This is a genomic window from Brevibacterium sp. AGC70, assembly GCF_057334195.1.
In genome coordinates this window covers 8,998-66,039 of record NZ_JBHFIH010000018.1, presented here as the reverse complement: position 1 = coordinate 66,039, position 57,042 = coordinate 8,998, and the positions used below count along the sequence as shown (strand labels likewise).

Here is a 57,042-nt window from a genome sequence, read left to right as displayed (position 1 = left end):
ACAGCAACCCGCGTCGTTCCCTTCGTCCTGGGGCGCAAGACGCTGACCTCGTCGAGTTCGCTGCTGGTGATGAGCGCGTTCTTCGCCTGTACCTCCCTGTTCCTCACCGTCGCTGCCGGAGCCTGGATGTTCTTCCAGACCCCACCCAGCCCGGACCCGGGTATGGCTGGCATGGACTTCATGTACAAGTTCCTCGCGAGCTTGGCGACCATCCTGCTCGTGATTCCCGCGAGCACACTGGCGTCGGCCTCGGCGACTCTGTCCGCCCGGCGACAGGATGAGCGTCTGTCCACGATGTCGCTGCTCGGGGCGAGGCGTTCCTCCATCGTCACTCTCGCGGTGGCCGAACCGCTGGTGCCCGCGATCTGCGGTATCGTCCTCGGCGTCCTCGGCTACCTGGGCCTGGCCTGGCCGGTGAGCCTGATCCACTTCATGGGACATCCCATCGGTTACGCGAACATGGTCATGCCCGCGTGGCTGGTGGCCTCGGTGGTCGTGTTCCTCATCCTCGTGTGCATCGCGGCCTCGCTGATGGGCCTGCGCAGGGTCGCGATCTCACCACTGGGTGTGCGCACCAAGGCCTTGGAACGGAAGTTCCCCGTCGTTCAGGTGGTACTGGCGGCTCTCGTGATCCTGGCCCTGCCGGTTGTCGTGATGCTGACGAAGAGCGGAGGGCTCGGGCTGGGAATCGTCCTCTCTGCGGTCATCGCAACCTTCGTCCTCGGTCTGATCGTCGTCGACCTCCTCGGCGGGCTTCTGATCAGGTGGTTTGCCTATCTGAGCGGGAATAGGGCGCAGACTCCGGAACGACTCATCGCCGCGCGGTTGGTCTCCGACGAACCCAAGCGGTTCTGGCGCAGAGTCTCCGGGCTGGCCATGACTGCGTTCGTCGCTGCAGTGGGCGGAACCGGCATCTCGCTCATGCAGCTCGGCCTCGACGCGGGGGATGAGCCGGGCGCCCGGATGAACGACGCCGACCGGTTCCTGCTGCAGGACATCTTCACCGGAGTCATGCTGGTGATGGGAATCTCGATCCTGTTGATCGCCGTATCCGCGCTGATCAACCAGGTTGCCGACATCTACGATCGAGCCGACACATTCCAAGATCTCTACGCCGCGGGAATGGATCCGGAGACCATGCACAAAGCCATGGTGAGAGCAGTTCTGGGACCGGTCATCTGGGTGTCGCTGCTGGCAGGCGGGCTCGGTCTGCTTCTCGTTCTGCCTTTGGCCGGGGCAGCGCTCGTGCTCAAACCGATCACATTCCTCACGATTGTTGCGTCAGTGGTCCTCGGTATCCTCATCATCAGATCGGGATTGCAGCTGGCGAAGCCGATCCTCGTGACCGTGGCGACCGCAGGCCGTTCACGGGATTGAGGAGGGTGCCGTGAGCATGCCGGAGTGAGCGTGTACTCACACTCGGATATCCCCGCCGAGGTGGGTCTGCGGCTTCTCGATCCAGGTACAGTTGGAGGGCGTTGAAAGCGGGTGTCCGCCGGCAAGGTTCGAGGAAGAGGAAGACGATTGAGCAACAATCAGGGGTTTGACGGGATGAGGACCCCGCCGCAGGACGTCGAGGCCGAGCAGAGCGTCCTCGGTGCGATGCTTCTGTCCAAGGATGCGATCGCCGACTGCGTCGAATCCATGACCGGCGATGACTTCTACAAGCCTGCTCACGAGACTATCTACGAGGCCGTCCTCGACCTGTATTCACGCGGTGAGCCGGCGGATTCGGTGACGGTGGCCAACTACCTCACGAAGACCGGTGACCTGTCCCGAGTCGGTGGCGCAGCGTACCTGCACACGCTCATCTCCTCCGTTCCGACCGCCGCCAACGCCGGCTACTATGCTGCGATCGTGCGCGAGCAGGCCGTCCTGCGGCGCCTTGTCGAGGCCGGCACTCGCATCGTACAGATGGGCTATGACGCGGAAGGCGACACCGATGAGGTCGTGAACTCGGCCCAGGCGGAGATCTACCAGGTCACCGAGCGTCACACCACAGAGGACTACGTGATCCTCTCCGACATCCTCAGCGATGTCGCTCAGGAGATCGAACGCAATGGCGACACCGATGGCCAGACCGCGGGCGTGCCGACCGGATTCACCGAATTCGATGCGCTGACCAACGGTTTCCACCCTGGCACGATGATCGTCATCGCGGCTCGTCCCGGTGTCGGCAAGTCCACCCTGGCATTGGACTTCATGCGCTCGGCGGCGATCCACCACGGCCAGGCCGCCGTCTTCTTCTCCTTGGAGATGGGCAAGAACGAACTCGTCATGCGTCTGCTGTCCGCGGAATCGGAGATTCCGCTCCAGAACCTTCGCCGAGGTGAACTGTCCCCTCACGACTGGACGACCCTGGCCGCGACGGAGTCGCGCATCAACGACGCCCCGCTGTTCGTCGACGATTCCCCGAACATGGCGCTCACCGAGATCCGTGCCAAGTGCCGTCGTCTGAAACAGCAGCACGATCTCAAGATGGTCTGCGTCGACTACCTGCAGCTGATGAGCTCCGGCAAGAAGGTCGAATCCCGTCAGCAGGAGGTCTCCGAGTTCTCACGTTCGCTCAAGCTCTTGGCCAAAGAGCTTGAGATCCCGGTCATTGCCCTATCGCAGCTCAACCGTGGCAGCGAGCAGAGGACTGACAAGCGACCGATGATCTCGGACCTGCGTGAGTCCGGTTCGATCGAGCAGGACGCAGATATGGTGCTGCTCATCCACCGTGACGACATGTACGACAAGGAACATGAACGTGCCGGCGAGGCCGACATCATCGTCGCCAAACACCGTGCGGGTCCGACAGCCGACATCTCCGTGGCATTCCAGGGCGCGAAGTCCCGCTTCGTCAACATGCCGCAGTAGACTCTTCTGCACCAGCGGCTGCCGACGTGAGAGGGGCAGATGTCATGCGGAAACTGACCTTTGCGATGAATGTGAGCCTGGACGGCTACGTCGCCGCTCCCGGAGATGATCTTGGCTGGACCACGCCGAATGACGAGGTGTTCCAGTGGTGGTCCGATCGGGTGGGTGCGACTGAGCTGGCGCTGTACGGTCGGCGACTGTGGGAGGCAATGAGTTCCCACTGGCCGACGGCAGCCCAGGAGCCGGGGGTCACACCAGCAGAATATGAGTATGCGCGCAGGTGGCTGGACATGCCGAAGGTGGTGTTCTCCTCGACGATCACCGCGGTCGACTGGAACGCACGGCTGTTCTCCGGTGATGCCGCTGCTGAGATCACTCGACTCAAGTCAGACGATGGTGGTCCCATGGACATCGTCGGCGCCACACTCGCTTCCGCGGCCATGCGGGCCGGACTGATCGATGAATACATTCTTCTCACCTACCCCGTGCTGGTGGGCGGCGGTACGCCGTTCTTCACACACCTGGAAAGCTGGGTGAATGTGAATCTGGTGGGGACACAGTCGTTTCCCAACGGTGTTCTCCTGACGCGATACGAGACAAGGCGTTGAGTGCCCGAGTGCGTATCGGTGCACGGTAGTCTGACTTACATGCTGATCAGACGAGAACGTTCAGGCGATATCGAAGCGATCCGCGTCCTCACTGCGGCCGCATTTCGCGGTGCAGAGCACAGTGCTCCGCCGGTGGAGCCGGGAGGAGATCCTGGGGAAGCGACGCTGATCTCATGGCTTCGAGACGACGCCGCGTGGATCCCTGAGTTCTCTCTCGTCGCCGTCGAAGAAGACGCGATCATCGGGCACGTTGTGGCCACGCGTGCTCACATCGACTCCTCCCCAGCTCTTGGCATCGGACCGGTCAGTGTCCAACCGGGGCAGCAGGGAAGGGGTGTCGGTTCCGCGCTGATGCATGCGGTGCTCGGTGCTGCAGATGCACGAGGTGAGACAGTCGTCGGTCTGCTCGGAGAACCTGCCTATTACGCGCGATTCGGTTTCGTCCCAGCCTCGGCGACTGCAGTCTCCTCACCGGAGTCCGAGTGGGGCGACTACTTCCAAATCCGCACACTCTCGGACTATGACGGTCAGGGCGGAACATTCCAGTACGCGGGTCCCTTTGACCGATTCTGAACAGTACCGATTCTGAACAGTTGAGTCCGATCGTTCTGCGCGGATGGTGAGCATTCATGCACAGACGTTGCGGCTCTTCGACCCATTTCGGAGTCCTCTCTGCCTAATATTGCAGATATGGACATGAAGCCGAACGATCTGCTTGTGCTGCTCACGGTTTCCCGATCAGCGAAGTTCACGACTGCGGCGGCGACGTTGGGGCTGAACCACACGACCATCTCGCGTCGCATCGCGGCTCTGGAGAAGGCCTTGGGCGGACGTGTTCTGTCTCGAGCATCCGGCGGTTGGGAACTCACCGAATTGGGTGAAGAGGCAGTGCGGGTCGCGGAACAGGTGGAGGATGCGGTGCGCAGCCTCGGCGAACCTGGCCGTGCCCCCGACCCGATCACCGGAGTGGTCCGAATGACTGCCACGGACGGCTTCAGCGCCTATGTGGCGGCCCCGGCCGTGGCAAAACTGCGGAGTCGACATCCCGGACTCAGCGTGGAGATCGTGACCGTGACCCGCCAAGCTCTGCAGCAGCGATCTGGCTTGGATATCGAAGTCGTCGTGGGGGAGCCGCAGGTGCATCGTGCTCAAGCGTTCAAACTCGGTGACTACGAATTGGGCATGTATGCCTCAAAGAACTATCTGGCTGAACAGGGCACACCGGCAACGGTCGAGGAACTGGTTGACCATCGACTGGTCTACTTCGTGGACTCCATGCTCCAAGTCGACGACCTCGATGCCCCGCGTCGACTGGTCCCCACGATGAAGGACGGAGTGTCCTCGACCAATGTGTTCGTCCATGTGGAAGCCACGCGCGCCAGTGCGGGCATCGGTTTCCTGCCCTGTTTCATGGGTGACCTGCATGCCGACCTGGTCCGACTCCTACCGGAGACCCTGTCGGAACGGCTTCCCTATTGGATGGTCCTACGGCCCGACTCGATGCGCCGCCCCGCCGTTGCCGCCGTGGTCCAGGCCCTGCGGGACCAGACAGTTGCTCATGAAAAGGCTCTTCTGGGAGAACGTGACACTCAACTGGCGTCCTCGCGGTCATAGACAGGACGAATGTATCGCTCGCTCCAGTCGCCGAGTTCCTCGGCTATCTCGGCTAGTGCGGCGCCGGACTCGGTGAGTTCGTAGGTGACATGCGGCGGCACCTCTGGATACACAGTCCGTATGAGGATGCCATCGTCTTCGAGGGCGCGCAGCTGTCGAGTCAGTGTCTTTGCAGAGACAGGACCCGCCTCCCTCTGCAGACGTCCGAACCGCAGGGGGCCGGCGACGAGTTTAGAGACAATCGTCAGCTTCCAGTCACCTCCGGCGACTGCAACTCCGACTTCGATGGGACACACCTCGAAGGCACTTCGAACCTTGTTCCTCATCGCTGGCTCCTGACGTCGATGACCCTTAGTGACAAAAATGACCGTACTACCGCAGAGTGCACGATGAGCCTAGCATCGAACTCATGCATGTACTTCAGATCTCAGCAGCTCCGTCAGCAACCGCCCTCACTGCGGATCTCGCAGCAGTTGCCCAAGCGACTTTGCACGACCACGGTCACCAGGTCACAACTGTGGACCTGATGGCCATCGATTGGAACCCTGTAGTGACGGCCGCCGACTACGGTCTGGCTGAATTCACGGCTCCCGTCGGGACTCATGCGGCCGACGCCGCTGCGCGAGACACTCTGTCGCCAGTGGTGAGAGAACATCAGCGGCTCCTGGCGGATGCCGACCTGGTCGTCTTCACTTTTCCACTGTGGTGGGGAGGGATGCCTGCGATCCTGAAAGGCTGGGTCGACCGCGTCTTCACCGATGGCTTCGCCTATGGTCTCAGAGATGACTCCGACAATCCGCGAAAGTTCGGCGACGGCGCGTTCAGCGGCAAACGCGGTCTGATCATCACCACCGCTGGGGAACGCTCATCGAGCTTTGAAGGCAGGGGCATCAATGGGTGCATCGACGATCTTCTGTTCCCAGTCACCCACGGCGTCTTCTGGTACACGGGAATCGCTCCGCTCAAGTCCGTCACACTGTTGGGCATCGACAGCCCCTTGTGGAAAGGAATCGACGACGCCCGCAGCCAGGTCAGACAGCGCCTCAGTGAAATCGAGGATGCCTCAGCAATCCCTTACCGGCGGATGCTCGAGGACTATGACGAGAAACGACTCCTCCGTTCAGATATTGCCGGGGGACGCTCCGACCTCGGGGTGCACGTCCGATCAGCGTGATATCTCGGGTTAATTCCACCCGGATGCTGTGGAACCCGAATCCTCACAGATCTATGGCGAAGACGAGGTGGACCGGCGATGCATGGCGCAGTGATCGATCGAGTCTCATGCCGACCTTCTCAGCCACCCGCTGGGAGGATCTGTTGTCCTGGTGGATGATCGAGACCAAACGCGACGCCAGCGCACGCGAACCGGCGTAGTCGCGACAGGCAACGGCCGCCTCGGTGGCATAGCCGAACTTCTGGGCTGAACCTTTCACGTGGTATCCGAGTTCCAGGGCGGGTGTCCCATCGACCTTCTGCCAGGTCAGGCCGCAGTCTCCGATGAATTCGCCGGCATGGGTCTCTATGACCCAGAGCCCGTGACGGTATTCGGCATAGTTGCGCACGTTCCAATCGATCCACCCAGCGGCTTCAGTGCGATTCTTGGGGTGCGGGTAGTACTCCATGACTCGGGGATCGCCGAGGAGGTCCGCCATGTCGTCGAGATCGTCCGTTGACATCTCACGGAATCTCAAGCGCCGTGTCTCGTTCGGAGTCATGCTCTTCACACTACGCTTCGTCCGAAGAACCCACGGGTCGTGATGGCCGCCTGGGTAACAGCGTGGTGCAGGCCAGGCGATCGACGGCCTAGGCTGAGCATGACGGATGAAGGGAACTCGATGAAACGCACCATGCAGGTCAGCGACAGCATCGTGATCAACTGCGGCGCCGACGCCATTTGGGAGCAGGTCGCAGATCCGACGCAGATGCCTCGGTGGAGTCCAGAGAACACGGGAGCCAGCACATCGGAAGGACCACGACCGCTGCGCGTGGGTGAAGTCTTCGACGGCACCAACCGTCGTGGTCGAGCCACCTGGGTGACCGAATGCGTCGTCATCGATTCGGATCCAGGTTCCCGATTTGCGTTCACCGTACGCAAGATCGGACCGCGCTCGCCGACTCTCACAGGCAACAACGCCACCTGGTCCTACGCCTTTGAAGAGGTTGGGGGAAAGACACGTGTCACCGAAACCTGGAACGATGACCGCATCACATGGCCGAACTGGGTGGCAGTGGCATTCGATCGCGTTGTCACCGGAGGCACCACCTTTGCCGAATTTCAGCGGTTGAACATCCGCAGAACGCTGACTGCGATGAAGGATGAGTTCGAACAGAGGACCTGAGGACTCGGGACCTTGGCAGATCCTGTCGACCGCTTACTGATTCTGCGGCGGCAACGAGGCAATGATCGGATGGTCCTTGGGAATCACCCCGTGGACGGCGGCCCCGCCCGGCGAACCGATGTCATCGAAGAACTCGACATTCGCCTGGTAGTAGGTGGACCATTCCTCAGGAGTGTCGTCCTCGTAGAAGATCGCCTCCACCGGACAGACTGGTTCGCAGGCTCCGCAGTCAATGCATTCGTCGGGGTGGATATAGAGCATCCGATCCCCTTCATAGATGCAGTCCACAGGGCATTCGTCCACACAGGATCGATCCTTGACGTCAACACAGGGCTGAGCAATCACGTATGTCATGCCCACCACGGTAGCCCGAGATCTTGACCCCGAGGTCAATTGGGCGCTTTGTCAGGGATACTCCTGTCTGAGGCGTGCTGCTCAAGGGCGTCAGATTGCCTGAGCGCTGCATCGAACACTAGCTCGGCATGGGTCCAGAGGAGCGCGCCGCCAGCTTCATCAATCACTCTTCGTCGTGCGTGCGGGAACCGGGATGTGAGGAGCGCGCCGTGATCGGGCGAGTGCACCTGATCGCGGACTCCGAACAGTACGGTGACAGGAATTGTGATCGCGGCCAGATCGATGGGCCAGCGCGCAGCCGCCATCATCGTGTCTGCGACGTACCCGCTTCCACCTCCAACGAAGCCCTCTGCAAGAGCAGTCCGGTAAAGGGCATCGAAGGCGGGTGTCATGTAGACGGCGCGATCCTGCGCATCGGACCCGTCGAGGACCATGGTGAGCATGGCATCGGGCGTGAAGGAGCTCAGGAGATCCTGAGCGACGTCCGGTGCGCTCTGCACGAGATCGGGTAGAGCGCGTGCGGTCTCGGGGAGCAACTGGCGCACTGACGGGTTGGCTGCTTCGTCTGCTGGTGAGACTAAGACAAGAGTCTGTGCCCAACCCCGGGCGGCCGCAGCGAGACCGAACAGCGCACCTTGCGAGTTTGCAATGATGGGAACGCTGGGGTTAGTCACGCCGAGCGCGGCGGCAACGAAGAAGCAGTAGTCGGCTGCTGTCGAAGCCGGCGTGCGTGTGCGATCGGGGTCCGAACCGCCCATGCCGGGACGGTCCATCGTGATCAGTCGAATACCGCGGGCATCGAGCAGATCTTCACCGAACACCATGGACTTACCGGTTCCCGCCCCGGCGATGAACAGGATCGGCGTCCCGTCTTCCGGACCATAGATGAGGCCGGTCAATGATCGTCCGGACGAACGACTCACGGAGAGAACTTGCGGCATCATGCAATTCTAAGGCCCCCTCCACCTCCCTGCCAGGGCGGCGTGAGTATCTGCGAGCATGGCCACGCGATATGGCGTGCGGTGTCAACCCACCCCCACGATCGATCGCATGATCAGGCGGCTGCGCTACGAACTTGTCGAGTTCGAACTCACTCCAGTGTTCAGGCTCATTCACCGGGAAGCAATCCCGAAGCGATGAGCCAGATGATCGTCCTTCACATTGCGTACTTCCCGTTCATTGGACATGAACTGGCGTGCGAATGCCGGAACTTCACAAAGACCCTGTTCGCGGGTGATTGCATCACCCTCGACGTCGTAGATGAAATGGCTTTCAACATCCGTCAGTCCGCAGTAGGCGAATGTACCCACATCGAGTTGCGTGTACATTGCTTCGTCGTACCCATACTTGGAGTAAGTCGGCTGTGCGGTGGCGCCAGTTGCCAGCAGCATGGTCGGTATGCTCGGCAGGAGTGGGTCTGGCTGGTCCTGGGTGGCATAGTCCATGGCCTCTTCACCAAATGCCCATCCACCAGTGAACACGCGTTCGATCCAGCCACGCATCATCGCTGGCAGGCCCCACCAGTAAATGGGGAAGACGAATGCCAGCCGGTCGGCCTTCTCGACGCGTCGGTGCATTTCGCCAATACCGGGAGGCACGGGTCCGCCGTAGTAGTGTTCGTGGTCTTCGACGGTGAAGCGGGGGTCGAATCTTTCGGCGTGCAGATCAATCCGGTCCACGGTGTGACCGGCTTCTTTAAATGCCTGCTCGAATGATTCGAGGATGCTGGCAGTGAACGCACCTGGTACTGGATGCGCGTATACGGTGACGAGATGCATAGTGATGCTCCGTTCTCTTCGCAGGGTTGTGTATTGCCTAATCGGTACAAGTGCCAGTCAGTGGGCGGCGCCCAATTCGACGAACAGGACCCCGCCGACCACCAGGGCCATACCGGCCGCCATCACTACGGTGAGCGGTTCCTGGAATAGCCACCGGCTCAGAATTGCTGTGACCACCACCCCTGCGGCCGTCCAAATTCCGTAGGCCACCCCGAGTGCCATGCCCTGAGCAAGGCAGACGGTCAGCAAGGTGAACGCGATCAGATAGCCGGCAACGGCCGCGATATACCACGCCCTGTTTCCCTGCACGGCGGCACGCAGGGAAAGAGTGCCGGCGACCTCTGTGATGACCGCACCCGTCAGGGCTGCAGCGGCAATCATGATCCGTTCTCCGCCGAGGCTCGGTTGCGGGCTGCGGTCTGGGAGCCGAATTCGATGACCAGGACCCCGGAGATGATCAGTGCCAGTCCTAGCGTCATCATGCCGGTCAGCGGCTCGTCGAAGAACACGGTAGAGAACACTGCGGTCAATGCGACCCCTGATGCTCCCCAGATGCCATACGCTGCGCCGATGGGCATCCCGGCGCGCAGGGCACGGGAGAGCAGGTAGAAAGCGGCGAGGTAGCTGATGACTACGATTGCATATAGCCACAAAGTCTCGAGCGCGCCCCGCAGGGAAAGTGTGGCGGTGACCTCTGCGACGATGGATCCGATCAACGCCGTCCACCTAGTCACGTATCCGCCAGGAGTGCCATTGCCGTGGCGCGTACGCGCTCGGTTGCCGCGGTGTCCAAGGGGAATGTGCAGAAGGCAGTGGAGTACCAGACGCCGTCGGCAACCAGGCGTGCGGTGAGGAGATTTCCCTGGGCGGCTGCATCCAGGTTCTCCGAAATGCCGAGCCAGGGCTGCATTCGCTCCACCCATCGAGCAGTCATCAACTCGCTGTAGCGAACATCGGTGCACATCACCACATCCGTCCGGTCCAGTTCGTCTGACAGCACGCAGTTCAGATATGCACGGATCCGCTCGGCCGTAGTCACGGCTTCGGGTGGCTGCCCGATCTCCTGCTGGAGTCGGCGTTGCCAGTGGTCGATCACGTGATCGACGAGCCCGAGCATCAATGCTTGCTTTGTGGGGAAGTGATACATGAGCCCGGGCTTGGTCAGTCCTGCCTCGCGCGCTGCCGATTCCAGTGTCACCGGCGCACCAGAGGCCGCTAGAGCCAGGCCGGCCTCCACGATACGGTCTTTCGATCCCTTAGCCATACCCGGCACTATACCAACCAGAAGGTAAAGAAGCATCCGCAGCTTTCTGCGCACCACCCCAACACTCGGACGGATTCGGCACCGAGAGCCCCATCGAAGCTGTCGGCTCACAGGAATCGATGATGCAGGCGATCCGCTCCACACGTCCCGGAGGCCACGTGGGCAAGGTCTTCGACCAGACGACGTCGCTGGATTGAGCCGCCGAGGCATATGCCGCAATGGGCACGCGTGAGGCCCACAAGGTCCTGCTCAAATCCTGAGCATCCTTCCCGCCGAAAATGCAGGAAAGCGAGAAACGCGAAAGGATGGTCAGCATGGAACTCAAAGATCTGGTCAAAGCACTCAACAACGGTGAAACCATTGCCGGCGATTCGCCCCTTCATGAGGTCATGCACCGCACCAGCCAAGAGGCGCTGCGCATCACCGCCGAACTCAACGGTTCATATCACGAGCCCGACGAGGTCCGGCAGCTGTTGGCGTCGCTGATCGGGAAACCAGTGGACAAGACCGTCACGATGTTCCCGCCGTTCCACACCGACTTCGGAAAGAATACGACGATAGGTCGACGGGTCTTCATCAATTCAGGGTGCAGCTTTCAGGACCAGGGCGGCATCAGAATCGGAGACGATAGCCTCATCGGCCACAACACAGTTCTGGCGACCCTCAACCACGACATCAACCCGGAGCGTCGCGCCGACATGCAGCCCGGCCACATCATCATCGGCCGCAACGTGTGGATCGGTTCGAATGTGACCGTTCTGCCCGGCGTGACCATCGGCGACAACGCCGTGGTCGCGGCGGCCTCGGTCGTGACCAAGGATGTGCGTGGAGGGACCGTCGTAGTGGGCTCACCGGCCCGTATGGTGCGATCCGTGACTGACTGAGCCGGCATCGCCGCGGAACGAGTCTGCCGATCTGGCACCGATGAATCACCCATGACCTCGGTGTATTCTTGACGCGAATACGCGGCATGAGAGCATCCGAATGGAACTCATGGCCGTTTGCCATGACACTGGAGCTGGTGCGTTTCGCAAGAACCGAAACTGGGCGCCGATACTCAATTCTTCGGAGGTAGAAATGCGCATTGAACTCGACCAACCACGCTGTGAAGGCCATGGGCTCTGTGAAGAAGTAGCCCCTGATCTGGTCCACCTCGATGACGAAGGCGAACTGATCATCGACATCGCAGAGATCGAGGTCGGATCCGATGAGGAACACCATGCTCAAGAGGCAGTTCGCATCTGCCCAGTGACTGCACTGTCGCTCAAATGAGATTCGCGCACTGATACCCGAGGGACCGAGCAGAAGGGAATGCACGTGGACCGCAATTATGAGAATATCGTGATCGTCGGCTACGGCATCGCAGGGATGACAGCGGCGGATACACTCCGCTCTCACGGGTATCAGGGCCGGCTGGCCATCGTTGGCGGGGAGCCGCATGAACCCTATTCGCGGCCTGGACAGGTCCAAGGCCGTGCTGGCCGACGTCGGCACAATCGAGCCGCAGTATCTGCCGGCGTCCGACCATGGTGCGAGAGTGTTCCTGGGCAACCGTGCTGTGGCACTGGATCTGAAGCGGAGCTCGATCACGCTCGACAACGGTGAGCACATCGACTTCGACGGACTTGTCATTGCCAGCGGCTCCAGTGCCAAGCGGTTCACCGATCATCCCCGCGAATTCTCGGTTCGCAGCCATGACGATGCGCTCCGACTGCGAACGCGCCTGCACGACCAGCCGAGTGTGGTGATTTTGGGCGGGGGCCCGCTCGGAATGGAGATCGCCTCCGCGGCCCGGAAGATCGGCTGTGCCGTAACGCTGGTGCACCGAGGACCTCCTATGGCCAGCCATCTTGGCCCCTATCTGGGCAGCCGGTGCAGCGAGGCCGCCCGTGCTCAGGGTGTTGAGCTCATCGATGGAAGAGTCGCCGAGGTGTACGCCCCCGATTCTGCTGACGGACCAATCACGGTTTGCCTCGAAAGCGGACAGGAGGTCGGTGGGGATGTCATCGTCTCTACGATCGGTGACGCTCCCGAAGGGGATTGGCTTGCCGACTCCGGCCTGTTGACCGATGGGCGACTCAAAGTGGACACTCGTGGGCGAGTGAATGAGCACATAGTGGCAGCCGGTGATATCGCGTGGCTGCCGACCGCAGACGGTCACGAACGACAGCCCCTGTGGACGGCCGCGATTGAACAGGCGAAAACCGCTAGCCTTGCTCTGCTCGTCGGTGATGAAGCCCCACCGCTGGACTTTCAATCGTACTTTTGGACCGAACAGTTCGGACTCACCATCCGCGTCTCCGGCGACTTCCCCGTTCATGGCGAACCCGAAGTCGTCGCTCGCGGACAGAAGGCCAATCCAGACGCGCTCCTGCTGCGCTGGAGTGGTGACGCGCAGTCGGCGGCCGCCGCCGTCGGTTATCGAATAGCTATCCCGAAGTTGCGTAAAGTCGCAACCGGAGACTTCCTGCCGTCCTGAGAGGTTCCGACCACGACAAGGTCGAGCCCGTCGAAGCGGACCAGATCCGTCCGAGGCCGCCATCTGATGAGGGTGGCAATTCCTTAGCTGCCCAATTGTGACAGCGCCGCGACGACCTGTGCCTTCGTGGCGATTTCAAGAGTCGGATCGATGACGGGGGCGAACTGCGGTGAGTGATTGGCCGGGATGTCCGTGTTCACGGTTCCCGCCTCGGCTGCCTTCTTGTACTTGTCAGCATCGCTGGATCCGATCATCCAGTATGCGTAGGGAATCTCGAAGGCATCGGGGATCTCGCTGAAGTCCTCCGAGGCTGTGGCGGGATTGGCCGGTTGGACGACCCCGTCATCGAAGTAGTCTTCGAATGCCTTGGTGACCGCCTCGTTCGCGTCTTCATCGTTGTCGGTCAGCGGGAACTGGTCGTAGTACTCGAAGCTCGGTTCCTTCTGGGATCCTGCGGCTTGGCACTCTGCCTTGACGATGCGTTCGATCGAGGCGATGATGCGGTCGCGGACTCCCATGTCATAGGTGCGCAGGTTGAGCAGAAGCTCCGCTCGATCAGGGATGATGTTGGATTTGGATCCCGAGTTCGAAGCGCCGACCGTGACGACGGCGAACTCACCGGGTTCGACCTCACGGGAGACGATGGTCTGCAGACGCAGAACGATCGTGGCGGCGAGGACCACGGGGTCCACCGACAGGTGCGGCATCGATCCGTGTGCTCCACGACCGTGCACGGTGATCTTCACGGAATCTCCAGCTGAGAGCACTGGGCCGGCCTTTGTGTTGACCGTTCCCGTGGGCAGCGGCATGACGTGCTGAGCGTAGGCGACGTCGGGTTTGGGGATCTTCGAGGTGAGGCCGTCGTTGAGCATGGCTTTGGCCCCGGCAGCATCCTCTTCGGAGGGCTGGAACAGCGCGATGTAGGTGCCTGACCAGGCGTCGAGGTTCTCATTCAGCAGACGGACTGCGCCCAGAAGTGCGGTGATGTGCATATCGTGTCCGCAGGCGTGCATGACTCCATCGATTGTGGAGGAGTAGTCCAAGCCGGTGTCCTCGCTCACCGGGAGGGCATCGATGTCGGCACGGGCGAGGACTGTCGGGCCCTGACCGTTCTCGATGACAGTGACGAGGCCCGTCTTCGAGACGTGTTTTGACTCAAGACCCAGGTCCTTGAGCTCGGATTCGATTCGCTCAGAAGTCTTGTGCTCCTGGAGGCCGAGTTCGGGCTGGCGGTGGAAATCTTTGTAGAGGCCACGCTGCCAATCCAGCTGAGAATCGATGTTGTCCAGGAAATCGGTGCTCGACATCACTTCTCCTTGAGTTCGAGGGTGAACGGGAACGACCCGTCCTCAGTTTTCAACGGCAGCAGGGGAGGAGAGGAGCCCAAGGCCTATAAGGTCGTCTCGCAGCTGCCGGGCATCGGTGAAGAGCAGGCCGATGAAGCCGAGTTGTTCGGCGGCACCGATGTTCGCCGGCAGGTCATCGACGAAGACCGTCTGTTCGGGGACTAGGTCGAAGCGTCGGCTCAGGAGGTGGAAGATCTCAGGGGCGGGTTTGATCAGCTTCTCCCGTCCCGAGACCACGATATCTTCGAGCTCATCGATCGCCGGCGCGACCTTCGGCGCATGGTGGAAGGTCTCTGCCGACCAGTTCGAGAGACCCAGCAGTCTGACTTCTGAGGCCTTGAGCTCGGCGACGAGCTCGGCCATTCCCTGAATCGGTCCCGTCAGGGACAGGTCGAAGCGGTCATAGTAGGCGGCGACGATCTCACCGTGACGCGAATCGGATTCAGCCGCCCGTGCGATCACCTCTGTGATCGGCACCCCGCGATCAGCCAGCGTATTCAGCATGCCGAAGTCCGCCTCGGCGGCAAAATCATTCCACTCGTCCCTGGTCATCCGATCGGCAAGAGGCCCGGTCTGATCCCAACCTATGAGGACGTTGCCCAGGTCGAAGACGACGGTGGTGGGGTGCGGGTCGGTCGGATGAGTCATCGTGGCATCACCTGTTCTGTGTGGGGACCTCAAGGCTTCCAACGCTACTCTCGGAGAGCCGCGCCCGCATCTGATGAAGATGTTCGACAATAGCTCGGCGAACCTCAGTTCATTGCCCGCACGGCGATCATCATTCTCATTACCCCCAGAGCAGGTTTTGGAACGGCATGTGCATGACATATCATTGAGTACTCAATGAGTTAACAATGAAAGGTGGTGCTTCGTGCTGGAATTGTGCATGCGTCTTGTCCGGGCCGATACCGAGATCCGGCGAAAGCTTGAGGTCCAAGGCCTCTCCCTCAACGATCTGACAGTCCTGCAGAGCCTGTGCTCTGCGCCGGGTCGACGACTGCGCCGAGTCGAATTGGCGGAGAGCCTGGGAATCACTCCATCTGGAATCGCCCGCTTGGTCGCACCGCTGGAGAAGCTCGGATATCTGTCCCGGGACTCCGACCCGCACGATGCGAGGATCTCGCTCGTCTGCCTGACCGATGTCGGCGCCGCGCTCTACCAAGATGCCGTCAAGGTCGCCGAGGAGAAGGCCACCACCCTTCTGGGTGACGTCTTCGATTCCGCAGAGCAGGAGCAGCTGACCGAAATGCTGGGGCGTCTGGCACCGTCATTCGCTCGGCGGCCAGTCTTGGAAGCTGACTGATGGCGAACCCACCTACGCACAATCGTCGCTGGGTCCTTGAGGCGAGGCCGCAGGGCCGGACGGTGTCCTCATGTTTCGACCTGCAGGCCGAAGAGCTGAGTCCTCTGCAGCCGGGTGAGGCGCGAGTACGAGTCGAGTGGCTGAGTATTGATCCGACTCAGCGCGGGTGGCTCAACCCTGGAGCGAACTACCGAGCACCTGTTGAGATCGGCGAGGTGATGAGGGGAGCAGGTGTCGGCACCATCGTGGAATCGGATGACGAGGGGCTTCCTGTAGGCGCGAAGGTGTACGGCGAGCTGGGGTGGCAGTCGTATGCGACGGCTTCCGGGCAGGGACTCTTCGGAGTCAATGTCGTTCCCGACGGAATGGAGCCCCGCCACATGCTCAGTGTCTTCGGCACCAACGGTCTGACGGCCTACTTCGGAATGATGGAAATCGGGCGACCTTCTCCTGGAGATACAGTGTTGGTGTCTGCAGCGGCTGGTGCCACTGGTTCGATTGCGAGCCAAATCGCTCGATCCCTCGGGTGTCACACCATCGGGGTCGCCGGCGGGCAGGAGAAATGCGACTGGGTGCGCGAGGCGGCGGGATTGGACGCGTGCATCGACTACCGGTCGGACAGCGTCACGGAGCAGCTCAGAGATCTGGCCCCGGACGGCATCGACGTCTATTTCGACAATGTCGGAGGCGAGCTGCTTGAGACCGCCATCGACAACCTCGCCGACCACGGCCGGATCGTGCTCTGCGGAGCAGTGGCCACGGGATATGAGCGTGATCGGCAGACTGCCGGAATCCGCAACTACATGCAGCTTGGTCTGCGTCGAGCGAGGATGGAAGGCTTCGTCTTCTTCGACTACCTCGACAGATTCCCTGAGGCCTTGGCGCATCTGTCTGGAATGTTCGGCCGTGGCGAATTGGCCGTCACCGAAACGATTGCCGAGGGACTGGAGGCTGCCCCGGGAGCCCTGGACGGACTGTTCACCGGTGCCAATCTGGGTAAGCAGCTCGTGCACGTGTGAGTGAATACGGGAGCGGACCGCTGGGCAGGCGCCAGGCGTCGACACCGCTCAAAGCCTGCGGACGCCGAAAAGCGTGTGACCGCATTCGGAGCAAGTGAAAACACAGACTCCAAACGCGAACACACGCTTTTGGTTTAACTCAGTGCAACTGCGTTCCCGGCAGGTGCTCGCTATTGACGAATCAATCGCGATCCGGCCGGGACCGGAAGGTTACGGAAATCTCAGAGGGGACGAACGCTTGTGGCCTGAAGACCCTTGGAGCCCATTTCCGAGTCGAATTCAACATTCTGGCCCTCGGCGAGCTCACGGTAGCCGGTCGATTCGATCGCGGAGAAGTGAGTGAAGACGTCTGCTGAACCATCGTCAGGCTGGATGAATCCGAAACCTTTTTCCGAGTTGAACCATTTCACGGTACCTGTAGCCATAATCTTTGTATCCTTATTTTAAACTGGTGACCGCCGGAGCGGTCTGGATGGTCGGACCCTTTGAGGGCCCGGCTGTTCACATTGTCAGAGACCTGAACTGAACGACATTGCCGATCAGCTGATCGCCTGAAGATGTGACTTCCTGTCGGATGATCTGCGCATTGAACGCAGGTCCGGCAGAAAAATGTGGAGAAACCGAAGTTCCGAGATTCGTGCTGAAGTGAAGAATCCTCATCTCAGGCGAAAGCGGGAAGTGTGGTCTCGGTAGGGCACTCGAAGGTGCTGGACGGAAGCCGAAGAACGGCTGGATTGAAAAGTAAGAAAGTTAGAGAGGCGCGGATGGTAGACACGCGCCAACAGGCAACAGCACGGCGCCAAGCGAATCTACCTACGCTCGCGGCACCACACGTTCCGCACCGTTTCGTACGGGAACAATTCAACTCTAACAGAATGTATCGCCCATCGGTGACACAAAGTTCGGAGAAATTATGTTTAGGATTGTATGCAATCCATCGCCAATCGCGAATTGAAGTTCTATGCCGTATTCCGAAGTCGGTCCACGACGACAGCGCCGCCTTGCCATGAAGTACCGACGTCGCCGCACCATCGTCGCCATACTCGCGGTCCTCGTCATCGGAGTCCCGGTCACGATCGTCGCCGTTGTTCACAACCTGAAGGGGAACATCACCTCCTCAGCACTGCGCGCGGGGGACGGTGAGGCGCCCGAGAAGATCACGGATGAACTGAACGTCCTCATCCTCGGCTCCGATACCAGGGCGCTGGACACACACGACTACGGCTTAGGCGATGGTGCGCGCAGTGACGCGATGATCCTCGCCCATGTCTCCGATGACTCCTCTCGTATCGATGCCGTCCAGATTCCGCGCGACACGATGATGGATATGCCTGCCTGCGAAGACACTGGGTCCGGTGCTTCGCCGGCTCAGCGCGGAATGATCAATTCGGCACTCAACCAGGGTCCTGCATGCTCGGTCTCTGCGGCCGAAGAGCTCACGGGAGTTCGCGTCGACCACTTCGTCGAAGTCAACTTCGACGGCTTCGCCACAATCGTCGACGCACTGGATGGGATCATCGTTGATCTCGACGAACCTCTGCACGACGACAAGGCGAACCTCGACCTGCCCGCAGGGAAGCAGACCCTGGGCGGCACGGATGCCCTCGCCCTAGCGCGGACCAGGCACGCCGTCGGAGATGGCAGCGATATCTCGCGCATGGGCAATCAGCAGATGGTCATGGACTCCATCATCGACCGAGCGAAGAGCTCCCACACATTGTCGAGGCCCGACCGGCTCTACAGTTTCCTTGATGCGGTCACCTCTTCGCTGCGTGTCGATGACGGACTCGATTCGGTCTCCTCCCTCGGCTCGTTGGCCGCGACCGTGTCTTCAGTGCCCAAGGACTCGATCACCTTTGCGATCATGCCGTGGCAGCCGGCACCGGACAATCAGAACCGCGTCGTGAAATCATCTGCCGCCGATGCTGTCTTCTCAGCCATCACCGAAGATCAGCCGATCGTCGACCTCGTGGACTGAGCTTCGCGAGGTCGGGCCGACACGCGAGTTCGTCGTACCGAGGTGACTGGTGTGCGTCGCGAACGGACCTTGGGGCCGCCTCGCTGTCCAGACTGCGAAAGTGTCCAGACAGTATTCATAGTCGGCGTTTAGACTGCCCGAATGTCTACGATCGAAATCACCAAAGACAACTTCGAGTCAACCATCACCGACAGCTCGATCCTTCTTCTCGACTTCTGGGCCGACTGGTGCGGCCCCTGCAAGCAGTTCGCCCCCGTATACGAAGAGGCCTCCGAACAGTACTCGGACGTGGTCTTCGGAAAGGTCGACACCGAGGCGCAGCAGGAACTCGCGGGACTCTTCGCGATCTCCTCCATCCCGACCCTCGTCGCCTTCCGCGAGGGCATCGTCGTCTTCGCCCAGCCGGGTGCGCTCGCCGCACCTCAGCTCGAACAGGTCATCACCGCGGTCAAGGAACTCGACATGAACGAGGTCCGCGAGGAACTGGCCAAGCAGGAAGCCGGCGTCGAGGCAGCCGAAGGATCGGACGCCGCAGTGGAGTCGGAGGCGACCGAAGTCTCCCCTGAATCCGGACCCCAACAGTGACCGAACCCCAACAGGCCGTGAATGCAGGAGTCCCCGACTCCGTTGCGGCCTGGGAAGAGCGATATGCCGGAACCGGCGAAGCGATCTGGTCGGGCAATCCCAACGAGTCGCTCGTCGCCGCAGTCGACAGCCTCACCCCCGGCCGCGTCCTCGACGTCGGCTGCGGTGAGGGCGCCGACGCCATCTGGCTGGCCGAACACGGCTGGGATGCCACCGGAATCGACCTGTCGCAGACAGCCGTCGATCGGGCCGCGGAAGCAGCCGCAGCGAAGGGGGCCACCGTATCCTTCGAGGTCGCTGACGTCTCCACCTGGGATCCCTCGGGTGCGAATTCCAACGAAGAGCACCCTCGCCGAGGCGGCTATGACCTTGTCATCGGCTGCTTCCTCCACACCCGGTTGCCCGACACCCGTGAGGAGCTCGTCGGAAAGGTCGCCGAGCACGTCGCACCCGATGGCCGGCTGCTGCTCATCTCCCACGCCGAGATGCCGCCGTGGGCGGAGAACCTTGACGAGGAACTTGGCCACGGCCTCGGTCATCATCATGAACCGGTGACCCCGAACGGCGATTTCGCCCTGCTCATCGGCGGCAGCCCTGTCCGTTGGGAGATCGAACTCGCCGAACTGCGCACCAGGGCGGTCGAAACGCCCGATGGACAGCCTGCCGAACTCGACGACAGTGTGCTCCTGGCACACAGGATCACCGACTGAGGACCTCCTCGGCGAATGAGATCACCGCATCTCACCTCGTGAAACACTGCGGATGATCATGGGCGATTTGGTCACCATCGGCCGCTCGGAAGGGCTAGGGTTGAGCCATGGCTCGGTTCAGTCCTCTCGAGTGGCCGGTGATCCGGCAGCTGCGATCCTCCGATGCGTCGGGGCGCGGCGAATCAGTGGTGTCCCAGAAGACTCGCGACACCACCTCACGCAATGCCACCGCGGACAAGGTAGTGCAGTCGGTCTGCCCGTACTGCGCCGTCGGCTGTGGTCAGAAGGTCTTCGTCAAGGATGACAAGGTCATCCAGATCGAAGGCGACCCGGACTCACCGATCTCCCGCGGACGCCTCTGCCCCAAGGGCGCGGCCAGCGAACAGCTGGTCAACGCCAACGGACGCATCACCGACGTCCTCTACCGAGCACCACGAGCCAAGGACTGGCAGAAGCTCGATCTGGGCACCGCCATCGACATGGTCGCCGACCGCTTCATCGAAGCCCGCCGCAATCACTGGGAGGACTTCGACGACAAGGGCCACCCTCTGCGTCGCACGATGGGGATCGCCAGCCTCGGCGGGGCGACCATCGACAACGAGGAGAACTACCTCGCGAAGAAGCTCTACACGGCGGCGGGCGCGATACAGATCGAGAACCAGGCGCGTATTTGACACTCCGCCACGGTTCCCAGTTTGGGAACCTCGTTTGGGCGAGGCGGCGCCACACAACCCGTCCAGGATATGGCGAATGCCGACTGCATCATCATCCAGGGATCCAACATGGCCGAGTGCCATCCAGTGGGCTTCCAATGGGTGACCGAGGCCAAGGCCCGCGGTGCACGCGTCATCCACGTCGATCCTCGTTTCACGCGCACCACCGCGATTGCTGATAAGCACGTCCCGATCCGGGCCGGCTCCGACATCGTCCTGCTCGGTGCGCTCATCAACCGTGTCCTGACCGAGGGTCTGCACTTCGACGAGTACGTGCGTGCGTACACGAACGCCGCGAACCTCATCAGCGAGAACTATCAGGACACGGAGGACCTGGACGGTCTGTTCTCCGGATTCGACCCGGACACGAACTCCTACGACAACTCGACCTGGTCCTACCAGACCGACGAAGCAGGTCGTGCGGTCAGGGATGAGAGCCTGAGCGACCCCAGGTCGGTGTTCCAGATTCTCAAGCGTCACTACTCCCGGTACACACCCGATATGGTGGCCGAGAACTGCGGGATCAAACCCGCCGACTTCGAATACCTGGTCGAGTCCGTGACCCAGAACTCCGGGCGCGAACGCACGACCTGCTTCGCCTACGCAGTGGGTTGGACCCAGCACTCCCTGGGCGCGCAGTTCATCCGCACCGCCTCGATCCTCCAACTCCTGCTGGGCAACATGGGCCGACCCGGCGGCGGCATCATGGCACTGCGCGGGCACGCCACGATCCAGGGCTCGACCGACATCCCGACCCTGTTCAATCTGCTCCCCGGCTACCTGCCGATGCCCAGCGCCGGAGTGCACGAGACCTTCGATGACTACGTCGCCGCCGTCGGCACCCCGGAGACCCACAAGGGCTATTGGGCCAACGGGCGCAGCTACGCCACCAACCTGCTCAAGGCTTGGTGGGGCGATGCGGCGACGAAGGAGAACAACTTCGCCTACGACTATCTGCCGAAGATCAACGGCGCCCACGGCACCTATCAGACCCAGGTCCGCATGCTCAACGACGGTGTCGACGGCTACTTCCTACTGGGCCAGAACCCGGCCGTGGGATCAGCCAACGGCCGGATGCAGCGCATGGCGATGAGCCACCTGAAGTGGATGGTCGTCCGCGACTTCCGGCTCATCGAGTCCGCCACCTGGTGGAAGGACGGTCCGGAGATCGCCAGCGGTGAGCTCACAACCGAGGACATCGAGACCGAGATGTTCTTCATGCCCGCCGCCAACCACACAGAGAAGGCCGGCACCTTCACGCAGACGCAGCGCCTCGTGCAGTGGCGGCACAAGGCCGTCAACCCGCCCGGAGACGCACAGAGCGAACTCGACTTCTTCTTCGAACTCGGAAAGCGAGTGCGCGAGAAGCTGAAGGACTCGAAGGATCCTCGTGACCGTCCGCTCCTCGACATGACCTGGGACTACCCGGTCGACGAGGAGGGCGAGGTCGACCCCGAATCGGTGCTGGCCGAGATCAACGGCTACTACGTCGGTGGAGAGAAGGACGGGCAGCCGCTCGACAACTTCAACCAGATGACCGACGACGGCACCACCGCCGGCGGCTGTTGGATCTATGCGGGCATCTACGCAGGCGGGCAGAACATGGCCGCCCGGCGCAAACCCCGCGCAGAGCAGGACGAGACCGCCGCCGAATGGGCTTGGGCATGGCCGGCGAACCGCCGCATCCTCTACAACCGCGCCTCGGCAGCACCGGATGGCACACCGTGGTCGGAGCGCAAGAAGTTCGTCTGGTGGGACGAGGAATCCGGCAAGTGGACGGGCAAGGATGTGCCCGACTTCCCGATCGACCGAGCACCCTCGGCCCGATCGGATCAGGCCCACGGTGGTCCTGCCAACCTCGACGGTGACGATCCGTTCATCATGCAGGCCGACGGCAAGGGGTGGCTGTTCGCACCCAGCGGCATGGTCGACGGACCGATGCCCACACACTACGAACCGCAGGAATCGACGGTTGGCAACCCGCTCTACGATCAGCAGAGCTCACCGACGCGCCTGGTGATGCGCCGTGAGGACAACCTGTCCGCGCCAGGAGCCGGCAATCCCGGTTCCGAGGTCTACCCCTACGTGTTCACGACCTACCGCCTGACCGAGCACCACACTGCCGGTGGCATGTCCCGGTGGCTGCCGTACCTGTCGGAGCTGCAGCCCGAGATGTTCTGTGAGATCTCACCGGAGCTTGCCACCGAGGTGGGTCTTGAGCCCTACGGGTGGGCGACTCTGGTCTCCCCACGGGCTGCCATCGAGGCCCGCGTTCTCGTGACAAAGAGGATGACGCCGCTGACGATCGGCGGGAAGACCATCCACCAGATCGGCCTGCCCTATCACTGGGGTGTGGGCGGGGACGCCACCGTCGAAGGCGACTCCGCGAACGATCTGCTGGGTGTCACGATGGATCCCAACGTGTTCATCCAGAACAGCAAGTACGTGGCCGGAACGATCATGCCGGGCAGGCGTCCGCGCGGTCCCGAACTCGTCGACTTCGTCGAGAAGTACCAGCGCGAGGCCGGACTGAGCCCCGAATCGGGCAACCAGCTGGTCACCGTCTCCGAAGAGGTGGTCGCCGAGTCCCACGCTGCCGATTCTGAAGCCAGCAAGGGTGGACATCCGCACCGCGGTGGCGACTCCGCCGTCGGTGTCACCCCCGGACGCACCTTCGGAGACGAAGCGACCGACAGCGGTGAATCGGACGACGCCGAGGCGACCGGTGGTTCGGCGCCCGATGACGCTTCCAGCGTCGTCGACAGTGCCGACGATCGCTCGGGTCGTGTCGATCTTCGACCTGTCGATTCCATCGACGAGAACAGGACCGAGACCGTGGGCGCGAACCGCGCGGACGACGGGGACCCGACCGACGGGGATCCGGACCGTGGCTACATCGGCAAGGATGCTGACAGCGCTCAGAAGGGCAACCTCGGCGAGGGTGCACGTGACTTCAGCGGCCGAGACGACGAGGATGCCGACACGACTACCGTGGACAATAGAGGATATGAGGAGGAGGACTGATGTCGACAACGACTGTCGAGGACGATGCTGTTGCTGACGGGCACTGGCACGGTTCCGCGCACGAGCGCAAAGGGTTCTTCACCGATACGTCGATCTGCATAGGCTGCAAGGCCTGTGAGGTCGCCTGCAAGGAGTGGAACAACAACCCGCAGGACGGGACCTTCGAACTCCTCGGCTCCTCGTACGACAACACGGGCAGCCTCGGCGCCAACACGTGGCGACACGTGGCCTTCATCGAACAGGATTCCGAGCGGATCGAAGCCGCCCGTGAATCCGGACGGAAACTCGTCAACCTCGGTATGCCGACGATCCGTCCCCGTACGAACGAGTCTGCGGGTGCCAAGCCTTTGGACGGAGCCCTCGGTGCCGCAGAGTCCGGGTCGAATGGGGCCGGTGCGTCGGGAGGCGGTCTGCCGTCGACACCGCCGATGGGCATCGACCTTTTGGCACCCGGAGCCCTGAGCCCGAGCGACCCGGAGGACATCGCAAAACTCGACACGACGCCGCCGGACACCGCGGACTTCCGCTGGCTGATGTCCTCGGACGTGTGCAAGCACTGCACCCACGCCGGCTGTCTCGACGTGTGCCCCACCGGAGCACTCTTTCGCACGGAATTCGACACCGTCGTCGTGCAGAACGATGTCTGCAACGGCTGCGGCACCTGCGTGGCCGGCTGCCCCTTCGGCGTCATCGAACGCCGCGACGACGGCACGATCAACACTCCCACCGACCGCGACGACCGCAAGGCCGCGGATATGGACGTGCCGAACAAGAACACGGCCAACAAGTGCACACTCTGCTACGACCGCCTCGTCGAGGGTGACACTCCGGCCTGTGCGCAGACATGCCCGACGGAGTCGATCAAGTTCGGCGACCACGACGACATGGTCGACAAGGCCCACACCCGGGTCGCCGACCTCCACGCGAAGGGCATGACCGAGGCCCGTCTCTACGGCGCCAACCCGAACGACGGCGTCGGCGGAACCGGATCTGTCTTCCTCATCCTCGACGAGCCAGAGGTCTACGGTCTTCCCCCGGATCCGCGGGTGCCGACGAAGGACCTGCCACAGATGTATGCCAAGGCAGGCATGGCCGCACTCGGCATGGCCGCTGCCGCCGGACTCGCGTTCCTCGGGAGCCGGCGTTGAGCACATCCGAATACGATTCCTACCGCCCACCTGAGCTCGATCGCGGACGGAAGAAGCGTCGCCGAGGCAGTCGCCCCGCTGGTGGCCGCGGTGGCTCCGGTGGACCTGATGGTTCTGGTGGTGGCCGTGGCGGCGGTCAGGGTTGGAAGAACCGTGGGGCCGACGGCAACCGTGAGATGCCGATGGTCGAGGATGTCGAATTCTCCTCGTACTACGGACGTGCCATCGTCAAGGCTCCACCATGGGGCGATGAGATCGCGCTCTACCTGTTCCTCGGCGGTCTGGCCGGCGGCTCGAGCCTCTTGGGCCTCGGCGCCCAGTTCAGCGACCGCCCGGGTCTGCGCATCGCCACCAGGCTCACGGCGATCACCGCAACCGGCGTCGGGGGAGCGGCACTCGTGGCCGACCTCGGCCGGCCCGAACGCTTCCTCAACATGATGCGCGTGTTCAAAGTCAGCTCGCCCATGAGCCTGGGCACCTGGATCCTCTCCGGGTTCGGCGTCGGATCGGGAGTACTTGCCGCGCTCGAGGTCGACCGGCTGACCGGTCTGCGGCTTCCGCTGGGTCCGCTGCGTCGTGTTCTGCATGCTTTCGAGACTCCTGCCGCGCTCGAGTCGGCACTCTTCGCCACTCCTCTGGCCGCGTACACCGGAGCGCTCCTCGGCGACACCGCGGTCCCCACCTGGAACGCCGCTGGTCGCAACGGTCTGTCCTACGTCTTCGTGTCCTCGGCCGCCGTGGCCGCCGGAGGGACTGCGATGGCTCTGGCTCCCGTGCGAGAGACCGGACCGGCGCGCCTGCTCGCGCTGGTCGGTGCCGCCGGCGAGGCGATCACGATGGATCGGATGAAGCAGGGCATGCACCCCGCCGAGGTGGATCCTCTCGAAGAGGGCGAACCCGGCCACAAGCTCCACCGGGCGGAGAAGCTGCTCATCGCCGGTGCGATCGGAACAGCCGCTGCCGAGGTGGGGGCCAGGGTGTTCGCGAAGAAGCTCGGGAAGGGTGCGGGTTGGAAGACTCGAGCCGCACTACGTGCCGTCTCAGTGGTCAGCGGTGCGGCACTTGCAGCCGCCTCGGCGTACACGCGATTCGGGGTCCTCGAAGCCGGCATCGAGTCCACGAAGGATCCGCGCCACGTGGTCGAACCGCAGCGCGCTCGCCTCGAGGAGCGTCGCGCCCGCGGCATCACAGGCGACTCGATCACGACCGGGGTCTAGGTCTCGACGGTCAAGGCAGGTTGTGACAAGCCTTTGAGCAGCAGACCGCCCGGGAAGTAGGGTGAGAAGACCATGAAGGACGCAGTGAGGGAGCTGCTCAAGGACCGACGCAGCCTGAGAGAGGCGGCTATCGTTGCTGTGCTGTTCCCCCTTGTGACTTTCGGTATGAATCTCTTCGGCTGGGGCAACGGCATGTTCTCGTGGTGGCAGACGCTGCTCGTGGCGCCCATCATGGGTTTCGTCTACTGGCTCTTTGTGAGCGGCTTCAGGCGCTTCGTCAACGAGGACCTCACGCCCTCTTGGATCTGAGCCTGCAAGAGAGACTCGATCTGTCGGCCTGATCTCCTGCACATCTGTCGTAGTCTGGACCCATGAGGCGCTTATGGACGACATGACGGGCAGTGATGAGCCCCCGCGGCAGGCGCAGTCCACGGCGGAGTCCTCACTGAGTTTCCCTGCAGGGTCGTCGAAAGCAGAGAGGGTTCAGGCGCGCCTGGATTTCATCGAGGACAACGGTCGGCTCGTCATCGGTCAGGCATCTGCCGGTGCACACATCGGGCGTCTCATCGGCAGTGTGGTTCTGGGGCTGCTGGGATTGATGGTCCTGGTATTGGGAGCGGATGGATTCGTTGCCCTGTGTGGCTTCGTGGTCGTGGTCCTCTTCGGCTTGGTCTTCCCGGCGCTCATCGTCCGACGTCGACAACAGGATTATCGTCTTGAGCTCACGGCGGAGAGCCTCGAACTCGTCCGCAGCGGAGCGGGGGGAGAGGAGACCGTGCACCACGCGACGTGGTCGGTGGTCGACAGCGTGACGACAGCGAGCTTCGGCAATAGTCCGGAGTCTCCGTCATTCCCTTCCGTCAACGTCGCGTTCGCCTCGGGATCGGGCAGACGGGCGAAACATCGCGCGCCCTTCAGGCGCGAAGTCCTCGGTGAGAAGATCGTCCTCAACCAGCCTCTGGAAGTCGGCCGGTGGGAGCTGATCGATCTTCTCACCGCCGCTCACCAACGGTTCAGACCGAAGCCCGACAGTGCGCCGGAAGACCCTGACTGAGTTCCGAAGAGCGGTGCCCAGACGAGTCCGCATCCGACCACGCCAACTCGCCGTCGACAATTGTGGATCGGACCCGTGCGTGGAGCAGACGGCCGCTGTCATTGGAGAAGGGGTCGACATCAAGAATGACCAGATTCGCGCGTCCACCGGGGACAAGCTCTCCGATCCCGTCGTCGAAGCCGCCTGCTCGGGCGGGACCGAGCGTCAATGAACTCATGGCCTGTGCAGCAGTGAATGCCCGTTCGGGATGATAAGTCTCAGGGCCCGGGCTGAGTGCTGAACGCGCAGTCAGTGCGATGAAGAGGTTGTGAGCCGCCTGATGAGGGGCCGTCGGTGCATCGGTGCCGAGAGCGATTCTCACACCGGCCGCCCGGAATTTGTGCCACGGGAATCCGCTTTCCGCGCGTTCGTCGCCAAGCATTGCCTTCCAGTTCGGCATGATCGCCGGGTCACAGTGCACCGGCTGCAGCGAAGCAAAGACGCCGGAGGCCGCCATGCGCGCGATGGTCTCCTCGGTCACCGATTCAAGGTGTTCGATGCGGGGAGCCCTGATCCTCGGTCCATTCGCACGAACGCATTCCGCGACGAGGTTGAGCGCTATTTCGCTGGCGTGATCACCGATCGCATGCATGGCGAGATCGAAACCGTATGAATCCGCTGCAACGGCGACCGGGGCGGCCGATTCGAAGGACCAGATCGGCTCGGCGTGGCTTCCATCGGCAAAGGGCTCCCGCATTGCAGCAGTGCAGGCATCGATCACCCCGTCCAGAATAAATTTGACTCCGACGATTCGGAACCATTCGGACCCGGACGCTGCGGCTATCTGGTCTCGTATCTCCGCGGCCCGCCTGACGGATTCGAGGTCTCGTTCCGGATCTCCTGAGGGTCTGAGAAGCCAATAGCCTGTGACAGGAAAGGGCAGACGTCCGTCTCGATCGATCCGGCGGCGGAATGTGGCGGTCTCCGCTTCGCCCAACGCCATGTCGCTGGCTGCGGTGACTCCGTACTCAAGGTAAGCGCTGAAGGCGCTGTCGAGAAACCGATCCCGATCGTCATCGGTTGTCACAGCTTCGAGATAGGTCCACGCATGTTCGATCGCTGCGTTCTCCAGCAGAAGACCGGTGGGCATTCCATCCGAGTCGCGGACGATCTCTCCACCGGGCGGATTCGGTGTCTGGGGACCGATGCCCATCGCCTCCAACGCAGCGGTGTTCACCCAGGACGAGTGAACATCATTGGAGTCGAGCAGCACTGGAATGTCAGAGATCACCTCGTCGATCATGGCTGCTGTGGGCTGGCCGCCGGGAATGGCGTCGAACATCCATCCGGAACCGAGGATGCAGCGCGCATCGGGCTGTTCCAGACGTCTGTGGGCGAGCCGTTCGTGTATCTCGCCAAGGTCTGCGCACTCACGCAGCTGAACCTTGTCGAGTGTCTGACCGAGCATCAGCATGTGCGTGTGCGCTTCGACGAAGCCTGGTGCGACGAGGCATCCCTCGAGGTCGATCTCCTGCGCTGTGTCGCCGGCGATGCTGCGTACGGCTGCCCGGTCACCGACAGCGAGTACTCTGCCCGATTCGACAGCCATCGCCTGCTGGATCGAGGAGTGTTCTCCGCCGGTGAAGACTGCTGCGTTAGTGAAGACTGTGGTCATGGCGTCCTTCTGAATTGGAGGTGGTGTCGATGAGTCTCGATCAGCGTGTGGGGCTCTCTTCGCCGAGGTGGTTGAGCGTGCGTTCGACACCGGTCGAGACTCGAGCGATGAGAACCGTCGGAATGATGAGTACGAAGTTGACGATGCCCATGGCGACTCCGAAGGCGGATATTCCTACGCTGTCGATGATCCAGGCACCGATGACCGGAGCGAAGCTCGAGCCGACGATATAGGCGCCGATCAGGGGGCCCGACCAGTACCCACGGGCATCGAGTCCGGCCGCAGTGGCCAGGAACAGGACGAAGGCGAAAGCATAGATCGTGTTGACGACGATGATGAGTATTGCCAGAGTCTGCGGATCGTCTGTCAGGCCGATCCAGATCTTCGTCGCACCGCCGAGGAGGAGCGCGATCCCCAAAGGCACGGCCCGCCCGATTCTCCGGCCGCCGAGGGTGACGATGAGCATAGCGCCAGCTCCTACGCCTGCCGCCGCGCTGAGGGTGAAACCAAGGCTCTGCTCGCTCAACCCCACAGCTTCTCCCAGGACGGGGGCGAGGGTCCATACCGCATCCTCGCTCGTCCCCCAGAGCGGAAAGACGATGAGTACCCCGATACCTGCGAGAAGCACTTTCCTGGGTGCTCTCGTCGGTTCTGCGGCACTCTCGGCGACAAGGTCCATGGTCGAGAACTCAGGGGTGCTGGGAAGCCAGACAGTGACAGCGAGACTGAGCAGGGACAGCAGGGTGAGTGCCCCGAACAACGTGATCTGTGCGAGACCAAGCAAGGGGATGACGGCAAGAACCACCATGACGAGCAGGCGATTGACGACTCCGCTCGTGGCACTGACTCGGTTCGGATTCTTCAGCGCCGCAATTGCCGCACCCGATGTTGAGATCGCAGTGCCGACACCCACAGAACCGATGATGAAGCTGGTGACGATCAAGGCCGGATGTGCGACGATCGCCGCGCATCCGAACCCGACGGCTGCGACTATGAGCCCGACGGCAGCGATGGTGCGACGATGCGCTCCGGCCGCGGCGCGGGAGGTGCCGAGACCGACGACTGCCGAAGCGAAGAGCCCCCAGGTGAGGATGTTGCCCGACGTGACAACATCGAATCCGACTTGTTCGAACACCGACATGATCAGTGGTGCGAGGTTGGCCATCATGAGGCCGACGAGCGAAACCAGGAACACCGCACTGCCGTTCCTGATGCGCAGGGAGACGCGTGGATCGTCGGCGGTCGGCGCTTGGGAGGTAGGAGCAGAAGTCATCGGGTGGCCTCTCTGCCAGTTGATGATGGTATTCGGTTAAACGAAAAGTTTTCGGTTAAATGGAATACTGCACGGACTGCGAGAGAATGTCAATCAGATCACACTGCCCTCCGAGAGGAAGACCACACCATGGCCCGACCGGTATCACCGCTTCTCAATCGGAAGAAGATCGCGCACGCGGCGATCGAAATGATCGATGCAGGGCATGAACTCAAGATTCAGCCACTCGCCAAGAAGCTCGGGGTCAGTCTCTCCTCGCTCTACCATCATGTAGACGGCCGAGATGGAATAGTCCACGCGATGCGTGAGGTTCTCAGCAGCGAATATGAGTTCACGCCGCCCAGCGATCCGACATGGAAAGCCGCCCTGCGAGCGGGCGTGAGCACATTGTGGAGGCTGTACTCCGATCATCCACGAGTGATGATCCATCTACTTGGGGTCACGATTCATGAGCCCGAAACACTGCGGCTCTACGAGTCTCTTGTTGCGCAGCTGCGGCAAGCCGGGCTTCCCGAGGAAGAAATCCTCACGACTCTGGAAGTGCTTGACGCATTCGCATTCGGAGTTGCTCTCGATGCCCTCTCGCCGGCGAAGATCTTCGCCCCGGAGGGCCCGGAGTCTCCGATGGCAGATCTGTTGCAAGGTCATCCAACGGGTCGTGAACGCAATGAGCGGCTCTACGAGCGGGGGCTCGACATCATCATCGCGGGAATCGAATCACGGGTGCCGTAGACGCCTGGGCAGGTCGCGAAGCGTCTCACATCGCGTGGTGGTAGCCACAAGAACAGGCTGACTGGTCGCCTCACCGCACGTGGACACCGGACCCGACGACGATCTCACCGATGATCGGCTGTCCCGGGATCTCGCCGACGACGAGCAGTCCGCCAGAGGTCTGCGCGTCGGCGAGGAGGAGCAGGTCATCCTCGCTCACTGAGTCGTCGGCGGTGAGGTTGGGACGCACCCAGTCGAGGTTCCGGCGAGTTCCGCCGGAGATATACCCGTGAGCGATCGACTCATCGACTCCGCCGAGGCGGGGGACCGCAGCCGCGTCGATGACCGCTCCGACGTCCGATGCACGACACATCTTGAACAGGTGGCCGAGCAGCCCGAATCCGGTGACATCGGTGGCCGCGCGCACACCAGCAGCAACCGCCGCCTGCGCAGCGTCGCGGTTGAGCTCGGTCATCGTCGCGATGGCCTCGGCGAAGTATTCGCCGGTTTGTTTATGTCGGTTGTTGAGGATGCCGACTCCGATGGGTTTGGTCAGGGTCAACGGCAGGCCGGCCTGCGCGGCATCATTGCGCATGAGCTCATCGGGGTGGGCGATGCCGGTCACGGCCATGCCGTACTTCGGCTCAGGATCGTCGATCGAATGCCCACCGGCGACGGGACACTTCGCCTGCGCGGCGACGTCGAGACCGCCGCGAAGAACTTCGGTGAGCAGTTCCATCGGCAGCTTCTCGCGCGGCCAGCCGACGAGGTTGATCGCCGTGATCGGCGTCCCGCCCATCGCGTAGATATCGGACAGGGCGTTCGCCGCCGCTATCCGACCCCAGTCGTAGGCATCGTCGACGACAGGGGTGAAGAAGTCGGCTGTCGAGAGCACCGCGAGGTCGTCGCGGACCCGGACTGCAGAGGCATCGTCACCGTCGTCGAGGCCGACGAGGACATCGGCACCGGGCTGGCCGGTCAGGCCCTTGACCGCCTCTTCGAGCTCGCCGGGCGGGATCTTGCAGGCGCAGCCTCCGCCGTGAGCGAATGATGTCAGACGTTCCTGGGTGGCAGTCATACCGCGAGACTAACACCGAGGTGGAACCGCTGCGACAGGTGCTCATTCAACCACGATCGGGCGCCGCCTGATCGCCGAGGCAGCGCCAACGATGCATCAGTGGCGGATCCCCGACCGGCCGCCGAGGCGGCCACGGGCGAACCTCGCAATGATGAGTCCGCCGATGACCAGCAGAGCGCCCACAGCGGCTGTCAGCAGCACCGGTCCGCCGGTCCTCGGCAGATCTCCGCCTCCATCGGACGAGCCGTCCCTGTTGCCGGAGTCATCGGAGCCATTGTCGGATGAGTTGCTGTCATCCGTGCCGCTAGCAGACACTTCAGAGTCCGAGCCGTCCGCACTGCCCGAACCGTTCGCCTCGTCACCGCCGTCCTCCGACGTGTCCGACGCAGCCGATGTGCCGTCATCTGACCCTGCCCAAGCCCCGTCGTCGTTCGAACCGTCATCCGAGGTTGCCGAAGCCTCGTCGTCGTTCGAATTGTCAGACGAGGCATTCGTGCCGTCCTCATCGGCGCCGGCGTCCTCATCACCCTCATCATCGCCTGGTCCGGGAGGCGGTCCGTCTCCGGCGACCTCGACCGTGGTCTTCGCGGTCTTGCCGTTGACAGTCACCTCCACGACCGCGGTGCCGGGGTTCTCGGCGGTGATCTCTCCAGTGGCCGGATTGATCCGGATCACTTCGGAGGCTGCCTCGGGTGCCGAGGATCCAGCCGCCTCGGCGTGAATCTTCGCCCCAGTCGCCTTCTGCATATCCACCTCGGCACCGGCATCGATGACGACACCGTCTCCGCCCCACTGTGCCGTTGCCGGCCAGCCGACGGGCACTGTGCGCTCACCCTGGGTGAACGTCGCGGAGATATCAGCTGACTGTCCGGCCACCATCGATGCCGGTGCATCGACTGAGATGGAGTCCACCTGCGGCCTCGTCTCTGCGGCCAGCCAACCCACGCGGTCGGCGGTGCTCGGATTGGCTCCGACCTCACCCACGCCGGGGTCGATGCCGAGCATCGTCCATCCGGTGAATCCGCCGGTGGCAGGCGTGCCCGCCGGATTCTTCCCTGAGTTGCCGTTGATGAGGTACGAGACTCCTTCGACGGCAGCCCCATGGAAGACTCCGACGTGGCCGTTGATCACCGCGGCAGACTTTCCGCTGCTCTCCCGGAATTCTCCGAGCTTCTTCTCCAACTCCCCGGCTTCACGACGGTCGCCGAGCTGGCTCGTCTTCGACGGCAGCGGATCCTGCGGAGGATGGTGGAAGAACACGGTGATGCCGGTGAGATGATCACTCTCATCCACCTCGGCGAGGGCATCCTCAAGTGCACGAAGCTGCTCGCTGTCGCTGCCGTGCAGGGACCCGGCCGAGGAATTCAAGGTGAGCACCTTCGTGCGTCCGAGGGTCCTCGCAGTCGTCGGCGATCCGAACGCGGATTCGAAGTTCTCGATCTCGCCGCCCATGATCTCGTGGTTGCCGGGGACGTAGACGTAGGGGATGTCCTCGGTCCACTCGTCGGCGATGATCGACTCGGCGAGCTCGAAGTCGGCAGGTGAGGCCTCGTCGACGAAATCGCCGTTGATGACGAGAAGATCCGGGTCGGCCTTGCGGATCTCACGCAAGGTCCGCCGCGCGCCCTCGACCGATTCTGAGTCGGGATCCGTGGCGACGAACTGGGCATCGCTCATCACGGCAACCTGCTGGGGTCGGCCCGCGACGGAGCCGGTGCTCAGCAGGGCCGGATCGTGGATCGCCTGCGTCTTCGGGTCATCGGTCTGCGGGGTGGAGACCGCGCGCAGGTCGGCGATCGAGATCTCGCCCATGTACTTCTCGGCCGATCGAGTCTCCATGAAGCGGATCCGCTCGAGGGTCAGTGGCTGTGAGAGGCCGGCGGGCACGGTGAAGCGCACCTTCTGCCAGCCGTCGAAGGTGAGATGGTCCCCGTCGATGTTCGTCGTCGTCCCGTCGGCGGTCTGCACCTGCAGTCGGGGCCAGGCACCGGAACCATCACCGCGGATCATCATCTCGAAGGCCAGGGTGTTACCCTCGATCGGCACCGGTTCCTTCGGGACGAGGTAGTAGCCTCTGGTCGCCGAGGAGGTGGTGAAGTCATAGGAGAGGTTGATGCTCGGCTTGCCGTCATTGGTGGGTTCTCCTGCCGTGAAGGAGCCTGTCGCGCGGTCCGAGGCGTCGGTGAACCCGGAGAGGTCGGAGAAGTCGAGCACCTCGGTGGATTCCGTGCCGACGGTCACAGGGATGGTCGTCGTGGCCTCGCCCACGGTGAGTGCGACTGATCCCGTGGGCGAATCACCTTCGGCGGTGACGACGAGGCCGCCCGTTCCGTCGTCCGCAGTCGAGAGCCCCTCCGAGGTCTCGACATCGATGTCCCGTGGCTCGATGAGCGCGCGCCGGCCCTCAGAATCGAAGCCGTGGACGCGCACCTTCTCGCTCGCTCCAGTCTTCTCGAGGTTGATCGCGCGAGTGCTCGGCTGGAGACCGATAGCCTCACCCAGCACCCGCAGCTCCTGCCGCGCAGTGTGACCGCCGACTTGGTAGGAGATCTGTCCGGTCCCTGTCGAGTCGCCGGTCACACGAGCGGTGTCCTCATTCCCGTCGGCGAGCGAGACGCCACCTTCGGCAGAGAAGGAACCTGAGGCGGCGATCGGTTCGAGGTTTGCGCCCAGAGCCGTGCCTGTGAGACTGCGGTGCAGCCCCTTGAACACGGAGTCCTCGTCTTCGATGACGGGCTCGATCTGCGCGTCGTTGATGGTCTGTGCCGGCGCATCGGAGTAGAACACGAGGGCATTGCCGACCGATCGTTCCTCTCCATCGGAGGGGTCATTCTGCAGCGCGGGCGTATCTGCTCCGGCTTCGCGTGCCAGCATCGTCGTCGAACCGCCGCCATCGAGGTTGATGGCGTTGTGAGCGCCGATGTCGGAGAAGAACTCGCCCATATCGTCGAGGCTCATTCCACCCGATGATTCGCTGCGACCGTCGATCGTGGTCACGAACAGTTCGGATCCATCTTTGCTGATGCCTACGGCTGTGCGTGGATGCGCGGTGGTCACCAAGCTGTCCTTGCCCATATCGGGGACTTCGCCGTCCTTGAGGACTTGGTGGCTTCCCCCGATGCCCAGGTCGACGTCCTCGCTGGGACCGATCTCGATCTCCACCTCGTCGCCGACCTCGAGCTCAGACAGGGTCTTCGCTCCCGAGTCACGTCCGAGGAGGACCTGGCCGTTCTCGGGAACGTCCGGGTCCCCGGGCTCGTCGATCATCCCGGAGGACTTCGTGACGGCGCCATCGACGACGGTGACCCGCGCGACCTCCTCTGCCATCGCATCGGGTCCGCCGACGGGCCGGTTGAGGGAGTAGTCACCCCAGGCCTCGTTGTAGACGCCGATCGCATCGCTGGACAGGTTCGGATTGTTCAGCCCTCCGAGGTCTGTCTCCTCCCCGTCGGCGGTCATTGTGCCCGCCGCCGAGAGCATCGTCACGGCGGCCTTCTTGTCGGCGAGGGTGAACGCCGGTTTGGGAGTCTGAGAGCCGATCCGCATTCCGTTCCTGCTCACCGAGGTGTAGATGGGGGCATAGGAGTGGTTGATATCGAAGAACGTACCGTTGACCGCTGCGACTGCCTTCGCACCGTTCTTGCCTCCCTTCATGATCTCGCTCGTGGTGTCGTGGCCGGCGACCGTGCCGGTGTCGCGGACGTCGAGGGACAGGGAGTCAGTGGTGAGGTCGGCGGTGAGAACGTTTCCGTTGTTCCAGCCGCCGTCCTCAAGACGCGAGAAGTCCGTGACCTCGAGGCCCGGTGCGACCCGCTTCGTCTCGGAGGAGCGGAGGACCGACCCGTCTTTGCCCAGATCCTCATCGCTGGGCGGGGCAGCGCTCGCCGGCACCGAGGTGGCCAGGAGTCCGCCCGGACCCATCGTCCCGGGAGCGAGGAGTGCAGCGATCACCGCGAGAACGAGAACGAATGACCTGGTGAAAGCGGCATTACTCGACGAAAGCAGGGTGCGTGAAGGCATGGGGTCTTTCTGGAAAGACAGCGGGGAGACCCGGCTAGCCTAAGGCGACCATGACAACACCTGAGCAAACCCTGAGTGAACTCGGTCAGAAGAGTGAAAGCGGGGAGTGAAGGGCGCGCCGTCAGTCAATCGACCGTGTCTGCTGCCACCACAGCGAGGTCCCGGTGCTGCCAGGTCACTCGAGTGGAGAATCCCGCCGCGTTCAGCCATTCCAGCTGGTCAGCGAGCGAGCTCGGCACATCAATGATTCCGTCGATGGGCGTGACCACATCTGCCGGATCGGCTGGGACGATGAGATCGGCCAGGACGAACCGGCCGCCGGCGACGAGGACCCGTGCGATCCGTGAGAACAGATCGGCCTTCCCTTCTCCCTCGAGGTGATGCACCGCAAGCGTCGACATGACGAGGTCGAAGGGACCTTCCGGCAGCGAATCCTCCAGCCGCCCGAGGCTCAGCGTGCTGCGGTTCGGCTCGAGTACCTGCGCGGCACCGGCCAGCATCTCCTCACTTTCGTCGATGCCGTGGATGTGTGTCTGTGGCAGTGCCTCGGCGACCCGCCTGGCCGTCAGCCCGCTGCCCACGCCGAGGTCGAGGATTGTGCGCGGATCCGCCTCGGCGACGGCTGCGGCAAGTTCGGTCTGCAGTTGCCGGTAGTCGGGGATCTCCTCTGCCATGATGTCGAGGTAGGTGTCGGGATCCCAGGTGAAATCCGACATGATGTGTCCTTTCATCGTGATGAATCGGTCAGTTCAGCGACATCGCCGATGGGACGCAGGAACGCGACGACCCCCTCGACCACCGCGGCATTGCGCCAGGAATGCAGAGCGTCGAATGAGTGCTGGGCACCGGGCAGTTCGACATACCAGGTCGCGTTCGATGATCCCGCGCGCACATGCTCGTGGAGCTCTCGAGCCTCTTCGACCGGAACCCAGGAATCGTGGTCGCCGTGGGCGATGAACATCGGTGGTGCATTCGAGGGGTCGAGAGCCAAGGGCGTCGACGGTTGGCTCTCGTCCTCGCCCCGACCGAAGTACCGGCCGATCCACGGGTACAGGCACACGGCAGCAGCGATTCGGGGAACCGCCTCGGCGTCGGCTGGCTCTGGGCGCGATTTCGCGTCATGAGGAGGGGAATGAGGCTCCGGGGGAGTGAGGACTGTCAACGCGGTCATGTGCGCACCGGCGGAGCTGCCGGCCATGACGATACTCGAGACGTCTCCGCCGTGGATGCCGGCGTTGCTGTGAGCCCACTGGAGTACCGAGCGCGCATCGGCGAGGTGCTCATCGAGTCCTGCCTCCGGACGCAGGCGATAGTTCGCGCTGATGCACGCCCATCCTTGGGCTGCCAAGCGATGCAGCAGGACCCGTCCTTCGTTCCGATTGGTCCCCGACGAATAGCCACCGCCGTGGAAATAGACGAGAACGGGACCAGTGAGATCGCCGTTCCTGTGCCGATAGACGTCGAGACGTTGTTTGGGGTGCTCGCCGTAGGACAGACCGCCGATTCGTCTGACGTTCCCGGGCCGGAGAGGTACGGGAAAGACGAGTGGCCGCAGCCAGAGTCGAACACCGCCACCGCTCATCTCAGCCCCGTGACCGGCCGCAGCCGCGTTGACCACCGCGTGGGCGCCGATCGACCGCCTGGTCAGTTCGAGCAGGCCCACAAACTCGAGTGCGGCGATGACGAGAGGTATGATGCCGCCGGTTCCCTGCAGATCTCCCTCGACCAGGGCCAGCGCAGTGGACAGCACGAGGAGGAGTGCAGCCAGATGCGGGATTTCGTTGATGACCACGCTGACATAGAAAGCGAGGATTCCGAGCCGTGTGGCCCTGATCAGGGCAGTGAATGTGCATACCCCGATGATGATAATGGTGATGATATAGCCGATCGGCATGGATGTCTCCCTCGACATCGGATGACCTCAGTGCGTCTCCGAAATCAGCTTAGCACTGCCCATACGCGCAGATCCGGGCGACAGGGTCCTCACCTGGCGCGGTAGGATCGGAGACGATTGGAGTCCCCAGTGGGTGGTCGTTCAATCACTTCCGACGATGGAGGTGACCCTGACTTCCCTCATTGACACACTACTGGTCCGTAGAAATCGCTGAATCGCCTTTCGCGAATTTTCGTACCCCAGCAGGGAAGAAGAATGAAGCAGATCCGACCACAATTCGAATTGTCTACTACTGCCGTATCCCAGGGGCGACGCTTCGCCGGTTCCGGACCAAGGCCGATCGTGGATGCGATCTATACATCGGTGAATTTCGATCTTGACGACGATGACTATCGTGACATCCAAGAAACCGGAGGTGAGAGATCGTGGTATTACAGCCGAAATCGAAACCCGACTGTCGAATCAGTCGAAGAGAAGATCGCTGCCCTCGAAGGGGCTGAGAGCGCGGTTCTGTTCTCCTCGGGCATGGCTGCAATCACCACGACATTGTTGTCATTGGTCCCGCCAGGGGGAACCCTGGTTGCTGCCGAAGAACTCTACGGAGAGACATCGGCATTCTTGCGCCAGCAGTTTTCTGACTTCGGGCGCACAGTCCGCTTTGTGGCCGTGGATGACTTGGCCGAGTGGAAACGCCAGCTCGCCGACTCGCCTTCCCTCATCTTTGTCGAGTCTCTGTCGAATCCGATGCTGCGCCTGGCGAACCTCACCGCGCTGGCCTCACTCGCGCACGATGTGGGAGCGAAAGCTGTCGTAGACGCAACCTTCACCCCACCGCCGATGCTCAAGCCCTTGGAGCATGGCTTCGACGTTGTGCTGCATTCGGCAACCAAATACCTCAACGGGCACTCAGATGTCACCGCGGGTGTGGCCTCCGGAAAAAAGGAGACGATCGATCTTGTTCGTCAGTCTTCAGTGGTCTTTGGAAGCACTCTTCTTCCGCAGGGAGCCGCTCTGCTGGACCGTGGTTTGAAGACCCTGGTCATCAGAACCGAGCGAGCATGTTTGAATGCGGAGATCATCGCTGACTATCTCGAATCCAAATCTGGAGTGGAGGCTGTTACACATCCCACGATCGGCTCTTATGCCGATAGGGACCTCGCTGATGAGCTGGGACTGAAGGGCGCAGCCATCGTCACTTTCCGTGTCAGCGGCGGCGACGATCGCGCTTCACGGCTGATTGCCGATCTCAGGGTCATTCACGAAGCTTCAAGCTTGGGGAGTGTCGAATCGCTTGCATGCCTGCCGAGTAGGACCTCACATTCGGCTGTGTCGGAAGGACAACGTCAGCAACTCGGAATTCTGCCAGGCACCATCCGCCTGTCTGTGGGAATCGAAGACTCGTCCGACCTCCTGGAAGATCTGGAAGCGGCCCTTCAGATCACGTCATGAAGGACCATCGCTGTCTCGATGATCTCCGTCTCGCAACAGCGGCTGTGAGTGGCCGTGGCACGTTCATCCATGCTCAAGAGATACGGGACTGGAGAAGGGCAGGCGCCGCTGACAGCGGACGGTGCGTGCGTCTCCTGGTGTGAAGGGCAGGATCCCCACCCGGCACGGTAGGATTCCTCGTGGAGGCGTCCGAGTCCTGGTGGGCTCCCCGGTCTTCAAAACCGGTGAGACCGAGTATCTCGGTCTGGCGGGTTCGATTCCCGTCCGCCTCCGCCCCCAGCATCGTCGACGCACCTGCAGCCTCGGAGTTCGCGTCCGCAGCAGGGACCGAGCGCAGTGAAGGAGAACGCAGTCTTGGCCGACACGGATCCGCGCCGCCGCATCCCGCGCACCGATCATCTCCTCGCCCTCCCAGAGGTCACCACCGCAGGTGAGAGACTGAGCCAGTCGACGATCAGGGCGATCATCTTCGAAGCTCAGGCCGCCGCTCGCGCCGGTGAGATCCCCGCCGCCGAGGTGGTCCCCACCGTCATCGAACACCTGAGTTCCCGTTCGGTATCCTCTCTGACCCCGGTGCTCAACGCCACCGGAATCATCGTCCACACCAACCTCGGCCGCGCCCCACTGTCTGCCTCAGCCCGGCGAGCCGTGGCCGATGCGACCGGCTATGTCGACGTGGAGATGGATCTGGACTCCGGTAAGCGCAGCAAGCGAGGGACTGGCGCGAAGCGGGCGCTTCTGCGTGCCTGCCCGGGGGCCGAGGACGCACTGGTCGTCAACAACGGTGCGGCTGCGCTGCTGCTCGCCGTCACTGCGCTGCGCGGCGACGAAGCGACAGGAAATGACGGTTCGGCCGGTGCGATCGACGCGAAGGTGGCAGGCGAGATCATCGTCAGTCGTGGGGAACTCATCGAGATCGGTGCTGGCTTCCGCCTGCCCGATCTCATGACGACGACCGGTTCCCGGATCCGGGAAGTCGGCATGACGAACCGCACCCATCTCGACGACTACGCCCGGGCCATCAACAATCAGACTGCGAGTCTGCTCAAGGTCCACACGAGCAATTTCCGAGTCGAAGGCTTCACCGCCTCCGTCGAGATCGCTGCGCTGCGTGAACTCGCCGACGAACATGAGCTCCCACTCATCGCCGATCTGGGCAGCGGACTCTTCGAACCCGACCCCTACCTGCCCGACGAACCCGACATCGCCGGTGCGCTCGCCGCCGGAGCCGATGTCGTCATCGTCAGCGGCGACAAACTCCTCGGCGGCCCGCAGGCCGGACTCATCCTCGGCCGCAGCGACGCCGTGCAGCGCATCGCGACGCACCCCTTGGCCAGGGCGATGCGCACCGACAAACTCACGCTGGCGGCGATCGAGGCCACGGTCGCGAACACAGAGAATCCGGTCCGTCAGGCCCTGCACATCGACGTCGATCGGCTCAGGAAACGCGCCGAACGCCTGGCCGGCCTCGTCTCCGGAACCGTTGTCGCCCACGACGGGCGCGTCGGCGGCGGGGGAGCCCCCGGTGTTCCCCTTCCCGGATGGGCCGTCGAACTGCCCGAGGAGCTCGCCCGCCCGCTGCGCCTCGGCGACCCGGCAGTCGTCGCCCGAGTGCACCAGGGACGATGTCTCATCGACCTGCGCTGCGTTCCCGAAGTCGATGACGATCGAATCGGCGAGGCCGTGAACCGGGCTCGTGCGAACACGCGGAGCCGCCTCGGCGACGATGGTGTGGGTTCCAGCGATGATCCGGACTTCACGAACCATGCCTGAGATGTACGTTCTCGCAACCGCTGGCCACGTCGATCACGGGAAGTCAACCCTGGTCAACGCCCTGACCGGCATGGAACCGGACCGGTGGGCAGAGGAGAGGAAGCGGGGTCTGACGATCGACCTCGGCTTCGCCTGGACGACTCTGCCGTCCGGGAGGGAACTTGCCTTCGTCGACGTTCCCGGGCATGAGAAGTTCCTCGCGAACATGCTCGCAGGCGTCGGCCCGGCTCCAATCGTGTGTCTCGTCGTCGCAGCTGACAAGGGGTGGCAGGCCCAGTCGAGTGACCACCGGGACGCGATTACCGCGCTGGGCATCACCCGCAGCCTCGTCGTCATCACCCGTGCGGACCTCGCCCCCGAGTCGGTCGCAGCGACAGAGGCCCAGATCAGAGCCGAACTTCGGGGCACACCGCTGGCCGATGCTCCCGTGCTTCCGGTCTCGGCAACCAGCGGGGACGGCATGGACGCGCTCATCACAACGTTGGACAAGGTCACCGCCGAAGCGCCGGCCCCTGACGTGGAGGCCCGACTGCGGCTATGGGTCGACCGTGCCTTCACGATCAAGGGCGCCGGCACCGTGGTCACCGGCACGCTCACAGCCGGAACCCTGCGCACCGGTGATCGTCTGCGCCTCGTCGGGGAGACCTCGGACGAGGCGACGACCGTCCGTGGTCTGCAGAGTCGGAACTCCTCCGCCGAGGTGATCGCCCCCAGCACCCGCGTCGCCGTGAATCTGCGCGAGGTCGCGGCCGATGACATCCACCGCGGTGACGCTCTCATCAACGACGATGCTTGGCCGATCGTCGAAAACATCGACGTTCGCCGAACCATGGGCCAGCCACTCGACGAGGGCGTGCACGGACTCATGCTCCACATCGGAACCGCCGCGGTCCCGGTGCACATGAGGCCGTTCGACGGCGACCACGCCCGCCTCACACTCGAGCGTCCGCTGCCGCTGCAGGTCACGGACCGGATCGTGCTGCGCAGCCCCGGCAGCCGCAACGTCTTCGCGGGAGTCATCATCGTCGACGTCGACCCGCCGGAACTGAGCCGCAGAGGTGCTGGCACCAGGCGAGCTCGTGAGTTGACCGATCGTCCGGAGACCGGAGACATCCTCGCCGAGGTGGCCCGCCGGGGAGCCGTCGAACGGGCCAGATTGGTCCGCTTCGGACTGACGCTTCCCGACGGCGTCGAGGGCGTTGAAGAGATCGCCGGAGGATGGCTCGTCCACAGGCCGACACTCGAGAAGTGGGTCGAGGACGCCGGGACCATCGTGAAGGCGAAGCTTGCGGCAGAGCCTCTGGCTGCTGGTGTACCCGAAAAAGCACTGGCCGAACAGCTGCGCCGGGTCGACCCTCCATTGCCTGACGGCGGCGGTCAGGAACTCGTCGCTGCCATCGCCTCTCGCGCCGGCCTCGATACGGTCAAGGGCATGGTCCGCCCGCCCGGGCACACCGCCGATCTGGGTCCGGCGGAGGCAGGCGTCGCCGAGGTGGAACGACGCTTGGCGGCCAATCCCTTCGCGGCTCCCGAGGCCGATGACCTGCGAGAGCTCCGACTGGGAGTGCGGGAGCTTGCAGTCGCCGAGTCCGCGGGACGGCTCCTGCGCCTCGGTGACGGTGTGGTTGTGTCACCACGGACGCCGGCACAGGCGATGCGACTGCTTGCGGGACTGGACCAGCCGTTCACGACAAGTGCGGCCAGGAAGGCTCTGGGTACCACGCGACGCGTCGTCATTCCCCTGCTCGAACACCTCGACGGTCGCGGTTGGACCCGCCGTATCGACAACACATCACGCGAGGTTGTGAGGTAGACGGACGCGCGCCTGAATGGAGCCTGACCCGCACCTTCGAGTGGCCCGATGGGCGGGCCGAGACCCGGGTCACGGATGCGTGCGGGCGCCCCGCGGTGCCGCAGAGCATCCAGCGAATTCTGAGCTGATGCTCATCAGTCCCTTCCGATTCGTTGCGGCGAGACTAAGTCACCTATGAGCGTCTCGGCATTGAACCGCCTTCCTGCGTCCGACAGTGTGGTGTGAGGCGATTACCGGAGCATCCCTGTGCCGAAAGCAGGAAGCAGATGTGTGCCGAATCCGATCAGGACGCCGTCCGGGCAGCTCGCCCGATCCAACAGGAAAGTGAGAACAGATGAAAAGCGTGCGCAAATTTGCGGTGACTGCACTGTCCGCTGCCGTCATCGCAGGGGGTCTCTCCCTGGGTGCGGCGACCTCGGCCGCGGCGGGTCCGATCACAGGAGCCGTCGACCAGCCGGGCGAGAACGTCTCGGGCGCCGGTCAGGGCCAGGGCGACGGCACAGCCGTGGGCATCGACGATCCGGATGAGCTCAGCTCCGAGCAGATCGAGACTGCTCGCACCATCATCGGCGTCGGTAAGGGGGCGGACCTGTCCGAGAAGGCCCAGAAGATCGCCGTGATGACCGCACTGCAGGAGTCGAGCCTGCAGAATCTCGACGGCGGGGATCGTGACTCCGTCGGAGCATTCCAGCAGCGCCCCTCGATGAACTGGGGATCGGCTGAGCAGGTGGAGGATCCCGTCTTCGCCTCGAAGTCGTTCTATGGAGTCAACCCCGATAGTCCCAATCCGGGCCTGACTCAGATCGGCAACTGGGAGAACATCGACCCGGGTCAGGCCGCGCAGGGCGTGCAGTCCTCGGCATTCCCCGACGAATACGCGAAGTGGGAACCCCTTGCCGCGCAGCTCGTCGATGACAACCAGGACGTCGACGATATCAAATGAGGTCGTTCGCTGGGGAGTCGGCGATGATCGACCTCATCGCCGATGCAGTCAGTGCACGCCACTGATCACGAGGTGGGGTTGTCGGAAGCGGATCGCCTCGCAGCCGGGCGAGGGCAACCTGCACGATCGCCGAGTGGTCAGGGAAAGCCTCGAGCGCGTGCCGCCCGGCATCCTCCTTGCTGATGATCTCCCCGGTCAGGAGGGTGTGGTGCATTCGCGCCGGCCCCAGCAGGCACCACTCCACAGCTCCAGCTGACAAGGTGCGTCGACCTCGGCGTGCGCTTTCAGCCAGCGGTGCCCAATACTCGCGGATGTTGCGCGCCACCCAGTTGCGGAGTTCACCCGGCTCGGAGTCGAGATTCCAATCCGAGACGGGGCCGCCGCGGACGGAGATGCCGCCGTCGACGAGTTCCTTCCAGATCACCGGATTGACGTCGAAAGCGCCCTGAGAGACGAAGACCTCGCCGACGTGGGACGCGACCGGGTGGATCTCAGTCACCGCACGGGTGATCTCGGACTGCCAGACGAATACCGTGTTGCAGCATGCGCTGAACCCCATACCGCGTGCAGCACGGACGGTCAGGCGGGGCACCTGAGCGAGATGCAGAAGCCTCAAGCGTGCCATGAGGCTGCGGTGGACTCTCCACTCATCGCTGAGGACAGCGATGACATCGATATCGCTGCGGCCCGGTCGGTAGGCATCAAGGGCGATGGACCCACCGACTGCGCATGCGGTGACCGCACCCGGCAGCAGTCGGTCGGCGATCCGCAGATACGACTCGACTGCCCGGGCAGCTTCCTCAGGCAGTGTCGAGTCCATGGGGCAAGAGTACTGTTTCGGCCTCGGCCGTGGTGCAGAGTCGACCGCAGTGCGGTGTCGACCGTGATGCAGCTACGCGCAGCGCAGCGTCGGCCGCAGCGCGTCAACCGCAGTGCGGTGTCGACCGCAGTGCGTCGGTCGCAGTGCGTCGGCCGTGGTGCGGCGTCAACCGTGGTGCGGCGTCGGCCGCAGTGCAGAGTCGACCGCAGTGCGGCTTCGACACGCCGCGGGATCAGCACAATTCAACAGCCGTTAGCTCCGTGTTCGTTGCAGGCGACATTGTCCCTTCGAGAGGCTGGAGTCTGGGCGAGTTTTCAGGGGGCCGTGTGTCTCTCGGATGTGGATACTTCGCGCGGACCTGCCGCTCAACACAATGCCCATTGCTCTATTGAGCAGATTTCAGGAGAATCAGAACCGATGAAACTTGCACGAGCATTAGCGGTGACCGCTCTTTCCGCAGGCCTCCTCGCCAGTGGCGCGTCTGCGGCGACCGCAGTGCCTGCGGAGACCCTTCCTCCTACGAGCAAGGCTTCTCCTCCTACGAGCAAGGCACCTGATGGCGGTGAAGGTGCCAGGCCCCAGGACACCAGCCAGCTCTCGCAGGAGAAGATCGACAATGCTCGCACCATCATCGCCGTCGGCAAGGGCGCTGATCTCTCGGCGCAGGCTCAGAAGATCGCAGTCATGACCGCGTTGCAGGAATCGAGTCTGCGGAATCTCGACAGCGGTGACAAAGACTCTGCCGGACTGTTCCAGCAGCGACCCTCATACGGTTGGGGTACCCACGGGCAGATCACCGATGCGGTGTACGCCTCGAAGTCCTTCTACGGAGTCAATCCAGAGTGCCCGAACCCGGGGCTGCTCCAGATCGCGGGGTGGGAGACGATGGATCCCGGCGCCGCGGCCCAGGCGGTCCAGGGCTCAGGACATCCCGGCGCCTATGACAAGTGGGAGACGCTGGCCGAAGAGCTCGTCGACGAGAACCAGGACGTCGAGCCCATCAATTGACGCACCTATGTGTCCCGGGTGCTTCGGACCCTGACTCCCGCTAGCCAAAAGTGCTCACGTAGAGCATTTGTGCTCTACCAGTGCACTTTTGGCTAGCGGAAGCGGAAGCGAAAGGGGCGAGTTCGGCTCAGCTCAGCGCGCCAGCGGCCAGTCGTCGCACCACTTCGGTGAGGTGGTGAAGGCCGGACACGAGGTCCTCGTCCTTCGTGAATTCCTGAAGATTGTGGGAGACGCCGCCGACGCTGGGCACGAAGAGCATGACCGTGGGCACGGTGTCCTTCATGTTCGTCGAGTCGTGTCCGGCCACGGTCATCACCCGCGCCGAGGTGAGTCCCAGGTCCTCGGCTGCCGATCGTGCCAGCTCGACCCCATCTTCGGAGTACGGGTTCTGATCCCAGCTGTGCTCTGCGACGATCTCGATCTCGACACCGACCTCCTCGCGGACCCGGGCGACCGTGGACATGAGGGATTCGTGGGCGGCGGCGATCACCTCGGCGCTGGGGGAGCGCAGGTCGAGCAGCAGGCCGACCTCACTGGCGACGACGACCGGGGAGTTGGGGTAGACGTTGAGCTCACCGCACGCCGTGTGCAGGTCCCCGGGCTCGAATTCGTCGACGAGTTCACGCGCGGCGACGACGAGCCGGGCGGCACCCAGCAGTGCATCGCGACGATCACCCATCAGCGTCGAACCGCTGTGGGCCTGCTCTCCGGTGACGCGGAACTCGAACTTATGAGCAGCCCACGTGGCGTTGACGAGGCCGATCGTCACCCCGTCCTCCTCCATGCTGCGGCCCTGTTGGACATGGATTTCGGCATAGGCCGCGATCTCCGGCGCGGTGAAGTCTCCGCGCTCGCCGATCGCATCGAGCGCCTCGGCGACGGTGACACCATGAGGATCGGTGGTGGCCAGTGCCGCCTCGAGCTCGGCCTTGCCGGTGAAGACATTGCTGCCCATCATCGACGGTTTGAAGCGCGAGCCCTCTTCGTTGAACCAGTTGATGACGGCGAGGTTGTACTTCGCCTTCGACGGCTCGGCGCGCAGCTCATCGGCGACGGCGAAGCAGGCGTGGGCCGAGGACATGACGCCATACGCCCCGTCGAAGCGGCCGGCGGTCGGCTGCGAATCCATGTGCGATCCGGTCAGCACATACGGGGCGCCGGGAACGAGCTCGAGCAGACCGAACTGATTGCCGATCGCATCCCGGTGGACGCTGAACCCATGCTTGTCCAGCAGCTCGGCGAACCATCTGCGCTGCTCACCGTCGGCCGCGCTCGCCGCCTGCCGATCCACGCCGTTCGTTCCCTCGACGGCGCCGAAGCGCGAATGCACCGACCAGTCGGCGAGGAACTCATCGTCCCTATCTGTCTGCGTAGTCGCTGGTGAAGAAGCTGGAGTCTGCGAGCGGGGAGTCTGCGTCATTGTTCGTCCTTGGCGGGGTTGTGGGGACTGTCGTGGATGGTCGGGGAATCGTCAGGTCGGGATCTCGTCAGGCCGGGATCTCGTCGACGGCCGGGATCTCGTCAGGCCGCGATCTCGTCGACGGCCGGGGGCATGAGCTCGGGGTCGATGAGGACGTGGACGAGCGCCGGACCGTCCGCAGCAAGGGCTCGGTCGAGCGCGGCCTCGAAGTCCTCGGTCCTCTCCACCCGTTCGCCGTGCCCGCCGAACGAGGACATCCATACTGCGAAATCGGGGTTGACCATGCGGGTGCCTGAGGGACGTCCGGGATAGTGGTTGTCCTGGTGTTGGACGATTGTGCCGTACACGCCGTTGTCGACGACGATGATCAGCGGCTTCGCCCCGTGAGCGAAGGCCGTGGCCAGCTCCTGCCCATTCATGAGGAAGTCACCGTCACCGCAGATCGCGACCGCGCGACGCTCTGGGAAGACGAGCGAGGCCGCGACCGCACCGGGAACGGCAAGGCCCATGGCTCCGTTGCGGGCGCCGACGAGGCTCGCCGGCTCAAGATGCCGGATGAACCTGTGGCCCCAGATCGTGGCATTGCCGGCTCCGTATGTCAGAACCGCAGAGCCGCCGAGGCGGTCGTCGAGGATCCCGAACGCGACCCCGAGATCGACCCCAGTTCGAGGACGAGCACCAGCCACCTCGGCGTCGGGCCTGTGCTCGGCGACCTGGGACTGCACGTCTGAACGCGACTGCATCCACGCGTCGTTGCGTTCTCCGCGCAGGTCTGAGGCATCGATCGAGGTCAGAGCCGTGACGAAACTGCGTGGGGAGGCCAGGATCTGCTGGTCGATGCGCCCGGCATGCTGGGTCGCCTCCGGGTCGAGCCCCACTACAACGGTCTCCGCGTCGAAACCGCGGGTGTAGCCGTCGCTGGCGACATCGGATCGGGTGGCGCCGACGAAGACGAGGAGGTCGGCATCACCGTATCCGGCTGCGACCGCCTCGGTGCGGCCATATCCCAACCAACCGGCCCACGCGGGTCCGGTGTGGGGGACGGCGTCGTAGGCGCGCCAATCGCAGAAGACCGGGATTCCCGCCGAGGCGGCCAGGTCGAGCAGTGCGCGGCCGTGGCCTTCGTGCCACCCGTCCCCACCGAGGACGAAGGCCGGCTTCTGCGCGGCGGCCAAGCGCACGCTCAGCGATTCGAGGTCGATGGCCGAGGGGTGAGGTTCGGCGATCGGAGCAGGCGTCGTTGCTGGTGAGTCGGTCAGGCGGACGAGGACGTCCTCGGGCAGACCCACGACGACGGGACCGGGGCGACCGGAGGCGGCGATGCGCAGAGCATCGGCCGTGAGGTCACCGGCACGGTGCTCGTCGTCGACGATGATGACCTTCTTCGCGGTGGAGGAGAACCACTCGGGCAGGCTGAACTCCTGGAACGATTCCCGGGCGCGGTCCGCGATGGGCACGAGTCCGACGAAGAGGACGAGCGCGGTGGCGTCCTGGTAGGCGGTGTGCACGGAGATCATCGCGTTCGCGGCGCCCGGACCACGGGTGACCATGGCGATTCCGGGTCGCCCCGTCAGCCGTGATTCGGACAGAGCCATGAACCCTGCGCCGCCCTCCTGCCGGCACACGACGGTCTCGATGGGAGAGTCGTAGAGTCCGTCGAGGACGTCGAGGTAGCTTTCGCCGGGGACCGCGTAGATCCGCTCGATTCCGGCGTTCTCCAGGGTGTTGACGATGAGGTGACCGGCCGAGCGGGACATGCGTGTGGGCCCTTTCGTGATGGTGAGTGCAGATGGGTGCTGGTGGTGGGAACGCTGGTGGCGGGAGTGCTGGCGCTGCGCCGTCTGTCCTCAGTGCTTGAAGCCGGGCAGGTCGACGCTCAGGCGCGGTGCGATGGCTCCGGCGAAGGCCGTGAACAGGGACAGGAAGGCCAGCATCGCGGCTGCCGGCCACCAATGATCGGCCGCCGCGGCGACGAACCCGGTGGCGAGCAGCGGAATGAATCCGGAGATCATGCCGGCGACGTTCTGTGCCAGGGCGACACCGGTGTAGCGGGTGCTGGCCGGGAACAGGCCGGTCATGACTGTGCCCGAGGCGGCGTAGGGCAGTGACAGCGTGCCGACGGCCAGGGTCATGGCGAGGACGACGAGAACCGGGTTCCCGGATGCGAACATGAGGAAGGCAGGAACCGAGACCACGGCCGAGGCGATGCCGCCCCACAGGATGACCTTGCTGGCCCCGAACTTCGTTCCGAGCGATCCGCCCCAGATGAGGGCGAAGATCTCGACAGCGGCGGCGACCATGCTGCCCAACAGCAGAAGCGAATCGTCGTAGCCGAGGACGTTGACGCCGTACCAGACACAGAATGCGGTGACGAGGTAGAAGCCGCCGACGCCGAGGAGGGCCGCGGCCATGCCGACGATGATCTGCTTCCAGCTGTCGCGGAAGGTGGTGCGCACGGGGCTCTTCTCGAGCTCGCCGGAATCCTCGAGCTGGCGGAAGACCGGGGATTCTTCGAGGCGGCTGCGGATGTAGACGGCGACGAGGAGGAGTGGGATGGCGGCGAGGAACGGAATGCGCCAGCCCCAGGCGCTGAAGCTGTCCGCCGACAGGATCAGGGTCATGACGAAGAAGCCGCCGGAGGAGAGGATCGTGCCGATTGGCGAGCCGATCTGCGGGATTGCGGCGTAGCGTGCGCGCAGGTGAAGCGGGGCGTTCTCGACGACGAGCGTCATAGCGCCAGACCACTCGCCGCCGACGAAGAGTCCCTGCAGGATGCGCAGGAGCACGAGCAGGACAGGTGCCGCGAAGCCGATCGCGGCGTAGGTCGGGAGCGCACCGATGAGGCCGGTGACGATGCCGATGCCCACGATCGTGACCATGAGGACCTGACGGCGGCCGAGCTTGTCGCCGATGCGGCCGAAGATGAGTCCGCCGATGGGACGGGCGGCGAGTCCGACGCCGAAGGTTGCGAAGGATGCCAGCGCAGCGGCAGTGGCGTTCTCGCTGGTGAAGTACTGCACGTTGAAGACCAGTGCCGCAGCCGCGCTGAAGAGGAAGAAGTCGTACCATTCGAGCGCGGTGCCGAGGAGGGCGCCGAGCGCGACCTTGTTGGCGTCTTTGACGCTGAGTTCATGAGTTGCGGAGTATTCCGCCGCAGCTGTGGGATCGGTGTGGCTCATGTTTCTCTCCATCGAGTGCGGGACTGGGTGGCAGGGTTGGGTTGCAGGGCATGGTCGGCTAGGGCATTCAACCTGTAACTTAGAACACTACAGAGTGAGATCGCACGATTTCGAGTATCTTTTGCCCCGAGATCTCGGTTGCCTATTGTGCATCTGCACAGCCTTACGCACATAGTCTAGGACGATGCCGCCAACACACGAGAGACAGCTCAAGGATCAGCCGCTGCCCGGTGACCGTCAGCGCTGGATCGAACTCCTCGACGCCCTCGATCTCGAGCAGCTCACCGAACGGTTCATGTCCCGAGTCGTCAGGGTGCCCGGCTACGATCCCGCACCGATTCCGGTCTCGGAGCTGAGACGGACCGGGCTCGTCTCATTCCAGTCTCTCGTCGAGGGCCTGCGCGCCGGCGGTTTCGACGGCCCGGTTGCGGTGTCCACGGAGGTCGGGGTCTCTCGCGCTCGTGCCGGGATTCCGCTGGAGGCGCTGATGACGGCGATCAGACACGACTTCAACGTCCTATGGGAGGCCCTGACCAGGGTCGCGACGCAGGATGATGCGGAGCTCGTCATCCGGCACACCGGGATCGTGCTCTCCACCGTCGACGAATACGTCTCCCAGGTTCAGCATGCCTACACGGCAGAGCGGGAGCGGATGCGCGAGGAGGAATCCTCCGTCCGGCAGGGGCTCATCGCGGGACTCTTCGATGATCTCAACCCGACGGACGAGCGTCTGGCCACAATCGCCTCGGCGCTGGGCCTCGACCCGGACGGCCCGCTGCTGGTCGTGGCCGCGCGCGGTGAGGACACCTCGGCGCTGCGGGTTCTCGTGTCCGATCATGAGCGCGCGGGCGGGACCATGTTCACGCACCACCTCGGCGATGTCCTCATTGCCTTCACCGGGTCATCCGAGCTCTCCGGGTCGCGATTGGAGACGGTCGGACGTCGGCTCGCCGCGGCGCGGGTGGGCCTGGTCAATACCCGTGGAATCGGGTCCCTGCGCAGGTCAGCGTTGACAGCTCGGGATCTTGCGCAGGTGCTCACCGCCGCCGAGGTGGGGGCGATGACCTGGGAGCGCGGGTGGGCCAGATTGGCCGCTCAGGCGCTGAACGCGGCGGGGAATTCCATCGTCACCGACGTCGAACGGGCGCTCGCCGTCTGCGGAGAGGGCGAACGAGAGCGCCTCGTCGAGGCCGTGCACACCTACCTGCGCTCGGGGAGCATCGGGGCGAGTGCCGCCGAGCTGTTCTGCCATCGCAATACGGTGGCCAACCGCCTGCGCCGATTCGCCGACCTGACCGGGGTGGACCCGACGATCCCCGCCGAGGCGGCCCGCCTCGTTGTCGGGTGGGCGTGAACCGCAGCGCCGTCACGGAGATGAGGACGCGAGCTCGCCACTGCATCGGTATGACGGCCGACGTTCAGGCGATGCTGGTATGAATTGATAGTTCAACTACCTGAGGTAGGCGCCTCAGTGAGACGTTATGGGGAGACATCGTGAGCACACAGACGACACGGCCACTCGATCACCTGGGCTTCATCCATCTGGTTCCCTTTGATCGCAGGGACCCGGCGCGGGGGCTGCAGGAGGGCATCGAGCTCTTCAGGTTTGCAGAGGAACTCGGCCTGGACAGCGGTTGGGTGCGTACCCGGCACATGCAGTACGGTCTGCCGTCTCCGGCGGTGTACTTTGCCGCGCTGGCCCAGCATACGCAGCGCATCGGCTTGGGGAGCGCGGTGATTCCTGTCGGACATGAGAACCCCTACCGCCTGGCCGAAGACCTCGCTGTCGCCGATGTGCTCTCCGGAGGGCGAGTGCTTCCCGGGCTGAGTGTACATCCTCCTGCATTCACCGAGGAGGTCAACGATCTGGTCTTCGATGAGGGCTGGAGTGGCAGCGATTTCAGCTACAGACGCATCGAACGGCTGAGGGACTTCCTCGCCGGAGCTCCAGTGCGAGAGAAGCCCGAGTACCAGGGGTTCGGGGGAGACATCGATTCCGAACGAGTCGAACCGAACTCACCAGGGCTCTCGGACCGGCTCTGGTACGGCGGTGGTTCTCTGAAATCAGCCACCTGGGCCGGAGGTGCCGGGCTCAACTGGCTGATGAGCAACATCTCCTCCGCCGAGGACGGCATCGAGGACTTCTCGCTCAACCAGGCCAACCAGATCCAGACTTTCCGCAAGGCCAGGACCGGTGACGCCGGAGCTGACGGTTCGAGCGGCGAAGGCCGAGTCAGCATCGCTCGGGTCATCGTCCCCACCGATGGTGCCAGCCCCCACCAGGTGAGGAGGTATCGCGACTATGCGGAGGCCAGGACTCCGCGGACGAAGAAGGTCCATGGGAAGAACACGATCATCGCCACCGATGTGCTGGGGTCGAACGAGGAGATCGTCGATCGGCTGCTCAGCGATCCGGCGTTCGCGCAGTCCGATGATTACCTCTTCGAGCTGCCCTTCGAGTTCGAACTCGAGGATTGGAGGCACATCCTCCACCAGCTCGCGACCGAGATCGGACCGAAGCTCGGGTGGGCACCGAAGATGTGAGTGAGTCGGGGTCGGCCGCGTTGGGGCAGTCGCGAGCCGTCGTTCCTCAGCCGAGGCGATGACGGAGGATGCCGAGGAACTCGTCGGCGCGCTCGACCTGGCGAGCGAGTTTCTCACGTCTGGCATCGGCATCGTCGAGCAGTGCCAGCAGTTTTCGCCGAGCCTCGACTCGTTCCTCCTCGGGTGAGTCGCCCTCCAGGATGTCCAGGTGGGCCAGCAGCTCACCCATCTCGGCGGTGGAATAGCTGAGGGCCTTCATCCGCCGGATCGTCATCAGGCGCCGAAAGTCCTCATCGGTGTAGACCCGGAAACCGCCCTCGGTTCTGCCCGTGGCTGGAATGAGTCCGATGTCTTCGTAGTGTCGCAGGGTCCGTGAGGACAACCCCGACTTCTCCGTCATCTCGCCGATGTGCATGCCATGCACCCTTTCGTCGCCTCCGGTCTCGCTCTAGACTTGTGCCGGACTCGCTGTGGTCTCGCTCCGGACTCGTGCCGGACTCGCTGTGGTCTCGCTCCGGACTCGTGCCGGACTCGCTGTGGTCTCGCTCCGGACTCGCTCCGGTCTTGTGCCGGCCGCAGGAACTGGTTTGCACCAACTTTAACGCAACGTTAATGTTGTTTCCGAACCCTGACGTGCCGTGAAGGTTCGTGACGACTCCCGGCACACCCTCGTTTCCCGTTTTCTTCCTGCCTCTAGGAGCCCCTTGTGTCCACCACCCTGCCTTCAGACAGTGCGCGGCTCAATCCGACACCGGAGGAGCGCCAAAGTGTGCTCCGGACGCTGAAGCGGCCCGGTTGGCTCAAGACCGAGATTCTGGGCGGGCTCGTCGTCGGTCTGGCGCTCATTCCCGAAGCGATCGCCTTCTCCGTCATCGCCGGCGTGGACCCGCGAGTCGGACTCTTCGCATCATTCACGATGGCCGTGACTGTGGCGATCCTCGGCGGACGCCCGGCAATGATCTCTGCGGCGACCGGTGCAGTGGCGCTCGTCATCGCACCCTTGGTGGCCTCGCACGGCACCGACTACTTCATCGCCACCGTCATCCTGGCAGGTCTGATCCAGGTGATTCTGGCACTGGTCGGGGTCGCTCGCCTCATGCGATTCATCCCCCGACAAGTCATGGTCGGATTCGTCAATGCCCTGGCCATTCTCATCTTCATTGCCCAGCTGCCCGAACTCTTCGACGTCCCGTGGCTGGTCTACCCACTGTGTCTGCTCGGCCTCATCATCGTCTTCGTCCTCCCGAAATTCACGTCCATCGTGCCGGCGCCCCTGGTCGCCATCGTCGTCCTGACCCTTCTCGTCGTGCTCTTCGCCTGGGATGTTCCCAATGTGGGTGACAAGGGACAGCTGCCTGAGTCGCTGCCGACCCTCCTTGTTCCACAGGTGCCGCTGACACTTGAGACGCTGAAGATCATCGCCCCCTACGCGGTGGCGATGGCCCTGGTCGGTCTGCTCGAATCACTGATGACGGCCAAACTCGTCGACGATGTCACCGATACCCGTTCGAACAAAACTCGAGAGTCCTGGGCGCAGGGCGTGGCCAACATCGTCACCGGGTTCTTCGGCGGCATGGGCGGCTGCGCGATGATCGGGCAGACCATGATCAACGTCCGTGCCTCGGGGGCTCGGACACGGATCTCGACGTTCTGCGCCGGTGTCTTCCTGCTCATCCTCGTCGTAGTCCTCGGCGACATCGTTGCGCTGATCCCCATGGCCGCATTGGTAGCGGTCATGATCTTCGTGTGCTGGGCGACCTTCGACTGGCACTCCATCCGCCCCAGCACTCTCAAGCGGATGCCGAAGTCAGAGACCACCGTCATGTTGGTCACCGTTGTTGCGACTGTATGGACGAACAATCTGGCGATCGGAGTGATTCTCGGCGTGCTCGTGGCCATGGTCGCCTTCGCCAATCGAGTGGCGCACTTCGTCAGCGTCAACCGTGAGATCGTGGAATCTGACGGACGTCCGAGTGTCCGCTACACCGTCAACGGTGAACTGTTCTTTGCATCCTCCAACGACCTGTACACGATGTTCGACTACGCCGAAGACCCTGAGCGCGTCATCATCGACATGCACCAGTCTCATCTCTGGGATGCTTCGACGATCGCTGCATTGGACTCTGTGACCGACAAGTACGAGCACTATGGAAAGCATGTAGAGATTGTGGGACTCAACGATGCCAGTGCCAGAATGCGGGCCCGCCTCGGCGGCCAGGGTCTTTCGTAGCTCTGGTCGTGCGGTCCGGTCAGCGCGATCGCATGACCGTCGACCGCGTGGACGAATCGTCTCTCGGGATCGCCTGGAACCCGGCCGCCGATCTCAGGGGCACCTCGGGCAACATCAGGGTCGACGACCATGCCACATTACTAGTGTAGACCGGCTGTAGTTAATAGATATGAGGACTCCCGAGCGCACGGGAAGCTGCGTGCGCTCAGGAGTTATCGCATTTCCGCTCTGAGGTACTTTCATGCGATTGCCAAGTAGCTAATATGCTAGGTCAGCAAAATCAGCCTACCTTGTAACTGAAATTCCCTGCAATGCTAATCTCGTTCTTCAAGACGATTTTTCCAGACAATTCATCAGGCTCCAAGCGGCATATCTTCCATTTGCTACTAAACAGTAGCTAATCAATTCGTCGGTTCCTGATTCCATTCGGAGTCGGGGACACCGTTCACTTCTTCATGCCCTTCGGGAATGTCGAATCGTTGAGCGGTGAGATCACGGGGGAGCAGTTTGAACCCCTGCCAGTGCATCTCCATGGGCGACTGCTCTTCATCGCGGGGGACATGATGGAATCCGACAGCGACCCACGACACGACGTCGTCGAGCTTCTGACCCTTGCCGTCATCGACGAACTCAGGGACTCCACGGCCGCAATCGCCTCGATTGTTCGTCGCATACTGTTCGCATTCGTTGAAGTTCGTGAAGCCGACGTCGTACCCGGGTTCTTCCTCGTGGGAGTGGGCATGTTCGACGTCATCGACGAACTCGAATGAGTCCGATTTTCCGGTATCGATCTCATAGGAGATGGGATGACCGTCGTCGTTGAGCACATCAGGGTTGAGGACTCGCCACCAACGGCGGTCCTTCCATCGTGCGAGAGCCGGGTGCTCGATATCCTTGAGCTTTCCGGTCATGATCGGTGATTCCGGTCCGGATTCGCCCGTCGGTGTGGCGTCGAACTGCTGTGCCTTCATTCCGCCTTCGCCTCCGAGTCCCCAACGGACCTTCCAGACGGCGTTATGCGAATGACTTGCCGCATGTTCATCGTCTCCGACGTCCCAACCGTGGTCCTTGTCCGTGTAGTCGGCAGGCGAGAGGTCGCCGGTTGCCCCGAGCTGCACGTCGATGGATCCATCCGAGCCGAATGTGTACTGAGAGACGTACTCGTACCAGCCCACTCGCGAAACCGTCGACAGTCGCAGGGCGTTCTTGCGGTCGGAGGCTGGTGCTACGAGATCACTCGAATGATAGGCGAGTCCGTCGTCGATGACCTCGGTGCACAGGACATTGCGTGTCTCGCTCTCTCCGTACTTGCCGTCGCCGATCTTCGGGATCTCCATCGAGTTCAGGTCTCCCGCGCAAGCATCGGCCTTCAGCGTCTTCATCTTGCGGCCGCCGAAGCCGGCCGCAGTGATATCCGATGTATTGCGTTTTCCGGTGTCGTACGGGACTTCCAGCTGAGCGATGGAGGCAGAATCGATGATTCTGATCGGGTCTTTGCCAGGGGGCGCGATGAAGACTTCGGAGAGACTGAGGCCGAAATCGGGATGAACACCCCAGCACATCGTCCAGGTCGCTCCGCTGGATAGGGTCTGTGAGACCTTCTTCTCGGGCTCCTTGCAGCTGCTGGAGGCGACTGCGGAGGAATCCGCGGTCTTCGCGTCTTCGGGTGAGGTGTCACCTCGAGTGCACGCCGAGACGAAGAGGATGAGACATAGTCCTCCTGCCACGATCTGCAACAGACGTCTGTACGTGGAGGCATGTCTACTCAAGGGTGCTCAGCTCGTCTTTCCCGGCGGTATCTCGTGGACAAATGGGAGTGGTGGGGGGGACATGAAATG

At 63.1% G+C, this 57,042-nt stretch carries 51 protein-coding genes, 1 tRNA gene and 1 pseudogene (1 of these 53 only partly in view); 30 read left to right on the top strand and 23 right to left on the bottom strand.

The annotated features are described in order from the left end of the window. From ACE03M_RS15635 to ACE03M_RS15615, 5 genes are all read left to right on the top strand, one after another. Positions 1-1,377, top strand: partial view of an FtsX-like permease family protein gene (locus ACE03M_RS15635; RefSeq protein WP_485934954.1) — the 3' portion only. Its footprint begins 18 nt before the window's first position; the window shows 1,377 of its 1,395 coding nt (coding positions 19-1,395); the start codon falls outside the window, past its left edge; its stop codon occupies positions 1,375-1,377. Between the two features lie 174 nt (positions 1,378-1,551). Continuing rightward, entirely contained in the window at positions 1,552-2,862 is a 1,311-nt protein-coding gene (gene dnaB / locus ACE03M_RS15630) for a replicative DNA helicase (protein WP_050773361.1), read from the top strand. Between the two features lie 44 nt (positions 2,863-2,906). After that, complete coding sequence (locus ACE03M_RS15625; protein WP_485934952.1) at positions 2,907-3,470, top strand: dihydrofolate reductase family protein; 564 nt, start codon at positions 2,907-2,909, stop codon at positions 3,468-3,470. 39 nt (positions 3,471-3,509) lie between these two features. Next, entirely contained in the window at positions 3,510-4,043 is a 534-nt protein-coding gene (locus tag ACE03M_RS15620) for a GNAT family N-acetyltransferase (protein WP_485934950.1), read from the top strand. Positions 4,044-4,160: 117 nt separating this feature from the next. Then, positions 4,161-5,084, top strand: a complete 924-nt coding sequence (locus tag ACE03M_RS15615) for a LysR family transcriptional regulator (protein WP_485934948.1) — start codon at positions 4,161-4,163, stop codon at positions 5,082-5,084. On the opposite strand, the gene ACE03M_RS15610 is transcribed toward ACE03M_RS15615, so the two are convergent. After that, positions 5,060-5,410, bottom strand: a complete 351-nt coding sequence (locus ACE03M_RS15610; RefSeq protein WP_485934947.1) for a winged helix-turn-helix transcriptional regulator — start codon at positions 5,408-5,410, stop codon at positions 5,060-5,062. The genes ACE03M_RS15615 and ACE03M_RS15610 overlap by 25 nt on opposite strands. 83 nt (positions 5,411-5,493) lie before the next feature. On the opposite strand from ACE03M_RS15610, the gene ACE03M_RS15605 reads away from it, so the two are divergent. Beyond that, the gene (locus ACE03M_RS15605; protein WP_485934946.1) at positions 5,494-6,258 is read left to right on the top strand and encodes an NAD(P)H-dependent oxidoreductase; all 765 of its coding nucleotides are present in this window, start codon (positions 5,494-5,496) and stop codon (positions 6,256-6,258) included. A gap of 43 nt (positions 6,259-6,301) precedes the next feature. Here the strand turns inward: ACE03M_RS15605 and ACE03M_RS15600 are convergent, their stop codons facing one another. Further along, complete coding sequence (locus tag ACE03M_RS15600; RefSeq protein ID WP_485934945.1) at positions 6,302-6,799, bottom strand: GNAT family N-acetyltransferase; 498 nt, start codon at positions 6,797-6,799, stop codon at positions 6,302-6,304. A 120-nt stretch (positions 6,800-6,919) separates the two neighbouring features. On the opposite strand from ACE03M_RS15600, the gene ACE03M_RS15595 reads away from it, so the two are divergent. Beyond that, positions 6,920-7,423 (top strand): SRPBCC family protein, encoded by a 504-nt coding sequence (locus ACE03M_RS15595; RefSeq protein WP_485934943.1) that lies wholly within the window; start codon positions 6,920-6,922, stop codon positions 7,421-7,423. Between the two features lie 33 nt (positions 7,424-7,456). Here the strand turns inward: ACE03M_RS15595 and fdxA are convergent, their stop codons facing one another. From fdxA to ACE03M_RS15565, 6 genes are all read right to left on the bottom strand, one after another. Continuing rightward, the gene (gene fdxA, locus ACE03M_RS15590) at positions 7,457-7,777 is read right to left on the bottom strand and encodes a ferredoxin (RefSeq protein ID WP_143922707.1); all 321 of its coding nucleotides are present in this window, start codon (positions 7,775-7,777) and stop codon (positions 7,457-7,459) included. Between the two features lie 35 nt (positions 7,778-7,812). Then, positions 7,813-8,718 (bottom strand): alpha/beta fold hydrolase, encoded by a 906-nt coding sequence (locus ACE03M_RS15585; RefSeq protein ID WP_485934941.1) that lies wholly within the window; start codon positions 8,716-8,718, stop codon positions 7,813-7,815. A gap of 171 nt (positions 8,719-8,889) precedes the next feature. Continuing rightward, a complete protein-coding gene (locus ACE03M_RS15580) occupies positions 8,890-9,555 on the bottom strand; it encodes an NAD(P)H-dependent oxidoreductase (protein WP_485934939.1) in 666 nt (221 codons plus the stop codon). A 57-nt stretch (positions 9,556-9,612) separates the two neighbouring features. Further along, the gene (locus ACE03M_RS15575; RefSeq protein ID WP_222103609.1) at positions 9,613-9,936 is read right to left on the bottom strand and encodes a DMT family transporter; all 324 of its coding nucleotides are present in this window, start codon (positions 9,934-9,936) and stop codon (positions 9,613-9,615) included. Next, positions 9,933-10,271 carry a DMT family transporter gene (locus ACE03M_RS15570; protein ID WP_485934938.1) on the bottom strand — a complete coding sequence of 113 codons (339 nt, stop codon included), beginning with the start codon at positions 10,269-10,271 and terminating at the stop codon, positions 9,933-9,935. The genes ACE03M_RS15575 and ACE03M_RS15570 overlap by 4 nt, the downstream gene beginning before the upstream one ends. 14 nt (positions 10,272-10,285) lie before the next feature. Continuing rightward, positions 10,286-10,855 carry a TetR/AcrR family transcriptional regulator gene (locus ACE03M_RS15565; RefSeq protein WP_485934937.1) on the bottom strand — a complete coding sequence of 190 codons (570 nt, stop codon included), beginning with the start codon at positions 10,853-10,855 and terminating at the stop codon, positions 10,286-10,288. 278 nt (positions 10,856-11,133) lie between these two features. Between ACE03M_RS15565 and ACE03M_RS15560 the strand changes: the two genes are divergently transcribed. The 3 genes from ACE03M_RS15560 to ACE03M_RS15550 all read left to right on the top strand — a co-directional run bounded on the left by ACE03M_RS15560 (position 11,134) and on the right by ACE03M_RS15550 (position 13,298). Then, entirely contained in the window at positions 11,134-11,703 is a 570-nt protein-coding gene (locus ACE03M_RS15560; protein WP_485934936.1) for a DapH/DapD/GlmU-related protein, read from the top strand. A gap of 193 nt (positions 11,704-11,896) precedes the next feature. Continuing rightward, positions 11,897-12,091 (top strand): ferredoxin, encoded by a 195-nt coding sequence (locus tag ACE03M_RS15555; RefSeq protein WP_143922701.1) that lies wholly within the window; start codon positions 11,897-11,899, stop codon positions 12,089-12,091. A 166-nt stretch (positions 12,092-12,257) separates the two neighbouring features. Beyond that, entirely contained in the window at positions 12,258-13,298 is a 1,041-nt protein-coding gene (locus ACE03M_RS15550) for an NAD(P)/FAD-dependent oxidoreductase (protein ID WP_485934935.1), read from the top strand. An 83-nt stretch (positions 13,299-13,381) separates the two neighbouring features. Here ACE03M_RS15550 and ACE03M_RS15545 read toward each other — a convergent pair whose 3' ends face one another. Both ACE03M_RS15545 and ACE03M_RS15540 read right to left on the bottom strand, forming a co-directional pair. Next, entirely contained in the window at positions 13,382-14,605 is a 1,224-nt protein-coding gene (locus ACE03M_RS15545; RefSeq protein ID WP_143922699.1) for an amidohydrolase, read from the bottom strand. A gap of 42 nt (positions 14,606-14,647) precedes the next feature. Next, positions 14,648-15,292 carry an HAD family hydrolase gene (locus tag ACE03M_RS15540; RefSeq protein ID WP_485934933.1) on the bottom strand — a complete coding sequence of 215 codons (645 nt, stop codon included), beginning with the start codon at positions 15,290-15,292 and terminating at the stop codon, positions 14,648-14,650. A 223-nt stretch (positions 15,293-15,515) separates the two neighbouring features. Here ACE03M_RS15540 and ACE03M_RS15535 point away from each other — a divergent pair, with 223 nt between their 5' ends. Beyond that, positions 15,516-15,947 carry a MarR family winged helix-turn-helix transcriptional regulator gene (locus tag ACE03M_RS15535; protein WP_485934932.1) on the top strand — a complete coding sequence of 144 codons (432 nt, stop codon included), beginning with the start codon at positions 15,516-15,518 and terminating at the stop codon, positions 15,945-15,947. Then, a complete protein-coding gene (locus ACE03M_RS15530; RefSeq protein ID WP_485934931.1) occupies positions 15,947-16,966 on the top strand; it encodes an NADP-dependent oxidoreductase in 1,020 nt (339 codons plus the stop codon). The genes ACE03M_RS15535 and ACE03M_RS15530 overlap by 1 nt, the downstream gene beginning before the upstream one ends. 221 nt (positions 16,967-17,187) lie before the next feature. Here ACE03M_RS15530 and ACE03M_RS15525 read toward each other — a convergent pair whose 3' ends face one another. Next, on the bottom strand, positions 17,188-17,391 hold the full coding sequence (locus ACE03M_RS15525) for a cold-shock protein (RefSeq protein WP_009882802.1): 204 nt from the start codon (positions 17,389-17,391) through the stop codon (positions 17,188-17,190). A 536-nt stretch (positions 17,392-17,927) separates the two neighbouring features. Here ACE03M_RS15525 and ACE03M_RS15520 point away from each other — a divergent pair. The 8 genes and pseudogenes from ACE03M_RS15520 (at position 17,928) to ACE03M_RS15485 (ending at position 27,395) form a co-directional block, all read left to right on the top strand. After that, complete coding sequence (locus tag ACE03M_RS15520; protein ID WP_485934929.1) at positions 17,928-18,944, top strand: LCP family protein; 1,017 nt, start codon at positions 17,928-17,930, stop codon at positions 18,942-18,944. A 141-nt stretch (positions 18,945-19,085) separates the two neighbouring features. Beyond that, positions 19,086-19,529 (top strand): thioredoxin family protein, encoded by a 444-nt coding sequence (locus ACE03M_RS15515; RefSeq protein ID WP_135447348.1) that lies wholly within the window; start codon positions 19,086-19,088, stop codon positions 19,527-19,529. Continuing rightward, positions 19,526-20,239 carry a class I SAM-dependent methyltransferase gene (locus tag ACE03M_RS15510; RefSeq protein WP_485934927.1) on the top strand — a complete coding sequence of 238 codons (714 nt, stop codon included), beginning with the start codon at positions 19,526-19,528 and terminating at the stop codon, positions 20,237-20,239. The genes ACE03M_RS15515 and ACE03M_RS15510 overlap by 4 nt, the downstream gene beginning before the upstream one ends. Before the next feature lie 107 nt (positions 20,240-20,346). Next, a pseudogene (fdnG, locus tag ACE03M_RS15505) lies at positions 20,347-23,508 on the top strand (formate dehydrogenase-N subunit alpha); the annotation flags it as partial. A 467-nt stretch (positions 23,509-23,975) separates the two neighbouring features. After that, entirely contained in the window at positions 23,976-25,124 is a 1,149-nt protein-coding gene (locus ACE03M_RS15500) for a 4Fe-4S dicluster domain-containing protein (protein ID WP_485934926.1), read from the top strand. Next, positions 25,121-26,341, top strand: coding sequence for an NrfD/PsrC family molybdoenzyme membrane anchor subunit (gene nrfD, locus ACE03M_RS15495; RefSeq protein WP_485934924.1), 1,221 nt, complete (start codon positions 25,121-25,123; stop codon positions 26,339-26,341). Before ACE03M_RS15500 ends, nrfD begins: the two co-directional genes overlap by 4 nt. Positions 26,342-26,413: 72 nt before the next feature. Further along, positions 26,414-26,650, top strand: a complete 237-nt coding sequence (locus ACE03M_RS15490; RefSeq protein WP_143922689.1) for a hypothetical protein — start codon at positions 26,414-26,416, stop codon at positions 26,648-26,650. Positions 26,651-26,723: 73 nt separating this feature from the next. Further along, the gene (locus ACE03M_RS15485) at positions 26,724-27,395 is read left to right on the top strand and encodes a hypothetical protein (protein ID WP_485934922.1); all 672 of its coding nucleotides are present in this window, start codon (positions 26,724-26,726) and stop codon (positions 27,393-27,395) included. Here the strand turns inward: ACE03M_RS15485 and ACE03M_RS15480 are convergent. After that, positions 27,355-29,049, bottom strand: a complete 1,695-nt coding sequence (locus tag ACE03M_RS15480) for an amidohydrolase (protein WP_485934920.1) — start codon at positions 29,047-29,049, stop codon at positions 27,355-27,357. The two genes, ACE03M_RS15485 and ACE03M_RS15480, sit on opposite strands and share 41 nt — an antisense overlap. Before the next feature lie 40 nt (positions 29,050-29,089). After that, positions 29,090-30,322, bottom strand: a complete 1,233-nt coding sequence (locus ACE03M_RS15475; RefSeq protein WP_485934918.1) for an MFS transporter — start codon at positions 30,320-30,322, stop codon at positions 29,090-29,092. 129 nt (positions 30,323-30,451) lie between these two features. On the opposite strand from ACE03M_RS15475, the gene ACE03M_RS15470 reads away from it, so the two are divergent. Next, on the top strand, positions 30,452-31,054 hold the full coding sequence (locus tag ACE03M_RS15470; RefSeq protein ID WP_143922684.1) for a TetR/AcrR family transcriptional regulator: 603 nt from the start codon (positions 30,452-30,454) through the stop codon (positions 31,052-31,054). A gap of 70 nt (positions 31,055-31,124) precedes the next feature. Here the strand turns inward: ACE03M_RS15470 and selD are convergent, their stop codons facing one another. From selD to ACE03M_RS15450, 4 genes are all read right to left on the bottom strand, one after another. Next, positions 31,125-32,111 carry a selenide, water dikinase SelD gene (gene selD / locus ACE03M_RS15465; RefSeq protein WP_485934917.1) on the bottom strand — a complete coding sequence of 329 codons (987 nt, stop codon included), beginning with the start codon at positions 32,109-32,111 and terminating at the stop codon, positions 31,125-31,127. 96 nt (positions 32,112-32,207) lie between these two features. Then, on the bottom strand, positions 32,208-36,131 hold the full coding sequence (locus ACE03M_RS15460; RefSeq protein ID WP_485934916.1) for a phosphodiester glycosidase family protein: 3,924 nt from the start codon (positions 36,129-36,131) through the stop codon (positions 32,208-32,210). 125 nt (positions 36,132-36,256) lie between these two features. Beyond that, positions 36,257-36,847: a class I SAM-dependent methyltransferase gene (locus tag ACE03M_RS15455; protein ID WP_485934914.1), complete on the bottom strand. Its 591-nt coding sequence runs from the start codon at positions 36,845-36,847 to the stop codon at positions 36,257-36,259. Between the two features lie 11 nt (positions 36,848-36,858). Beyond that, on the bottom strand, positions 36,859-38,025 hold the full coding sequence (locus ACE03M_RS15450) for an alpha/beta hydrolase (protein ID WP_485934913.1): 1,167 nt from the start codon (positions 38,023-38,025) through the stop codon (positions 36,859-36,861). 255 nt (positions 38,026-38,280) lie between these two features. Here ACE03M_RS15450 and ACE03M_RS15445 point away from each other — a divergent pair, with 255 nt between their 5' ends. The 5 genes from ACE03M_RS15445 to ACE03M_RS15425 all read left to right on the top strand — a co-directional run bounded on the left by ACE03M_RS15445 (position 38,281) and on the right by ACE03M_RS15425 (position 44,003). After that, positions 38,281-39,474 carry a trans-sulfuration enzyme family protein gene (locus ACE03M_RS15445; protein ID WP_485934912.1) on the top strand — a complete coding sequence of 398 codons (1,194 nt, stop codon included), beginning with the start codon at positions 38,281-38,283 and terminating at the stop codon, positions 39,472-39,474. A 181-nt stretch (positions 39,475-39,655) separates the two neighbouring features. Then, positions 39,656-39,747 (top strand) — tRNA-Sec (locus ACE03M_RS15440). Between the two features lie 81 nt (positions 39,748-39,828). After that, positions 39,829-41,247, top strand: coding sequence for an L-seryl-tRNA(Sec) selenium transferase (gene selA, locus ACE03M_RS15435; RefSeq protein ID WP_485935347.1), 1,419 nt, complete (start codon positions 39,829-39,831; stop codon positions 41,245-41,247). A gap of 1 nt (position 41,248) precedes the next feature. After that, positions 41,249-43,060 (top strand): selenocysteine-specific translation elongation factor, encoded by a 1,812-nt coding sequence (gene selB / locus ACE03M_RS15430; protein ID WP_485934911.1) that lies wholly within the window; start codon positions 41,249-41,251, stop codon positions 43,058-43,060. 334 nt (positions 43,061-43,394) lie between these two features. Next, positions 43,395-44,003, top strand: coding sequence for a hypothetical protein (locus ACE03M_RS15425; RefSeq protein ID WP_485934910.1), 609 nt, complete (start codon positions 43,395-43,397; stop codon positions 44,001-44,003). On the opposite strand, the gene ACE03M_RS15420 is transcribed toward ACE03M_RS15425, so the two are convergent. Continuing rightward, positions 43,996-44,823, bottom strand: a complete 828-nt coding sequence (locus ACE03M_RS15420; protein ID WP_485934908.1) for an aminoglycoside adenylyltransferase domain-containing protein — start codon at positions 44,821-44,823, stop codon at positions 43,996-43,998. The two genes, ACE03M_RS15425 and ACE03M_RS15420, sit on opposite strands and share 8 nt — an antisense overlap. Before the next feature lie 417 nt (positions 44,824-45,240). Here ACE03M_RS15420 and ACE03M_RS15415 point away from each other — a divergent pair, with 417 nt between their 5' ends. Beyond that, complete coding sequence (locus ACE03M_RS15415) at positions 45,241-45,831, top strand: hypothetical protein (protein WP_485934906.1); 591 nt, start codon at positions 45,241-45,243, stop codon at positions 45,829-45,831. A 127-nt stretch (positions 45,832-45,958) separates the two neighbouring features. Here ACE03M_RS15415 and ACE03M_RS15410 read toward each other — a convergent pair whose 3' ends face one another. The 3 genes from ACE03M_RS15410 to ACE03M_RS15400 all read right to left on the bottom strand — a co-directional run bounded on the left by ACE03M_RS15410 (position 45,959) and on the right by ACE03M_RS15400 (position 50,430). Continuing rightward, the gene (locus tag ACE03M_RS15410) at positions 45,959-47,251 is read right to left on the bottom strand and encodes a M20 family metallo-hydrolase (protein WP_485934905.1); all 1,293 of its coding nucleotides are present in this window, start codon (positions 47,249-47,251) and stop codon (positions 45,959-45,961) included. Between the two features lie 101 nt (positions 47,252-47,352). Further along, a complete protein-coding gene (locus tag ACE03M_RS15405) occupies positions 47,353-49,008 on the bottom strand; it encodes a thiamine pyrophosphate-dependent enzyme (protein ID WP_485934904.1) in 1,656 nt (551 codons plus the stop codon). A 90-nt stretch (positions 49,009-49,098) separates the two neighbouring features. Then, on the bottom strand, positions 49,099-50,430 hold the full coding sequence (locus ACE03M_RS15400) for an MFS transporter (RefSeq protein ID WP_143922672.1): 1,332 nt from the start codon (positions 50,428-50,430) through the stop codon (positions 49,099-49,101). 184 nt (positions 50,431-50,614) lie between these two features. Here ACE03M_RS15400 and ACE03M_RS15395 point away from each other — a divergent pair, with 184 nt between their 5' ends. Together ACE03M_RS15395 and ACE03M_RS15390 are read left to right on the top strand one after the other, a co-directional pair. Beyond that, the gene (locus ACE03M_RS15395; RefSeq protein WP_143922671.1) at positions 50,615-51,784 is read left to right on the top strand and encodes a PucR family transcriptional regulator; all 1,170 of its coding nucleotides are present in this window, start codon (positions 50,615-50,617) and stop codon (positions 51,782-51,784) included. Positions 51,785-51,924: 140 nt separating this feature from the next. Then, the gene (locus ACE03M_RS15390; protein ID WP_485934903.1) at positions 51,925-52,974 is read left to right on the top strand and encodes an LLM class flavin-dependent oxidoreductase; all 1,050 of its coding nucleotides are present in this window, start codon (positions 51,925-51,927) and stop codon (positions 52,972-52,974) included. Positions 52,975-53,020: 46 nt separating this feature from the next. Here the strand turns inward: ACE03M_RS15390 and ACE03M_RS15385 are convergent, their stop codons facing one another. Then, positions 53,021-53,389: a MerR family transcriptional regulator gene (locus ACE03M_RS15385; RefSeq protein ID WP_143922669.1), complete on the bottom strand. Its 369-nt coding sequence runs from the start codon at positions 53,387-53,389 to the stop codon at positions 53,021-53,023. A gap of 291 nt (positions 53,390-53,680) precedes the next feature. On the opposite strand from ACE03M_RS15385, the gene ACE03M_RS15380 reads away from it, so the two are divergent. Then, positions 53,681-55,204, top strand: coding sequence for a SulP family inorganic anion transporter (locus tag ACE03M_RS15380; protein ID WP_485934902.1), 1,524 nt, complete (start codon positions 53,681-53,683; stop codon positions 55,202-55,204). Positions 55,205-55,605: 401 nt separating this feature from the next. On the opposite strand, the gene ACE03M_RS15375 is transcribed toward ACE03M_RS15380, so the two are convergent. Next, a complete protein-coding gene (locus tag ACE03M_RS15375; RefSeq protein ID WP_485935346.1) occupies positions 55,606-56,931 on the bottom strand; it encodes a copper amine oxidase in 1,326 nt (441 codons plus the stop codon). Positions 56,932-57,042 lie beyond the last annotated feature (111 nt).

What these genes read in the sequence shown, in the direction of transcription:
- dnaB (WP_050773361.1), top strand. Translation starts at nt 1,552, where the DNA reads ATGAGGACCCCGCCGCAGGACGTCGAGGCCGAGCAGAGCGTCCTCGGT.
- ACE03M_RS15625 (WP_485934952.1), top strand. Translation starts at nt 2,907, where the DNA reads ATGCGGAAACTGACCTTTGCGATGAATGTGAGCCTGGACGGCTACGTC.
- ACE03M_RS15620 (WP_485934950.1), top strand. Translation starts at nt 3,510, where the DNA reads ATGCTGATCAGACGAGAACGTTCAGGCGATATCGAAGCGATCCGCGTC.
- ACE03M_RS15615 (WP_485934948.1), top strand. Translation starts at nt 4,161, where the DNA reads ATGGACATGAAGCCGAACGATCTGCTTGTGCTGCTCACGGTTTCCCGA.
- ACE03M_RS15610 (WP_485934947.1), bottom strand. Translation starts at nt 5,410, where the DNA reads ATGAGGAACAAGGTTCGAAGTGCCTTCGAGGTGTGTCCCATCGAAGTC.
- ACE03M_RS15605 (WP_485934946.1), top strand. Translation starts at nt 5,494, where the DNA reads ATGCATGTACTTCAGATCTCAGCAGCTCCGTCAGCAACCGCCCTCACT.
- ACE03M_RS15600 (WP_485934945.1), bottom strand. Translation starts at nt 6,799, where the DNA reads ATGACTCCGAACGAGACACGGCGCTTGAGATTCCGTGAGATGTCAACG.
- ACE03M_RS15595 (WP_485934943.1), top strand. Translation starts at nt 6,920, where the DNA reads ATGAAACGCACCATGCAGGTCAGCGACAGCATCGTGATCAACTGCGGC.
- fdxA (WP_143922707.1), bottom strand. Translation starts at nt 7,777, where the DNA reads ATGACATACGTGATTGCTCAGCCCTGTGTTGACGTCAAGGATCGATCC.
- ACE03M_RS15585 (WP_485934941.1), bottom strand. Translation starts at nt 8,718, where the DNA reads ATGCCGCAAGTTCTCTCCGTGAGTCGTTCGTCCGGACGATCATTGACC.
- ACE03M_RS15580 (WP_485934939.1), bottom strand. Translation starts at nt 9,555, where the DNA reads ATGCATCTCGTCACCGTATACGCGCATCCAGTACCAGGTGCGTTCACT.
- ACE03M_RS15575 (WP_222103609.1), bottom strand. Translation starts at nt 9,936, where the DNA reads ATGATTGCCGCTGCAGCCCTGACGGGTGCGGTCATCACAGAGGTCGCC.
- ACE03M_RS15565 (WP_485934937.1), bottom strand. Translation starts at nt 10,855, where the DNA reads ATGCTTCTTTACCTTCTGGTTGGTATAGTGCCGGGTATGGCTAAGGGA.
- ACE03M_RS15560 (WP_485934936.1), top strand. Translation starts at nt 11,134, where the DNA reads ATGGAACTCAAAGATCTGGTCAAAGCACTCAACAACGGTGAAACCATT.
- ACE03M_RS15555 (WP_143922701.1), top strand. Translation starts at nt 11,897, where the DNA reads ATGCGCATTGAACTCGACCAACCACGCTGTGAAGGCCATGGGCTCTGT.
- ACE03M_RS15550 (WP_485934935.1), top strand. Translation starts at nt 12,258, where the DNA reads ATGAACCCTATTCGCGGCCTGGACAGGTCCAAGGCCGTGCTGGCCGAC.
- ACE03M_RS15545 (WP_143922699.1), bottom strand. Translation starts at nt 14,605, where the DNA reads ATGTCGAGCACCGATTTCCTGGACAACATCGATTCTCAGCTGGATTGG.
- ACE03M_RS15540 (WP_485934933.1), bottom strand. Translation starts at nt 15,292, where the DNA reads ATGACTCATCCGACCGACCCGCACCCCACCACCGTCGTCTTCGACCTG.
- ACE03M_RS15530 (WP_485934931.1), top strand. Translation starts at nt 15,947, where the DNA reads ATGGCGAACCCACCTACGCACAATCGTCGCTGGGTCCTTGAGGCGAGG.
- ACE03M_RS15525 (WP_009882802.1), bottom strand. Translation starts at nt 17,391, where the DNA reads ATGGCTACAGGTACCGTGAAATGGTTCAACTCGGAAAAAGGTTTCGGA.
- ACE03M_RS15520 (WP_485934929.1), top strand. Translation starts at nt 17,928, where the DNA reads ATGCCGTATTCCGAAGTCGGTCCACGACGACAGCGCCGCCTTGCCATG.
- ACE03M_RS15515 (WP_135447348.1), top strand. Translation starts at nt 19,086, where the DNA reads ATGTCTACGATCGAAATCACCAAAGACAACTTCGAGTCAACCATCACC.
- ACE03M_RS15500 (WP_485934926.1), top strand. Translation starts at nt 23,976, where the DNA reads ATGTCGACAACGACTGTCGAGGACGATGCTGTTGCTGACGGGCACTGG.
- ACE03M_RS15490 (WP_143922689.1), top strand. Translation starts at nt 26,414, where the DNA reads ATGAAGGACGCAGTGAGGGAGCTGCTCAAGGACCGACGCAGCCTGAGA.
- ACE03M_RS15485 (WP_485934922.1), top strand. Translation starts at nt 26,724, where the DNA reads ATGGACGACATGACGGGCAGTGATGAGCCCCCGCGGCAGGCGCAGTCC.
- ACE03M_RS15480 (WP_485934920.1), bottom strand. Translation starts at nt 29,049, where the DNA reads ATGACCACAGTCTTCACTAACGCAGCAGTCTTCACCGGCGGAGAACAC.
- ACE03M_RS15475 (WP_485934918.1), bottom strand. Translation starts at nt 30,322, where the DNA reads ATGACTTCTGCTCCTACCTCCCAAGCGCCGACCGCCGACGATCCACGC.
- ACE03M_RS15470 (WP_143922684.1), top strand. Translation starts at nt 30,452, where the DNA reads ATGGCCCGACCGGTATCACCGCTTCTCAATCGGAAGAAGATCGCGCAC.
- selD (WP_485934917.1), bottom strand. Translation starts at nt 32,111, where the DNA reads ATGACTGCCACCCAGGAACGTCTGACATCATTCGCTCACGGCGGAGGC.
- ACE03M_RS15460 (WP_485934916.1), bottom strand. Translation starts at nt 36,131, where the DNA reads ATGCCTTCACGCACCCTGCTTTCGTCGAGTAATGCCGCTTTCACCAGG.
- ACE03M_RS15455 (WP_485934914.1), bottom strand. Translation starts at nt 36,847, where the DNA reads ATGTCGGATTTCACCTGGGATCCCGACACCTACCTCGACATCATGGCA.
- ACE03M_RS15450 (WP_485934913.1), bottom strand. Translation starts at nt 38,025, where the DNA reads ATGCCGATCGGCTATATCATCACCATTATCATCATCGGGGTATGCACA.
- ACE03M_RS15445 (WP_485934912.1), top strand. Translation starts at nt 38,281, where the DNA reads ATGAAGCAGATCCGACCACAATTCGAATTGTCTACTACTGCCGTATCC.
- selB (WP_485934911.1), top strand. Translation starts at nt 41,249, where the DNA reads ATGTACGTTCTCGCAACCGCTGGCCACGTCGATCACGGGAAGTCAACC.
- ACE03M_RS15425 (WP_485934910.1), top strand. Translation starts at nt 43,395, where the DNA reads ATGAAAAGCGTGCGCAAATTTGCGGTGACTGCACTGTCCGCTGCCGTC.
- ACE03M_RS15420 (WP_485934908.1), bottom strand. Translation starts at nt 44,823, where the DNA reads ATGGACTCGACACTGCCTGAGGAAGCTGCCCGGGCAGTCGAGTCGTAT.
- ACE03M_RS15415 (WP_485934906.1), top strand. Translation starts at nt 45,241, where the DNA reads ATGAAACTTGCACGAGCATTAGCGGTGACCGCTCTTTCCGCAGGCCTC.
- ACE03M_RS15410 (WP_485934905.1), bottom strand. Translation starts at nt 47,251, where the DNA reads ATGACGCAGACTCCCCGCTCGCAGACTCCAGCTTCTTCACCAGCGACT.
- ACE03M_RS15405 (WP_485934904.1), bottom strand. Translation starts at nt 49,008, where the DNA reads ATGTCCCGCTCGGCCGGTCACCTCATCGTCAACACCCTGGAGAACGCC.
- ACE03M_RS15400 (WP_143922672.1), bottom strand. Translation starts at nt 50,430, where the DNA reads ATGAGCCACACCGATCCCACAGCTGCGGCGGAATACTCCGCAACTCAT.
- ACE03M_RS15395 (WP_143922671.1), top strand. Translation starts at nt 50,615, where the DNA reads ATGCCGCCAACACACGAGAGACAGCTCAAGGATCAGCCGCTGCCCGGT.
- ACE03M_RS15385 (WP_143922669.1), bottom strand. Translation starts at nt 53,389, where the DNA reads ATGCACATCGGCGAGATGACGGAGAAGTCGGGGTTGTCCTCACGGACC.